This window comes from Verrucosispora sp. WMMD573 (assembly GCF_027497175.1).
In the GTDB taxonomy this organism is placed as follows: domain Bacteria; phylum Actinomycetota; class Actinomycetes; order Mycobacteriales; family Micromonosporaceae; genus Micromonospora.
This window is the reverse complement of the sequence record NZ_CP114901.1, coordinates 342,907-399,992: the sequence shown is the minus strand read 5'-3', so window position 1 is coordinate 399,992 and position 57,086 is coordinate 342,907. Positions and strand designations below refer to the sequence as shown.

General features: G+C 71.9%; 52 protein-coding genes (2 of these 52 only partly in view). 29 read left to right on the top strand and 23 right to left on the bottom strand.

Translation table 11 applies throughout. The annotated features are described in order from the left end of the window. The 4 genes in view from O7601_RS01865 to O7601_RS01850 are tightly spaced (at most 47 nt apart) and all read left to right on the top strand, a layout consistent with a single transcriptional unit that may run on beyond the window. Positions 1–613, top strand: the end of a protein-coding gene (locus tag O7601_RS01865) for a nitrite/sulfite reductase (RefSeq protein ID WP_281564579.1). Its footprint begins 1,079 nt before the window's first position; the window shows 613 of its 1,692 coding nt (coding positions 1,080–1,692); the start codon falls outside the window, past its left edge; the stop codon is at positions 611–613. After that, positions 610–771 carry a hypothetical protein gene (locus tag O7601_RS01860; protein WP_281564578.1) on the top strand — a complete coding sequence of 54 codons (162 nt, stop codon included), beginning with the start codon at positions 610–612 and terminating at the stop codon, positions 769–771. Before O7601_RS01865 ends, O7601_RS01860 begins: the two co-directional genes overlap by 4 nt. Next, positions 768–1,532, top strand: a complete 765-nt coding sequence (locus O7601_RS01855; protein ID WP_281564577.1) for a phosphoadenylyl-sulfate reductase — start codon at positions 768–770, stop codon at positions 1,530–1,532. The genes O7601_RS01860 and O7601_RS01855 overlap by 4 nt, the downstream gene beginning before the upstream one ends. Before the next feature lie 47 nt (positions 1,533–1,579). Beyond that, positions 1,580–2,302, top strand: coding sequence for a CbiX/SirB N-terminal domain-containing protein (locus O7601_RS01850; RefSeq protein ID WP_281566759.1), 723 nt, complete (start codon positions 1,580–1,582; stop codon positions 2,300–2,302). A gap of 167 nt (positions 2,303–2,469) precedes the next feature. Here the strand turns inward: O7601_RS01850 and O7601_RS01845 are convergent, their stop codons facing one another. Together O7601_RS01845 and O7601_RS01840 are read right to left on the bottom strand one after the other, a co-directional pair. Continuing rightward, a complete protein-coding gene (locus tag O7601_RS01845) occupies positions 2,470–2,727 on the bottom strand; it encodes a WhiB family transcriptional regulator (protein WP_007072794.1) in 258 nt (85 codons plus the stop codon). 443 nt (positions 2,728–3,170) lie between these two features. Beyond that, on the bottom strand, positions 3,171–4,115 hold the full coding sequence (locus O7601_RS01840) for a diacylglycerol kinase family protein (RefSeq protein ID WP_281564576.1): 945 nt from the start codon (positions 4,113–4,115) through the stop codon (positions 3,171–3,173). A gap of 42 nt (positions 4,116–4,157) precedes the next feature. Here O7601_RS01840 and O7601_RS01835 point away from each other — a divergent pair, with 42 nt between their 5' ends. Then, positions 4,158–4,547, top strand: a complete 390-nt coding sequence (locus O7601_RS01835) for a hypothetical protein (RefSeq protein WP_281564575.1) — start codon at positions 4,158–4,160, stop codon at positions 4,545–4,547. 18 nt (positions 4,548–4,565) lie between these two features. On the opposite strand, the gene O7601_RS01830 is transcribed toward O7601_RS01835, so the two are convergent. Continuing rightward, on the bottom strand, positions 4,566–4,973 hold the full coding sequence (locus O7601_RS01830) for an anti-sigma regulatory factor (protein WP_281564574.1): 408 nt from the start codon (positions 4,971–4,973) through the stop codon (positions 4,566–4,568). 213 nt (positions 4,974–5,186) lie between these two features. After that, on the bottom strand, positions 5,187–5,591 hold the full coding sequence (sodN, locus tag O7601_RS01825) for a superoxide dismutase, Ni (protein WP_093405250.1): 405 nt from the start codon (positions 5,589–5,591) through the stop codon (positions 5,187–5,189). A gap of 25 nt (positions 5,592–5,616) precedes the next feature. Here sodN and O7601_RS01820 point away from each other — a divergent pair, with 25 nt between their 5' ends. The 3 genes from O7601_RS01820 to O7601_RS01810 all read left to right on the top strand — a co-directional run bounded on the left by O7601_RS01820 (position 5,617) and on the right by O7601_RS01810 (position 8,352). Further along, the gene (locus tag O7601_RS01820) at positions 5,617–6,009 is read left to right on the top strand and encodes a S24/S26 family peptidase (RefSeq protein WP_281564573.1); all 393 of its coding nucleotides are present in this window, start codon (positions 5,617–5,619) and stop codon (positions 6,007–6,009) included. Between the two features lie 135 nt (positions 6,010–6,144). Next, positions 6,145–7,323: an NADP-dependent malic enzyme gene (locus O7601_RS01815; RefSeq protein ID WP_281564572.1), complete on the top strand. Its 1,179-nt coding sequence runs from the start codon at positions 6,145–6,147 to the stop codon at positions 7,321–7,323. A gap of 66 nt (positions 7,324–7,389) precedes the next feature. Next, the gene (locus O7601_RS01810) at positions 7,390–8,352 is read left to right on the top strand and encodes a zinc-binding dehydrogenase (protein WP_281564571.1); all 963 of its coding nucleotides are present in this window, start codon (positions 7,390–7,392) and stop codon (positions 8,350–8,352) included. Positions 8,353–8,492: 140 nt separating this feature from the next. On the opposite strand, the gene O7601_RS01805 is transcribed toward O7601_RS01810, so the two are convergent. Beyond that, positions 8,493–9,476, bottom strand: coding sequence for a chlorophyllase (locus O7601_RS01805; RefSeq protein WP_281564570.1), 984 nt, complete (start codon positions 9,474–9,476; stop codon positions 8,493–8,495). 84 nt (positions 9,477–9,560) lie between these two features. On the opposite strand from O7601_RS01805, the gene O7601_RS01800 reads away from it, so the two are divergent. Beyond that, positions 9,561–9,728, top strand: a complete 168-nt coding sequence (locus O7601_RS01800; RefSeq protein WP_281564569.1) for a hypothetical protein — start codon at positions 9,561–9,563, stop codon at positions 9,726–9,728. A gap of 11 nt (positions 9,729–9,739) precedes the next feature. Here O7601_RS01800 and O7601_RS01795 read toward each other — a convergent pair whose 3' ends face one another. Then, entirely contained in the window at positions 9,740–10,858 is a 1,119-nt protein-coding gene (locus O7601_RS01795; protein ID WP_281564568.1) for an acetate kinase, read from the bottom strand. Continuing rightward, entirely contained in the window at positions 10,855–12,939 is a 2,085-nt protein-coding gene (pta, locus tag O7601_RS01790; protein ID WP_281564567.1) for a phosphate acetyltransferase, read from the bottom strand. The genes O7601_RS01795 and pta overlap by 4 nt, the downstream gene beginning before the upstream one ends. A 393-nt stretch (positions 12,940–13,332) precedes the next feature. On the opposite strand from pta, the gene O7601_RS01785 reads away from it, so the two are divergent. Beyond that, positions 13,333–14,217: a hypothetical protein gene (locus tag O7601_RS01785; RefSeq protein WP_281564566.1), complete on the top strand. Its 885-nt coding sequence runs from the start codon at positions 13,333–13,335 to the stop codon at positions 14,215–14,217. Continuing rightward, the gene (locus O7601_RS01780) at positions 14,210–16,387 is read left to right on the top strand and encodes a glycosyltransferase (protein WP_281564565.1); all 2,178 of its coding nucleotides are present in this window, start codon (positions 14,210–14,212) and stop codon (positions 16,385–16,387) included. Before O7601_RS01785 ends, O7601_RS01780 begins: the two co-directional genes overlap by 8 nt. 51 nt (positions 16,388–16,438) lie before the next feature. Here the strand turns inward: O7601_RS01780 and O7601_RS01775 are convergent, their stop codons facing one another. From O7601_RS01775 to O7601_RS01750, 6 genes are all read right to left on the bottom strand, one after another. Then, positions 16,439–17,515 carry a glycoside hydrolase family 6 protein gene (locus tag O7601_RS01775; protein ID WP_281564564.1) on the bottom strand — a complete coding sequence of 359 codons (1,077 nt, stop codon included), beginning with the start codon at positions 17,513–17,515 and terminating at the stop codon, positions 16,439–16,441. 4 nt (positions 17,516–17,519) lie between these two features. After that, entirely contained in the window at positions 17,520–17,699 is a 180-nt protein-coding gene (locus O7601_RS01770) for a DUF6104 family protein (RefSeq protein ID WP_281564563.1), read from the bottom strand. An 87-nt stretch (positions 17,700–17,786) separates the two neighbouring features. Next, the gene (locus O7601_RS01765) at positions 17,787–21,578 is read right to left on the bottom strand and encodes a multifunctional oxoglutarate decarboxylase/oxoglutarate dehydrogenase thiamine pyrophosphate-binding subunit/dihydrolipoyllysine-residue succinyltransferase subunit (RefSeq protein ID WP_281564562.1); all 3,792 of its coding nucleotides are present in this window, start codon (positions 21,576–21,578) and stop codon (positions 17,787–17,789) included. Between the two features lie 272 nt (positions 21,579–21,850). Next, a complete protein-coding gene (locus tag O7601_RS01760) occupies positions 21,851–22,666 on the bottom strand; it encodes an ABC transporter permease (protein WP_281564561.1) in 816 nt (271 codons plus the stop codon). Next, positions 22,663–23,598: an ATP-binding cassette domain-containing protein gene (locus O7601_RS01755; RefSeq protein WP_281564560.1), complete on the bottom strand. Its 936-nt coding sequence runs from the start codon at positions 23,596–23,598 to the stop codon at positions 22,663–22,665. Before O7601_RS01755 ends, O7601_RS01760 begins: the two co-directional genes overlap by 4 nt. 149 nt (positions 23,599–23,747) lie before the next feature. Further along, positions 23,748–24,395, bottom strand: a complete 648-nt coding sequence (locus O7601_RS01750) for a hypothetical protein (protein WP_281564559.1) — start codon at positions 24,393–24,395, stop codon at positions 23,748–23,750. Positions 24,396–24,560: 165 nt separating this feature from the next. Between O7601_RS01750 and O7601_RS01745 the strand changes: the two genes are divergently transcribed. From O7601_RS01745 to O7601_RS01715, 7 genes are all read left to right on the top strand, one after another. Beyond that, positions 24,561–25,325, top strand: coding sequence for a GNAT family N-acyltransferase (locus O7601_RS01745; RefSeq protein ID WP_281564558.1), 765 nt, complete (start codon positions 24,561–24,563; stop codon positions 25,323–25,325). Continuing rightward, positions 25,322–26,293: a lysophospholipid acyltransferase family protein gene (locus O7601_RS01740; RefSeq protein ID WP_281564557.1), complete on the top strand. Its 972-nt coding sequence runs from the start codon at positions 25,322–25,324 to the stop codon at positions 26,291–26,293. Before O7601_RS01745 ends, O7601_RS01740 begins: the two co-directional genes overlap by 4 nt. A gap of 114 nt (positions 26,294–26,407) precedes the next feature. Further along, positions 26,408–27,109, top strand: coding sequence for a response regulator transcription factor (locus O7601_RS01735; protein WP_093405284.1), 702 nt, complete (start codon positions 26,408–26,410; stop codon positions 27,107–27,109). Beyond that, positions 27,106–28,659, top strand: coding sequence for a HAMP domain-containing sensor histidine kinase (locus O7601_RS01730; protein ID WP_281564556.1), 1,554 nt, complete (start codon positions 27,106–27,108; stop codon positions 28,657–28,659). Before O7601_RS01735 ends, O7601_RS01730 begins: the two co-directional genes overlap by 4 nt. A 62-nt stretch (positions 28,660–28,721) precedes the next feature. Beyond that, entirely contained in the window at positions 28,722–30,272 is a 1,551-nt protein-coding gene (locus O7601_RS01725; protein ID WP_281564555.1) for a trypsin-like peptidase domain-containing protein, read from the top strand. Positions 30,273–30,447: 175 nt separating this feature from the next. Further along, positions 30,448–31,119 (top strand): BON domain-containing protein, encoded by a 672-nt coding sequence (locus O7601_RS01720; protein ID WP_281564554.1) that lies wholly within the window; start codon positions 30,448–30,450, stop codon positions 31,117–31,119. A 152-nt stretch (positions 31,120–31,271) separates the two neighbouring features. Then, entirely contained in the window at positions 31,272–32,333 is a 1,062-nt protein-coding gene (locus O7601_RS01715; protein ID WP_281566758.1) for a glycosyltransferase family 4 protein, read from the top strand. A 10-nt stretch (positions 32,334–32,343) separates the two neighbouring features. Here O7601_RS01715 and O7601_RS01710 read toward each other — a convergent pair whose 3' ends face one another. After that, the gene (locus tag O7601_RS01710) at positions 32,344–34,032 is read right to left on the bottom strand and encodes a serine/threonine protein kinase (RefSeq protein WP_281564553.1); all 1,689 of its coding nucleotides are present in this window, start codon (positions 34,030–34,032) and stop codon (positions 32,344–32,346) included. A 186-nt stretch (positions 34,033–34,218) separates the two neighbouring features. On the opposite strand from O7601_RS01710, the gene O7601_RS01705 reads away from it, so the two are divergent. The 7 genes from O7601_RS01705 to O7601_RS01675 all read left to right on the top strand — a co-directional run bounded on the left by O7601_RS01705 (position 34,219) and on the right by O7601_RS01675 (position 42,030). After that, positions 34,219–35,049, top strand: coding sequence for a patatin-like phospholipase family protein (locus tag O7601_RS01705; protein ID WP_093405517.1), 831 nt, complete (start codon positions 34,219–34,221; stop codon positions 35,047–35,049). Further along, complete coding sequence (locus O7601_RS01700) at positions 35,049–36,065, top strand: 1-acyl-sn-glycerol-3-phosphate acyltransferase (RefSeq protein WP_281564552.1); 1,017 nt, start codon at positions 35,049–35,051, stop codon at positions 36,063–36,065. The genes O7601_RS01705 and O7601_RS01700 overlap by 1 nt, the downstream gene beginning before the upstream one ends. Positions 36,066–36,074: 9 nt before the next feature. Beyond that, positions 36,075–36,395, top strand: a complete 321-nt coding sequence (cutA, locus tag O7601_RS01695) for a divalent-cation tolerance protein CutA (protein ID WP_281564551.1) — start codon at positions 36,075–36,077, stop codon at positions 36,393–36,395. Between the two features lie 48 nt (positions 36,396–36,443). Further along, positions 36,444–40,145 carry a hypothetical protein gene (locus O7601_RS01690; protein WP_281564550.1) on the top strand — a complete coding sequence of 1,234 codons (3,702 nt, stop codon included), beginning with the start codon at positions 36,444–36,446 and terminating at the stop codon, positions 40,143–40,145. 146 nt (positions 40,146–40,291) lie between these two features. Continuing rightward, entirely contained in the window at positions 40,292–40,522 is a 231-nt protein-coding gene (locus O7601_RS01685; RefSeq protein WP_281564549.1) for a hypothetical protein, read from the top strand. A 69-nt stretch (positions 40,523–40,591) separates the two neighbouring features. Then, positions 40,592–40,885: a 4a-hydroxytetrahydrobiopterin dehydratase gene (locus tag O7601_RS01680; protein WP_281564548.1), complete on the top strand. Its 294-nt coding sequence runs from the start codon at positions 40,592–40,594 to the stop codon at positions 40,883–40,885. After that, complete coding sequence (locus O7601_RS01675) at positions 40,882–42,030, top strand: FHA domain-containing protein (RefSeq protein ID WP_281564547.1); 1,149 nt, start codon at positions 40,882–40,884, stop codon at positions 42,028–42,030. Before O7601_RS01680 ends, O7601_RS01675 begins: the two co-directional genes overlap by 4 nt. Positions 42,031–42,084: 54 nt before the next feature. On the opposite strand, the gene rocD is transcribed toward O7601_RS01675, so the two are convergent. The 3 genes from rocD to O7601_RS01660 all read right to left on the bottom strand — a co-directional run bounded on the left by rocD (position 42,085) and on the right by O7601_RS01660 (position 45,423). Then, the gene (gene rocD / locus O7601_RS01670; protein ID WP_281564546.1) at positions 42,085–43,299 is read right to left on the bottom strand and encodes an ornithine--oxo-acid transaminase; all 1,215 of its coding nucleotides are present in this window, start codon (positions 43,297–43,299) and stop codon (positions 42,085–42,087) included. Continuing rightward, positions 43,296–44,111, bottom strand: a complete 816-nt coding sequence (gene ddaH / locus O7601_RS01665; RefSeq protein ID WP_281566757.1) for a dimethylargininase — start codon at positions 44,109–44,111, stop codon at positions 43,296–43,298. Before ddaH ends, rocD begins: the two co-directional genes overlap by 4 nt. 370 nt (positions 44,112–44,481) lie before the next feature. Then, positions 44,482–45,423 (bottom strand): thrombospondin, encoded by a 942-nt coding sequence (locus O7601_RS01660; RefSeq protein WP_281564545.1) that lies wholly within the window; start codon positions 45,421–45,423, stop codon positions 44,482–44,484. Positions 45,424–45,956: 533 nt separating this feature from the next. On the opposite strand from O7601_RS01660, the gene O7601_RS01655 reads away from it, so the two are divergent. Further along, the gene (locus O7601_RS01655) at positions 45,957–46,763 is read left to right on the top strand and encodes a DNA-formamidopyrimidine glycosylase family protein (protein ID WP_281564544.1); all 807 of its coding nucleotides are present in this window, start codon (positions 45,957–45,959) and stop codon (positions 46,761–46,763) included. A gap of 76 nt (positions 46,764–46,839) precedes the next feature. On the opposite strand, the gene O7601_RS01650 is transcribed toward O7601_RS01655, so the two are convergent. The 4 genes from O7601_RS01650 to O7601_RS01635 all read right to left on the bottom strand — a co-directional run bounded on the left by O7601_RS01650 (position 46,840) and on the right by O7601_RS01635 (position 51,960). Next, complete coding sequence (locus O7601_RS01650) at positions 46,840–47,712, bottom strand: aminoglycoside phosphotransferase family protein (RefSeq protein ID WP_281564543.1); 873 nt, start codon at positions 47,710–47,712, stop codon at positions 46,840–46,842. Positions 47,713–47,906: 194 nt separating this feature from the next. Beyond that, positions 47,907–49,331, bottom strand: a complete 1,425-nt coding sequence (locus O7601_RS01645; RefSeq protein WP_281564542.1) for a WGR domain-containing protein — start codon at positions 49,329–49,331, stop codon at positions 47,907–47,909. A gap of 91 nt (positions 49,332–49,422) precedes the next feature. Continuing rightward, positions 49,423–50,793, bottom strand: a complete 1,371-nt coding sequence (locus O7601_RS01640) for an FAD-dependent oxidoreductase (protein WP_281564541.1) — start codon at positions 50,791–50,793, stop codon at positions 49,423–49,425. Positions 50,794–50,811: 18 nt separating this feature from the next. Beyond that, positions 50,812–51,960, bottom strand: coding sequence for a glutamate--cysteine ligase (locus tag O7601_RS01635; RefSeq protein ID WP_281566756.1), 1,149 nt, complete (start codon positions 51,958–51,960; stop codon positions 50,812–50,814). Between the two features lie 214 nt (positions 51,961–52,174). On the opposite strand from O7601_RS01635, the gene O7601_RS01630 reads away from it, so the two are divergent. Both O7601_RS01630 and O7601_RS01625 read left to right on the top strand, forming a co-directional pair. After that, the gene (locus tag O7601_RS01630; protein WP_281564540.1) at positions 52,175–53,599 is read left to right on the top strand and encodes a carbohydrate-binding protein; all 1,425 of its coding nucleotides are present in this window, start codon (positions 52,175–52,177) and stop codon (positions 53,597–53,599) included. Positions 53,600–53,751: 152 nt separating this feature from the next. Continuing rightward, entirely contained in the window at positions 53,752–55,155 is a 1,404-nt protein-coding gene (locus tag O7601_RS01625; protein WP_281564539.1) for a cellulose binding domain-containing protein, read from the top strand. Positions 55,156–55,418: 263 nt separating this feature from the next. Here the strand turns inward: O7601_RS01625 and O7601_RS01620 are convergent, their stop codons facing one another. Together O7601_RS01620 and O7601_RS01615 are read right to left on the bottom strand one after the other, a co-directional pair. Then, a complete protein-coding gene (locus O7601_RS01620) occupies positions 55,419–56,069 on the bottom strand; it encodes a DedA family protein (RefSeq protein ID WP_281564538.1) in 651 nt (216 codons plus the stop codon). Between the two features lie 75 nt (positions 56,070–56,144). Beyond that, on the bottom strand, positions 56,145–56,735 hold the full coding sequence (locus O7601_RS01615; protein WP_281564537.1) for a DUF1349 domain-containing protein: 591 nt from the start codon (positions 56,733–56,735) through the stop codon (positions 56,145–56,147). Between the two features lie 58 nt (positions 56,736–56,793). Here O7601_RS01615 and O7601_RS01610 point away from each other — a divergent pair, with 58 nt between their 5' ends. Further along, positions 56,794–57,086, top strand: partial view of an alpha-amylase family protein gene (locus O7601_RS01610; protein WP_281564536.1) — the 5' end (the start) only. 1,360 nt of this gene lie beyond the right edge of the window; the window shows 293 of its 1,653 coding nt (coding positions 1–293); it begins with the start codon at positions 56,794–56,796; the stop codon falls past the right edge of the window.

Genomic DNA, 57,086 nt, shown 5'->3' with positions numbered 1-57,086 from the left:
GGTTTCCGGGACCCAGCTCGCCCAACTCGCGGACGTCGTCGAGGCGCACGGCAGCGAGCGGGTGCGCCTGACTCCGTACCAGAAGCTGCTGGTGCTCGACGTGCCGCCGGAGCGGACGGAGTCGCTGGTCGCGGGCCTGCGTGAGATCGGCCTGGAGGCTCAGCCGTCGGCCTGGCGGCGCGGCACCATGGCCTGCACCGGCATCGAGTACTGCAAGCTGGCCATCGTCGAGACCAAGGCACGCGGCGAGGAACTGGTGGCCCGGCTGGAGCAACGACTGCGCGACTTCGACGCGGACATCTCCATCCACATCAACGGCTGCCCCAACGCCTGCGCCCGCACCCAGGTCGCCGACATCGGCCTCAAGGGCCAGCTGGTGACCGGGCCGGACGGCCGTCAGGTGGAGGGCTTCCAGGTGCACCTCGGCGGTGGGCTCGGCATGGCCGAGGGCCACACCGCCGGCTTCGGGCGCAAGCTGCGTGGCCTGAAGACGACCGCCGAGGAGCTGCCCGGGTACGTCGAGCGGCTCGCCGTTCGCTACCTGGCCGGCCGGACCGAGGGCGAGACGTTCGCCAACTGGGTGATTCGGGTCGACGAGGAGGAACTGCGATGAGTGGTGAGACTCGTTCCGTGCCGCTGTACTGCCCGTACTGCGGCGAGGAGGATCTGCGGCCGAGTGAGACCGGGCCCGGCGCGTGGGAGTGCCACGCCTGCGCGCGGGTCTTCACGGTCAGGTTCACTGGCCTGCTCTCCCGGGTGGTGAACAGGTGAGCGCCCTGGTCTCCGCCGCCGGTCTGGGCCTGGTCGGCGCCGCCGCCGTGGCCACCGCCGATCCGTCCCGACGCGATCCGGACGAGTTGCGGGCGCTGGCTGAACGGGCCGGTCGGGAGCTGGAGGGCGCCCCCGCGTCGGAGATCGCCCGGTGGGCGGCGGAGACCTTCGGGGACCGGTTCTGCGTGACCAGTTCGATGGCCGACGCCGTCCTCGCTCACCTGGTCTCCCGGGTGGCGCCCGGGGTGGACGTGGTCTTCCTCGACACCGGGCTGCACTTCCCGGAGACCCTCGCCGTCCGCGACCAGGTGGCGCGTACGCTCCCGGTGCGCGTCCGGTCCATCCGGCCGCGGCTCACCGTCGGGCAGCAGGACGGTGAGTACGGACCGCGGCTGTTCAACAGGTCTCCGGACGAGTGCTGCCAACTGCGCAAGGTGGAGCCGCTGGAGCGGGCGCTCACCGATTATGACGCCTGGGCCGCCGGCCTGCGCCGCGACGAGTCGCCGACCCGCGCCAACACGCCGGTGGTCACCTTCGACGCGCGTCGGGGCAAGGTGAAGGTCAACCCGATCGCGGCCTGGACGCAGGCGGACGTGGACGCGTACATCGCCCGGTGGAACGTGCCGGTCAACGAGCTGTTCCGGCATGGCTACGGCTCGATCGGCTGCTGGCCGTGCACCCGGCGGACCGGTGCCGGTGAGGACTCACGCGCGGGCCGCTGGGCGATGTTCGAGAAGACCGAGTGCGGGCTGCACGTCTGACCGGATTCGTCGGCCCGACCGGCGAGCCCCGGTCGGGTGACGATCCGCTGCTGCTGGTCGCGCACGGCAGTCGCGATCCCCGGGCGGCCGAGGCGACCAGGGCTCTGGCCCGGGCGGTCGCCGCCGCCCGCCCCGGTATGCCGGTGCTGCCGAGCTGGCTCGACCACACCGAGCCCGGTCCGACCGAGGCGCTGCGGGGGCTGGTTGCGGCCGGTCACTCCCGGGCGGTGCTGGTGCCACTGCTGCTGACCGCCGCCTATCACCGTCGGGTGGACATCCCGGCGGCGGTGGCGGCGGCCCAGCGGTCCGGCCCACCGATCGAGGTGCGGGTCACCGACGTGCTCGGGCCGGTGCGGGGCGAGGTGGACCCGGCGTTGCTGACCGGGTTGCGACGGCGGCTCGGCGAGGCGCGGCCGGGAAAGTGCGACGCCGTCGTGCTGGCCGCTGCGGGGACCCGTGACGCCGCGGCCCGGGGATCCGTCGGGCGGGTGGCCGCCGCGCTGGGCGCGGCCCTGCACATCCCGGCCCGGGTGTCGTATGCCTCGGCCGCACCGCCGGATGCCGGTGCGGCGGTGACCCGACTGCGGGCGGCTGGCGCTCGACGGGTGGCCGTGGCGGCCTACTTCCTGGCCCCCGGGTTGTTCCACGACGCGGTGGCGGCGGCGGCCCGGGATGCCGGCGCGGTCGCGGTGGCGTCCCCGCTGACCGACGTACCGGATCTGGTGGAGCTGATACTCCGCCGGGTGACCGCCGCGTCGACTCACTCCTGACTCTGCGTACTGACGGAAGAGCGCGCGACGTCAGCCGGGTCACGACTAATTGCTGCGCTTATCAGTGACGATTCGGCGGCCATGAACGGTGGTTCAGGGGCGGACAGCAGAACGCCCCGGCGGGCTGAGCCGGCCGGGGCGTTTCGCTTCGTACGTGTGTGTGGTGGTCAGGCGGAGTGAGCGCGCAGCACCCGGAGGCCGCCGCGACGCTTGACGGCGCGCCGCTCCTCCTCGCTCATTCCGCCCCAGACGCCAGCGTCCTGACCGGATTCCAGCGCCCACTGCAGGCACTGGTCGGTCACGGAGCAGCGCCGGCAGACGGCCTTGGCCTGCTCGACCTGCAGGAGAGCCGGACCGGACGTCCCGATCGGGAAGAACAGCTCCGGGTCCTCGTCGCGGCAGACAGCATGGTGACGCCAGTCCATGGCGGCAACACTCCTCATTCTGGATGGGTGGCAGATGTTGCTTGTTGGTGCTTTTCCTATATGCATCCGCATTGCCGAAGGTGACGGTTCGCGTCCGCCATTTCGGCAGTGCGTGAGCAGGCTGTTGGCCCCGGGGGCCTGCTGGAAAAGCTCAACTCGCCGAGCATGTCCAGGCAATGTCCCGGTAACTCAAGTTCGCTTGTGAATACTTTCACGAACTCACGCGATGTCAAGGGTGGCGCTCGGAAAAACTCCGGACGGTGAGCAAGCCCACAACCCATTTGTCCGGGTTCCGGATCTCTCCGGCTACCCGTCGTGTCACAGTCGAGGATCAATATAGTACAGTCCGCCGAACATTGCTGACATTTCCGGCATCCGTCCCGGTGTCGCAGCCGTCGCGCAGGGGACGTCGCCGACTGCCTCACCCCGGCGGGACCGGAGACCTAACAGATTACTCTGAGTGCGGCGGGAACGCTTGTGAATCTGACTTTTTCCCGCTCGCCAAGATAGTCGCCGTCGAGCTGAAAAGCCTGCGGACGGCTCGCGAACAGCGTGAACTCGGCTACGTCGTGCAGCCGCAGCACCTGGCGACCATGAGGATCGGGTGCCGGAGAGAAGAATTGCGTCACGGTGCGTGTCGTGCTGGCGACGCCGAGCTGGCGCAGGGCCAGCACGTCGAGCCCCAAGTCGAACGACGCGGCCGGATTCGGGTTGACCTCCCGGTCCCCGACGTACGTCCACGGGGCGGTGTTCTGCACGATGATCGTGGCCAGATCGCTCTCGGTCGCCTCGCCCGGTCGCTCCAGCTGGATCGCCGGGTGTCGTCGCTCGTTGCCCAGCAGGAACTGCGCGGTGAACGCTCGGAAGTAGAGCGAGGGGGAGGAGACCCGGCCCCGGCGGCGCGCCTCCTCGACGCGGTGGATCACCGATGCGTCGAGCCCGAAGCCGGCGCAGAAGGTGAAGTAGCGGTCGTCGGCCCGGCCGAGGCCGATGGTGCGGCGTCGGCCCAGCCGCAGCCCCTCCATGATCATGCTGGCGCCCTCCGGCCATTCCCGGGGCAGGCCGAGCGCCCGGGCGAAGACGTTCGTCGAGCCGCCCGGCACGGTGGCCAGGGCCGGCAGCCGGTCGGCCGTCGGTTCGGCGCCACCTGCGGTGGTCGCTGTCATCAGCCCGTTGACCACCTCGTTCACCGTGCCGTCGCCACCGAGGGTGACCACTGCGTCGACACCCTCCTCGGCGGCCTCCCGAGCCAGCGTGGTGGCGTGGCCGCGTTGGCGGGTGTAGCGCACGGAGAGGTCGACCTCACTGCGCAGCGCTCGGACGAGCACGTCACGCGCGCGCTCACTGGTGGTGGTGGCCTTCGGATTGACCAGCAGGACGGCCCGCATGGGCGGCACTGTACTCCGAGCCGTCACCGGTATCGTGACCGCGTGACCATCGACTCCGACCCGACCCCCGTCACGCTCCGTTGGGCGGTCCGGCTGCTGCGCGGCCAGGCGGTCGCCGTCGGGCTGGTCGCCGCCTGGCTGATCTTCGCGGATCTGACCGCCACCACCACCCACCTGACGTCGGCGCTGCTGGTGACCGCCTTCGCGATCGGTGCCGCGGTCGCCCTCTGGGCGCTGGGCGGCGCCCTGCTCCGACGGCGAGCCGGTGCCCGCGCGCCGGCCATCGTGCTTCAGCTCATGCTGCTGCCGATCGGGTGGTTCATGATCCAGGGTGGGCTCGGCTGGCTCGGTGTGCCACTGATCGCGCTCGGCGTCGGGGTCACCTGGTTGCTGGTGAGCCCGCCGACCACCCGCGCTCTGGGCTTCGAGTGACCTGACCCGGGCGCCCGGTCACCAGCCGGAAGCGCGTCGGGTGAGCAGCGAGATGGTCGCCCGGCCGTCGCTCGCTCGCGCCCCCGCCGAGGTGGTCAGCGCGGTGAGCACCTTCCAGGCGAACGACGACTCCGCGGGCAGTCGGGCGCCGGGCATCGTCGGCACGGTCACCTCGACGGTCAGTGCGTCCTCGGTGACCGAGAAGCGGCAGTCCAGTTCGGCATCTGCGGCGGCGATGGCGAGCAGCATCGCGCACGCCTCGTCGACCGCGATGCGCAGATCCTCGATCTCGTCCAGGGCGAACTGGAGACGGGCCGCGAGGCCGGCGGTGGCGGTGCGGAGCACGCTCAGGTAGCCGCCGTCCGCGGGCACGGTGAGGTGCACGATGTCGTCATCGGTCGTCGGCTGGCCGGTCAGTTGAGTCACCACTCATCCCCCCGGTCGGGGACTCTACCCGCTCGGGCCGCCACGCGGTTGATGACGGTCAGTGCGGCGAGTTGGCGGCGCGGGTGGACGCATTGAACGGGATCGCCCGGACGCGATCCGAGGGCCGTGACGCGTCGGCGGCCGGCGCGTCCGCAAACGGGACGCGCCGACCGCCGACGATGAACCAGCTTCAGGTGCCGTACGCGGGCGACCTCACGCCTGCTTGGTCTCCCAGAAGATCTTGGAGATCTCGTCGATCTTCTGAAGCAACTCGTCCGCCTTGGTCGGGTCGGTGGCACCCTTGGCGCCGGCCGCGCCGGCCAGCTTGGTGGCCTCGTTGAACAGCTGGTGCAGGTGCGGGTACTTCTCGAAGTGCGGGGGCTTGAAGTAGTCGGTCCACAGCACCCAGAGGTGGTGCTTGACCAGTTCGGCCCGCTGCTCCTTGATCAGGATGGCCCTGGTGCGGAACTCCGGGTCGGTGTTGGCCTGGTACTTCTCGCAGATCATTTTCACCGACTCGGCCTCGATGCGGGCCTGCGCGGGGTCGTAGACGCCGCAGGGCAGGTCGCAGTGGGCGCTGGCGCTCACGCGGGGCGCAAGGATGCGTGGAAGTCGCATCGGGATCCTCCATGGGAAGTTTGCGATGATCCAAGACGACATTACTCCTGGACGGTGGTCCCCGAGGGGGCTGGAGGTGAAACCCGTGTCCACCACCCGGCTGCGCTGGCCGCTGTCGGCCGTGCTGGTGACCGGGCCCTCCATGGCACCCACGCTGCGTCACGGTGACGCCGTGCTGGTGCGGCGGGGCGGCCGGGCGACCCGTCCCGGTGACGTGGTGATCGCGGTGTTCCGCACTCGACCGGAGCTGCTGGTGGTCAAACGGGCGATCCGCCCCGTCGACGGCGGCTGGTGGCTGTCCGGGGACAACGGGCTGGTCACCGACGACTCCCGCAGCTACGGCGTGGCGGACGTGCAGGGTCGGGTGGTGGCCCGGTACTGGCCCCGGCCCGGCCGGGTACCGCCGCGACCGTTATGAACCTGCTCACATACTGGACCCCTGGGCCTGACTATGCTCGGAAGTGCCCGGGTGACCCCCCGCACCGCCGCCGCTCGCTCGCCTCACCGTGCGCCCGACCGGTCGGCCCAGTTGCTCGATCTTTCTGGAGTCACCATGTCTTCGTCCACCGTGGACCCTGCTGATCCCGTCTTCCAACTGCACCGGGGCGGCAAGATGGCCGTCGTCTCGACCGTGCCGCTGACCAGCCGAGACGATCTCTCTCTCGCGTACACCCCCGGTGTGGCCCGGGTCTGCGAGGCGATCGCCGCCGACCCGTCCCTCGCCCACGACTACACCTGGGCCTCGCGCGCCGTCGCGGTCGTCACCGACGGCTCGGCCGTACTCGGTCTCGGCAACATCGGCCCGAGCGCCGCGCTGCCGGTGATGGAGGGCAAGGCCGTGCTGTTCAAGCAGTTCGGCGGAGTCGACGCGGTACCAGTCTGCCTGGCCACCCAGAACGTCGACGAGATCGTCGCGGTGGTCACCGCGCTCGCACCGTCGTTCGGCGGCATCAACCTGGAGGACATCAGCGCCCCACGGTGCTTCGAGGTGGAGCGGCGGCTCGACGAGGCGTTGGACATCCCCGTCTTCCACGACGACCAGCACGGCACCGCGATCGTCGTACTGGCGGCGTTGCGCAACGCGGCGACGCTGCTCAACCGCAAGCTCGGCGACCTGCGGGTGGCCGTCAGCGGTGCGGGAGCGGCCGGTGTGGCGGTGACCAGGATGCTGGTGGCCGGCGGCGTGGACCCGGAGCGAGTGGTGGTCTGCGACTCCCAGGGCATCATCTGCCGGCAGCGCGCCGGCCTCGCCGGGACGAAGGCCGAACTCGCCGACCTGACCAACGCCGACGGCCGGCAGGGCGACGTTACCGAGGCGCTGCGCGACGCCGACGTGCTGATCGGGGTCTCCGGCGGTCGGATCCCCGAACGGGCGGTCGCCGGCATGGCCCCGGGTGGCATCGTGTTCGCATTGGCCAACCCCACCCCGGAGGTGGACCCGGAGGTGGCCGCCCGACACGTCGCGGTGGTCGCCACCGGCCGCAGTGACTACCCGAATCAGATCAACAATGTGTTGGCCTTCCCGGGTGTGTTCCGGGGTGCGCTCGATGCCCGGGCCAGCCGGATCACCGACGCCATGAAGGTCGCCGCGGCCGACGCGATCGCCTCGGTGGTGGCCGAGACGCTCACACCCGAGGCCATCGTGCCCTCGCCGCTGGACCCGCGGGTGGCACCGGCGGTGGCCGACGCGGTCGCCGAGGCGGCCCGGCGGGACGGCGTGGCCCGCGCCTGAGGCATCACGAAGGGCCCTGTCCACGGGTGGACGGGGCCCTTCTTAACGGGCGCTCAGCTTGTTACGGTGCGGATCATGCGTGCCGCCTTCGCCTCCCGTTTCGACGACGCCGACCCGCTCGCCGCGCTCACCGTCGGTGATCGGCCCGAACCGAGCCCGCCCGACGACGACTGGGTGACGCTGCGCGTCACGGCCAGTTCGCTCAACCACCACGACCTGTGGTCGCTCCGCGGCGTCGGGCTGCGCGCCGAGCAGCTGCCGATGATCCTCGGCTGCGACGCGGCGGGGGTGGACCCGGACGGCAACGAGGCGGTCGTCTACCCCGTCGTACCGACACCTGGCGACCCGCGCGGGATGTCCATCCTCTCCGAGCACTTCCCCGGGACGCTGGCGGAGCGAGTGGCCGTACCCCGGTCGAATCTGCTGCCGCTGCCGGCAGGGCTGGCGGCGGCCGACGCCGCGTGCCTGCCGACGGCCTGGCTGACGGCCTGGCGGATGCTCACCACCAAGGGCCGGGTCGACGACGCCGAGGCCGTGCTGGTGCAGGGCGCCGGAGGCGGCGTGGCCACCGCGGCCGTCGCCCTGGCCGCCGCGCTGGGCAAGCGGGTGTACGCGACCAGCCGCGACGCCGCCAAGCGCGAGCGCATCGCCGAGCTGGGCGCGACTGCCGTGGAGCCGGGCGCGCGGCTGCCCGAACGGGTCGACCTGGTGATCGAGACGGTGGGTGCGGCCACCTTCGACCACTCGCTGAAGTCGGCCGCCCTGGGCGCCCGGATCGTGGTTTCCGGTGCGACCGCCGGCCACGAGCCGACTGTCAACCTGCGCCGGGTCTTCGCCATGCAGCTGGAGATCCTGGGCACCTCGATGGGCACGCCGGACGAACTGGCCGCCCTGCTGACGTTCTGCGCCGAGCGGGGGGTGCGTCCGGTGATCGACAGCGTGGTGCCGTTCAGCCGCGTCGGCGACGCGTTCGCCCGACTGCACTCAGGTGACGTCTTCGGCAAGGTGGTCGTCGACCACACCGCCTGAGCCATGCCCGCACACGGTCCCTGTTGTTGCGGGCCTGGCGGGGTGTCGAGGCCGCAACTTCCCTGTTGTTGCGGGCCTGGCGGGGTGTTGAGGCTGCAACATCCCTGATGTTGCAGCCTCGATCCGGTGGTTCTTGTGGGTCAGAGGTTGTTGTCGAGGGTGGCGACGTCGTCACGGGAGGCGGCTGCGGGGATGCGCTCCTTGGCGTCGGCGTCGCCGTAGAGCGTCCAACGCAGGAACTCGGTGGTGGTGTCGGCGACCACCCGCAACGCGGCCCCCTCGCCGCGCAGCAGGGCACGGCCGTGGTCGCCGTCGGGCAGGCTCAGCATCGCCTTCGGCCACGGCACCTTGTCGTACACGGCCTTGCCGGCGGCGTACCGCACCACCTCGTCGGCCTGGCCGTGCACGAACAACTGCGGCGCGGCGGCACCGGCAAACGCGGTGCCCACGCCGAGGGCGGTCCCGGCGAAGACGACTCCGGCGGCCAGCCGCTCGTCGCGGCCGGCGGTGAACAGCCCGATGGTGGTCACCGCACCTGCGGAGTGACCGGCGGCGGCCACCCGGTCGGTGGCCAGCCGCCCGCGTAGCGGATCACCGTCCCGGGCGTCGAGGGCGAGTAGCCGGGTCAACGCGTACGACACGTCGGCCGGCTGGTTGAGCACGTCGAGCACGTTGTTCTCACCGCCACCACGGGAGGTCTTGGGGAAGGTCGGCGCGGCCACCACGAAACCGGCCGAGGCCCACCGGGTCAGCAGCGACTCGTAGTCGTCGGGACGGCCGCCCAGGCCGTGGCTGAACATGATCACTGGGAACTTCCCGTCCGCGGCGTCGGCACCGCTGGCCGGCTGCCCACCGGCCCGGCCGGCCGCCGGATACCAGACGGTCAACGGCAGCGGTCGATCGCCGTCGCGGTTCAACTTCAGCTGCCGTACGCCGAGCGCGAAGGTGCCCTCCGGGGCGCTGCCGGCGGGCACCACCGGGGAAACCGATGGCGCGACGGAGGCGGTGGCCTGTGGGGCGGGGGCATCCGCCCGCTCGGTGGGCTCGCGGTCGGCGGAACAGCCTGCCAGGGTGCTGGCGAGCAGAGCGGTGGCGGCCAGAGCGGTGGCGGCACGACGCGACATGGCTCCGATTGTGCCCGCACCGTCGGCGGCGCGTAGGGGCGCACCGGGCACGCCGGTTGGACAGGTTTCGCTAAGGTTCCCGGCATGGCTGAGAACTACACCGACCCGAGCGGCAACACCGAGGCGTTCCGCGCCTTCGCCAACCCGGAGGCCGTTCCGGCGGAGGCGGCGTCAAGAACCGGTCTGATCATCGGGGCGGCCGTGGTCGCCGTGGTGCTGCTCGCCCTCGCCACCTGGCTCGCCTTCGGCTGACGGGACTGGCGTCAGCCGCCGCTCCCGACCACGGCCCGGGCGGCGCGGGCGATCTCCCGCTCCTCGTCGGTACCGATGACGCAGACGGCGACCTCCGCCCCGTCCGGTGAGATGAGCCGGTCGCCGCTGCCCGCGTTGCGGTCCGGGTCGACAGTGATGCCGAGCCGGTCCAGCCCGGCCAGCGCCGCCGCGCGTACCGGCGCCGCGTGTTCGCCGACGCCAGCGGTGAAGGTGACCGCGTCCACCCGGCCGAGCAGCGCGTAGTACGCCCCCACGTAGCTGGTTATCCGGCGGCAGTAGACGTCGAAGGCGAGCGCTGCGGCCCCGTCGCCGGCCGCCCGGCGGGCGAGCAACTCGCGCATGTCGTTGACCCCGCTCAGCCCGAGCAGGCCGCTGCGATGGTTGAGCAGGTCGTCGATCTCGTCGACGCCCAGTCCGCCCTCGCGGCGCAGGTGGAACACGATCGTCGGATCGAGGTCGCCACTGCGGGTGCCCATCACCAGCCCCTCCAACGGCGACATGCCCATCGAGGTGGCTACGCTTCGTCCGCCGGCCACCGCACAAGCGCTGGCGCCGTTTCCCAGGTGCAGCGTGATCGTGTTGATCTCCTCGTACGGGCGGTCCAGCAGTTCCGCCGTGCGCCGGGAGACGTACGCGTGGGAGGTGCCGTGGAAGCCGTACCGCCGAATCTCGTACCGCTGGGCGACCTCGCGGTCGATCGCGTAGGTGGCGGCGGAGTCGGGCAGCGTGTGATGGAACGCGGTGTCGAAGACGGCTACCTGCGGCACCTCGGGCAGGGCCTGGCGGGCCACCTCGATGCCGGCGAGGTTCGCCGGGTTGTGCAGCGGCGCCAGCGGCACCAGGTCGGTGATGGCGGCCAGCACCTCGTCGTCGACAAGCGTCGGCGCGGTGAACCGCTGGCCACCATGCACCACCCGGTGCCCCACCGCGGTGAGGCCGGTCAGGTCCAGCCCGTCCAGGATCTGCCGGATCGCGCCGGTGTGGTCGCTCGGCCCACCACCGGGCTCACCGATCCGTTCGACGGCGCCCTTGTCCAGCACGCGGTCGCCGTCGTACAGCCGGTATTTGATCGACGACGAGCCGCTGTTGAGCACCAGCACCTTGCTCACGGCTGCACCTCGGCGAGCGCGGCGGCCTGGATGGCGGTGATCGCCACGGTGTTGACGATGTCCGGCACGGTGGCCCCCCGGGAGAGATCGTTGACCGGCCGGCGCAGGCCCTGCATGACCGGCCCGACGGCCACCGCTCCGGCGGAGCGCTGCACCGCCTTGTACGTGTTGTTGCCGGTGTTCAGGTCCGGGAAGATGAAGACCGTCGCCCGGCCGGCGACCGCGCTGCCGGGTAGCTTGGTGGCGGCGACGGCCGGGTCGATGGCCGCGTCGTACTGGATCGGGCCCTCGACGGCCAGTTCGGGTCGACGCTGCCGGACCAGCGCGGTGGCCGCCGCGACCTTCTCCACGTCCTCGCCCGCCCCCGAACTCCCGGTCGAGTACGACAGCATCGCCACCCGGGGCTCGATGCCGAACCGGGCCGCGGTGTCCGCCGAGGAAATGGCGATGTCGGCGAGCTGGGCGGCATCCGGATCGCGGTTGACCGCGCAGTCGCCGTAGACCAGCACCCGGTCGGCGAGCAGCATGAAGAAGACGCTGGAGGCAACCGAGACCTCCGGCATGGTCTTGACGATCTCGAAGGCCGGCCGGATGGTCGCTGCCGTGGTGTGCGTGGCGCCGGAGACCATCCCGTCGGCGTGGCCCGCCCACACCATCATGGTGCCGAAGTAGTTCGGTTGGGCGACGATGTCGTGCGCCAGTTCGGCGGTGACCCCCCGGTGTGCGCGCAGCTTCGCGTACGCCTCGGCGAACTCGTCGCGCCACGGGCTGCTCGTCGGGTCCACCACCCGGGCCTCGCCGATGTCCACCCCCAGCTCCCGGGCCCGCCGGGCGACCTCGTCCGGCCGGCCGAGCAGGGTCAGATCGGCCACCCCCCGGCGCAGCAGGATCTCGGTGGCCCGCAGAATCCGTTCCTCGGTCCCCTCCGGCAGCACCAGGTGCCGCCGTCCGGCCCGGGCCCGGTCGATCAGGTCGTACTCGAACATCAACGGGGTGACCCGCGCGGACCGGCTGACCCGTAGCCGGCCGGCCAGCTCGACGGTGTCGACGTGCGCCTCGAAGGCGCCGAGCGCGGCCTCCACCTTGCGGGGGTTCCCGGCGCTCGGCCGACCTTCGATCCGGCTCGACGCGGCCACCGTGTGGTAGCTGTCGCTGTCCACCGAGAGCACCGCGAGCCGGGCGTTCAGCGCCTCCACCAGACGCATCGCCCGAGGGTCGGGCGGCACCCCGAGGGTGAGCACCAACCCGGCCAGCGACACCTGCCCGGCCACGTGCGCGGCGCTCGCCGCCACCAGCAGATCGTCCCGGTCGCCCGGCATGATCAGCAGCGCGCCCTCGGTCAGGTGCTCCAGCAGGGTCGGCACGTGGGCCGCACCGACGACGTAGTCGAGCACGTCGCGGGCGAGCGCGGTCTCGTCACCGGCCAGCAGCGTGGCGCCCAGCGCCCCCGCGACCTCCGCCACCGTCGGCGCGGAGACGCTCGGCACCTCCGGGATGGCGTACGCGGGGACCGGCAGCCGGGGCAGCGCCATCGCCCCGGGGACCCGGTTGGCCAGCACCGCGAGTACTGTCGCGCCGAGGTCCGCGAGATCGTGGTAGGCCCCCCGGGCGGCGGCGGCGATCGCCGCGGGCTGCTGCCCGTAGCCGTCGACCACCGGTACCACGACGCTGCCGAACTCCGTGGCCAGCCGGGCGTTGAAGGCCAACTCGCGCGGGCCGGCGGTGTCACCGGCGGCGGCGAAGTCACTGCCGACCACGACCATCGCCGCGAACCGCCGCTCCACGTCCCGATAGCGCTCGACGATCCGGGAGATCAGCTCCTCCCGGCGGCCGTCGGCGACCAGGGCGGTGGCCTCGGCGTACGTGGTGCCGTTCAGGTCTGTCACCGGTAACCCCACCCGGTAACGCTCGCTGAGCAGGGTGAGGATCGGATCGGGACGATCCTGCGCGACCAGCGGACGGAACACGCCGATCCCGCCGACCTGCCGGGACAGCAGCTCGGCGAGGCCGAGGGCGATTGTCGACTTCCCCCCGCCCGAGCCGACGCTGGTCAGGTAAACGCTCCGGGCCACGGCACTCACGCTACAAGATCAGGGTTGATCCCGCGTGGGTCCTCGGACTCGCCCATCCGGGCCGTCCGGTGTCCGCGCCTTCGGGAGGCACACGACCGGTCTGCGGGCTCGGCCAGGAAGATCTTTATTTTGGCCCGACCGACCGGGGGTGGACGCCGGATCGTCGGGTCGGTACGACCGCCGGCACGAGAGCAGCCGGTCCGTTTGACCTGCTCGCGGCGGTTTCGACGAGCCAGGGTAGCCGGGTCGAGGCAACGGGCCGCCCACCGGTCGAGGCGGTGCTCACCTCTTGTGAGCCGACGCTCACGCCGGCTCCGGCACCTGCTCAGTGAACTGGGACGTCCGTCGCACCACCGGGCTCCCCGAACAAGCCGAGGAATGTTCACTCCTAGACTCCCGGCCATGACTGCGGACCCTCTGACCAGCGCCGATGCGGCCAACGACGGATGGAACGTCGAGCGAACCGCAGCCGCCGAACCGGTCGCGACGGCAGGGCCCACGGAGCCACCGACGGTGGCACCACCCGTCGTGGCAGAGACCTCGACAGTGCTACGGCCGGTCGTGCCCGACGCACCCGAGGTGGTGCGACCGCCCGTGGTGGACGCCCCGACCCTCGTGCGGCGGGTCGTGCTGGACGCCCCGACGGTCATCCAGCCGGCGGTGGACGCACCGACGGTGGTGCAGCAAACGGCGTTCGACGCACCGACGGTGGTGCAGCCAACGGTGCGGGACGCGGTCACGGTGGTGGTGCCGGGAGACAGCCCCACCACCGTCATGACCGCCGTGCCCCAGCCGCCGCCGGTCTTCGTGGATCCGAGCGGCCGACGTCGATCCCGGCTGCGCTGGATCGGATACGCCCTGGGTCTGGTGGGCCTGCTCTACACCGGCCTGGTCGTGGCGAGCTTCGCGGGCGGCCCGGTGAACGCCGACACGGTGCTGCCCTTCGTGGAGCCGACCCGCCGGCCCTGGCAACCACCGCCGGCCCCGTCGATTCCCGCCGTGGAGGCACCGCCGAGCACGGCGGCTCCCCGGATCACGGGCGGCGGTGTGCCGCGTCCGCAAACCACCCCGGCCCGGGCAGCCAGGACGGCGACCAGCGTCCCGGTGCCACCCAGCCGCGCCGCCTCGTCGCCACCGGCGTCACCCGCGTCACCCGCGTCACCGCGACCCTCCCGGTCGACCGCACCGGCGACCACCCCCAGCGTCGAGCCGCCCACCGCGGTCCCGGCGTCGCCGAGCGTCGTTCCGTCCAACGACGCCGACGAGGCCGCCCCCGCCGATGACTGAACCGCCGGCGCGCCGGTCCCGCCGGCCGGTACGTGGTCGCCGTGTCGTGCCGCCGCCGAGTTGGATCCTCTTCGGCGTCCTCTGTGCGGTGCTGGCCGCCGTGCTGCTCGTCGGCGCGTACGCCAACGCGTCCTTCGCACCGGATCGTCAGCAGAGCCACGAGGGGCAGCGTGAGGTGCCGGCGGCGGTGGTCGCCGGTGGCCCGATCATCAGCAGCGCCGGTGGGCGGACCCGGTCGTACCGACTGCCGCCACGCACCGTCGCGCTCACCTTCGACGACGGTCCTGACCCGTTCTGGACCCGCGAGGTGCTGCGGGTGCTGGCCGCCCATCAGGTGCCGGCGACCTTCTTCGTGGTCGGTTCGCAGGTGGCCCGTCATCCGGAACTGGTCGGGGAAGTGGCCGCCGACGGCCACGAAATCGGCGTGCACACCTTCACGCACCCGGACCTGACCGTGCTGCCCGACTGGCGGCGACGGATGGAGTACACCCAGACCCAGTTGGCCATCGCCAGCGCGGCCGGGGTCCGTACCTCCCTGATCCGCTTCCCGTACTCCTCCTACGCCGAGGCCATCGACGATCTGGACTGGCCGGTGTTCGTCCAGGCCGGCGAGCTCGGCTACCTCAACGTGCTCAACGACACCGACAGCCGGGACTGGGCACTGCCCGGCGTGGAGCAGATCCTCGCCAACGCCACACCGCCCGGTTACTCGGGAGCGGTCACGCTCTGGCACGACGCGGGCGGCGAACGCGCGCAGACCGTTGCCGCGCTCGACCGCTTCATCCCGCTGATGAAGGAGCGCGGCTACCGCTTCGTCACGGTTACCGGCGGCCTGAACCTCGCGCTGGCCGAGGCCGGCGTCGACCACCGGGTCGACGCCGGCCAGCCGGCCGGTGCGGGGGAGCGCTGGCGCGGCCGGATGTTGATCTGGGGCGTGCAGGGCGCGGACCGGACACTGGGTTGGCTCGGGTTCATCTTCGTGGCGGTGGGCGTGCTGACGGTGGGCCGTACCGTCCTGCTGCTCGCGCTCGCCGGTCGGCACGCCCGGCGACGCCGCGCCCCCGACTGGGCCTGGGGGCCGCCGGTGACCGAGCCGGTCTCGGTGATCGTGCCCGCGTACAACGAGAAGGAGGGGATCGCCGCGGCCGTCCGCTCGCTGGCCGGTGGCGACCATCCGGGCGGCATCGAGGTGATCGTCGTCGACGACGGCTCCACCGACGGCACGGCGGAGATCGTCGAGGCGCTCCGGCTGCCGAACGTCCGGGTCGTGCGGAGGCCGAACGGCGGCAAGCCGAGCGCGTTGAACACCGGAGTCGCGCTGGCCCGACACGAACTGATCGTGATGGTCGACGGGGACACCGTGTTCGAGCGTGATTCGGTGCGACGGCTCGTCCAACCCTTCGCGGATCCGCAGGTCGGCGCGGTCGCCGGCAACGTCAAGGTGGGCAACCGCGACAGCCTGATCGCCAAGTGGCAGCACATCGAGTACGTCATCGGCTTCAACCTCGACCGTCGGCTGTACGAGACGTTGCGCTGCATGTCCACAGTGCCCGGGGCGATCGGCGCCTTCCGCCGTCAGGCGCTGCGCTACGCCGGTGGCCTGACCGACGACACGCTGGCCGAGGACACCGACATCACCATGGCGCTCGGCCGCGCCGGCTGGAAGGTGGTCTACGAGGAGACGGCCCGGGCGTGGACCGAGGCCCCGGCGACGCTGGGGCAGTTGTGGAAGCAGCGGTACCGGTGGAGCTACGGCACCATGCAGGCGATGTGGAAACACCGGCGCTCGCTTGTCGACCGTGGCGCCTCCGGCCGCTTCGCCCGTCGCTGCCTGCTGTTCCTGAGCCTGTTCGGGGTGCTGTTGCCGCTGCTGGCACCGGTGATCGATCTACTCGCGCTCTACGGCCTGTTCTTCCTCGACCGGAGTGCGACGGCGGTGGCCTGGCTGGTCATGCTCGCGGTGCAGACGCTCACCGCCGTGGTCGCGTTCCGCCTGGACCGGGAGAAGCTGAGTGTGCTGTGGGTGCTGCCGCTGCAGCAGTTCGTGTACCGGCAGCTGATGTACCTCGTGATGATCCAGTCGGTGACGACCGCGCTGACCGGTGGCCGCCTCGGCTGGCAGAAACTTCGCCGCACCGGCCTGACACCCACCCCCACCAGCTCTCGTTGATCATGAGGTTAGCCGGAATTTTGCCCGTTTTGTTTGCCGCTAACCTCATGATCAACGGGTTGGTGGGGGGTCGACGAGCGAGATGGCGTAGGTGGGCCAGAACTGGCCGGCGGGTGGTTCGCCGGTACGGCAGTCGCCGTCGGACTCGCCGGGGAACTTGATCCAGAGCAGGGCGTCCACCCGTGGTAGACCGGCGTCGGCGGTGGGTTCCTCGCCGATCGCCCGGCCCGGCGGGTTGCACCAGCTCGGTGCACCGCCGACACGCTCGGCCGGGTAGGGGCCGTTGCCGTTGCGGCTGGTGTCGACGACGAACGTGGTGTCGCCGCCGAGCGCGTCGGAGATCCGGTGGCCGTAGGTCACGTTGTCCGTGGTGCGGACGAAGTTCGCCACGTTGAGCGCGAACCCGTCGGCCTGATCCACGCCGGCCTGGCGCAGGGCTGCCGCCAACGCCTCGACGTCGCGGATCCACCCCGGATGCCCGGCATCGAGGTAGATCCGGGCCTTGCCGGTGCTGGCGAGCACGGTGACCGCGTCGCGCAGCAGGGCGAGCCGGCCGGCGGCGTCGCGGACACAGCCCGCCACCGCGTCGGGCAGCGCACCCGGTTCGAGGACGACGATCACCGGGCGGCCGGCGACACCGGCCGCGACATCGCGGATCCACGCCTGGTACTCCGCGCCGGTACGGGCGCCCCCCTCGCCCTGCCGGCCGCAGTCGCGTTGCGGCACGTTGTGCACCACCAGCACGGGTGTCTGGCCCGCGATCGCGGCCTGCCCCAGGAAGGCGTCGACCTCGTCACGCACCGCGTCGCCGGTCAACCACTTCGCGCTGGGCCGGCTGCCGATCGACCGCAGCGCCTCAGCCGCGGTCAAGTCCCCCCGGGCCGCGCGCCGCTGTGCCTCCGCCTCGGCCGGATTGGCTGGGTCGAGATAGAACACCGAGGGTACGGGCGGTGACGCGGAGCCGACCGCGTCGGGTACCCGAGGTGGGGCGGGTTCGTCGGAACACCCGGCCAGCAGCAATGCCAGGGCGACGCCGGCCGCCACGGCCGCCCGGCGACCGGACACGATTGCGGGCACGCTCGGCGACGGCCCGCGTCGAGGCCGGGCGACCGCGCGGGTGATGGACACGTGATCAGTCGTCGTCATCGTCGTCGAGTCGGGCCAGCCAGGTGGCGAACCGCTCGACCGGCACCTCGAACTCCGGGTTCACGTCGACGAAGTCGCGTAGCCGGGCGGCCAGCCACTCCAGGCTGACCTGCTCGTCGCCGCGCCGCTCGACCAGTTCCTCGATGCCCCGGTCGGTGAAGTACATGGATCTGCTCGCTTCCTCACCGGAGCGCCGGTGAAGCCGGCCGGTCCCGCCCCGCCGTGGGGCGGGACGGGACCGGGTCAGTTCTCCTCAGGGACGGGGCAGGGCCGCCTCGATAAGCGCGTTCTGCTCGACCTCGTGCATCTTCGCCGACCCGACGGCCGGAGCCGCGGCGGCCGGACGGGAGATGCGGCGCAGCCGGACACCGTCGAGGTGCTCCAGCAGGTTGAGCGCGACGAACGACCAGGCACCCTGGTTGGCCGGCTCCTCCTGCACCCAGGCGAAGTCCTCCGCGTTCGGGAACTGCGCGAGCGCGGCCCGGATCTCCTCCACCGGCATCGGGTAGAGCTGCTCCAGCCGGATGATCGCGGTGTTGCTGATGCCGCGCTCCTGCCGGGCCTGGAACAGGTCGTAGTAGACCTTGCCCGAGCAGAGCAGCACCCGCTTGACCCGCTCGGGGTTACCGGCCGCCGGGTCGGCCAGCACCGGGGAGAAGGTGCCGGTGGTGAAGTCCTCCACCGACGAGACGCAGAGCTTGTGCCGCAGCAGCGACTTCGGCGTGAACACCACAAGCGGCTTGCGCTTGGGCGAGAGGGCCTGGCGGCGCAGCAGGTGGAAGTAGTTCGCCGGGGTGGTCGGGTTCGCCACCCGCATGTTGTCCTCGGCGCAAAGCTGGAGGAAGCGCTCCGGGCGGCCGGAGGTGTGGTCCGGCCCCTGGCCCTCGTGGCCGTGCGGCAGCAGCAGGGTGACCGCGGAGCGCTGGCCCCACTTCACCTCACCCGAGGAGATGAACTCGTCGATCACCGACTGGGAGCCGTTGACGAAGTCACCGAACTGCGCCTCCCAGCAGACCAGCGCATCGAGGTTCTCCACCGAGTAGCCGTACTCGAAGCCCATCGCCGCGTACTCGCTCAACAGCGAGTCGTGCACGAAAAACCGGGACCGCTCGCCGTCTGCGGTGAGTGACTGCAACGGCAGGTAGTCGTCGCCGGTCTCCGCGTCGACGATCGAGGCGTGCCGCTGCACGAAGGTGCCGCGGCGCGAGTCCTGCCCGGCGAGCCGGACGGTGACCCCGTCGTGCAGCAGCGCACCGAAGGCGATGATCTCGCCGAAACCCCAGTCGATGGTGCCTTCGACGGCCATCCGGGCCCGCCGGTCGAGCAGCTGCCGGATCCGCTTGTGCGGGGTGAAGCCATCGGGCAGGTTGACGTGCGCCTCACCGATGGCCTTGATGACCGACGCCTCGGTCGCCGTCTCCACCTGCGGCTCGGGCTCGTCCTGTCGCGGCGGCCGGCTGAGCTGACGTGGCGTGCTGGCCGCGTCGCGGGTGGCCTTGAAGACCCGCTCCAGCTGCGCCTGGTAGTCGCGCAGCAGTTCCTCGGCGTCTTCCAGGGTGATGTCGCCCCGTCCGATCAGCTCCTCGGTGTAGAGCTTGCGGACCGAGCGCTTCGAGTCGATGATCCGGTACATCTGGGGGTTGGACATCGAGGGGTCGTCGCCCTCGTTGTGCCCGCGCCGCCGGTAGCAGACCAGGTCGATGACGACGTCCTTGTTGAACGCCTGGCGGTACTCGAAGGCGAGCCGGGCGACCCGGACCACGGCCTCGGGGTCGTCGCCGTTGACGTGGAAGATCGGGGCCTGGATCATCCGGGCCACGTCGGTGCTGTAGAGGCTGGAGCGGCTGTACTCCGGGGCGGTGGTGAAGCCGACCTGGTTGTTGACCACCACGTGCACCGTCCCGCCGGTGCGGTAACCACGCAGCTGGGAGAGGTTGAGCGTTTCGGCCACCACGCCCTGGCCGGCGAAGGCCGCGTCGCCGTGCACCGCCAGCGGCAGCACGGTGTAGCCCTCCAGCTTGAGGTCGATGCGGTCCTGCTTGGCCCGGACGATGCCCTCCAGCACCGGGTCGACGGCCTCCAGGTGCGACGGGTTCGCCACCACCGAGACCTTCACGGCGTGGTCGCCGTCGGGGGTGGTGAACTTGCCGTTCTGGCCCAGGTGGTACTTCACGTCGCCCGAGCCCTGGGTGGACCGTGGGTCCAGATGCCCCTCGAACTCGGAGAAGATTTTCTCGTACGGCTTGCCGACGATGTTGGCCAGCACGTTGAGCCGGCCCCGGTGGGCCATGCCGATGACGACCTCGTCCAGCCCACCCTCGGCGGCGGACTCCAGCACCTCACCGAGCAGCGGGATGAGCGACTCGCCACCCTCCAGCGAGAAGCGCTTCTGGCCGACGTACTTGGTCTGTAGGAAGGTCTCGAAGGCCTCGGCGGCGTTGAGCCGGTTCAGCACGTGCTTCTGCTCGCCGGCCGGCGGCTTCTCGTACTTGCGCTCGACCCGCTCCTGGATCCAGCGACGCTCGGCCGGATCCTGAATGTGCATGTACTCGATACCGACGCGGCGGCAGTACGAGTCGCGCAGCACACCGAGGATCTCCCGCAGCTTCATCCGCTGCCGGCCGGCGAAGCCGTTCACCGGGAAGGTGCGGTCGAGGTCCCACAGGGTCAGCCCGTGCTGGAGGACGTCCAGATCCGGGTGCTTACGGATCTTGAACTCCAGCGGGTCCGTGTCGGCCATCAGGTGACCGCGCACCCGGTAGGAGTGGATCAGCTCGTGGACCCGGGCGGTCTTGTTGATCTGACCCTCGCTGTCGACCGCGACGTCGCGCATCCAGCGCACCGGCTCGTAGGGGATTCGCAGCGAGGTGAAGATCTGGTCGTAGAAGCCGTGCTCGCCGAGCATCAGCTCGTGCATGACCTTGAGGAACTCGCCGGACTGCGCGCCCTGGATGATCCGGTGGTCGTAGGTGCTGGTCAGCGTGATGACCTTGCTGACCGCCAACTCGGCCAGGGTGGCCTCGCTCATGCCCTGGTACGGCGCCGGGTACTCCATGGCACCGACGCCGATGATCGCGCTCTGGCCCTGCATCAGCCGCGGCATGGAGTGCACCGTGCCGATGCCGCCCGGGTTGGTCAGCGAGATCGTGGTGCCGGAGTAGTCCTCCATGGTCAGCTCGTTGCGTCGGGCACGCCGCACGACGTCCTCGTACGCCTGCCAGAACTGCCGGAAGTCCATCTGCTCGCAGGCCTTGATGGAGGGGACCACCAGGTTGCGGCTGCCGTCCGGCTTGGTCAGGTCGATGGCGATGCCCAGGTTGACGTGCTCGGGGCGGACCATCACCGGCTTGCCGTCGACCTCGGCGAAGGAGTTGTTCATCTCGGGGTGCGCGACCAGCGCCCGCACCAGGGCGTAGCCGATCAGGTGGGTGAAGCTGACCTTGCCGCCACGCCCCCGGGCGAGATGATTGTTGATCACGATGCGGTTGTCGACCAGGAGCTTGGCCGGCACGGCTCGGACGCTGGTCGCGGTCGGCACGGCCAGCGAGGCGTCCATGTTCTGAACGATCTTGGCGGCCACTCCGCGCAGTGGCGTGGTCTGCGGGCCGTTGGCGGTGGGTGCGGTCCGGGTCGGCTGGCTCTTCGTCGGCTCGGCCTTCGCTGCGGCCGGCTTCGCTGCGGCCGGCTTCGTGGTGGCCGGCTTCGTGGTGGTCGGCTTCGCCGCGGCGGGCGCCGGCTTCGACGTCGCCGCCGTCGTACGGCGTTCCCCCTCGCCCGCCGGCTCGGCCTTCGCCGCCGGTTCGCTCTTCGGCGCCGGCTCGGCCCTGGCCGGGGTGGCGTCCGTGGTCGCGGCGGTGCTGGCCGGCCGCCCGTCACCGGTGCCCGCTGTGCTCTGACCGGGCCGGTAGTCGGCGAAGAAGTCGTGCCAGGCCGGGTCGACGCTGCTGGGATCGGCGAGGTAGCGCTGGTACATCTCCTCGACGATCCACTCGTTCGGGCCGAAACCCGCCAGTGGGTTCTCCTGCGAAGTCTGCTGGGTCGACACGGCCGGTAATCGCCTCTTTCACGCGGGTTTGTGTGTCACGCGGTGCCCGATGCGCCGGGACGGACGCACAGGACGGTTCCAGGCTACGCCGTAGCGAACCTCGGGGCATTTCCGCCTCGGTCGCGTGGCCGGATTCACAGAAGATGCCAGAAGTTCGGTAAGCGCTGCGTATTCCCTTGATCGCTGTTATGGCCGACGGGCCCGGTCGGCCGGCTGTCGACCGGTGGACCGGGCCCGTCGGGGCGGGGCGACCCGAGTCGGCCGCCCGGTTGTCAGGAGATGTCGCGGCGCCGGGTGATGAGAATGCCGACCATGCCGCTGACCACGGCGTAGCCCACCAGCACGACCGCGCCGACCCACCAGGCGGGCAGCATCTCGTTCTCGCCTGGCGTGATCATGACCTGGGAGGCGGCGGCCGGCCAGATCACCTGCCACTTGATCACAGCCATGTTGTCGAGCAGGTTGGCCAGCAGCAGGAAGAGCAGGCCCACCACCTGGGTGCCGATCAGGTAGAGCACCGAGGCGGTGATCACCGCGCCCAACTGGTTGGTGATCAGCGTGCCGATGCCCACGCCGAGCACCGTCCAGATCGCGTACGCCATCAGGTTGAGCAGCAGGGCCCGTTGCACCTCCCATTCGCCGAGCAGCGTGCCGTAGTCGTTGAGCGACAGGAACGTCGCTCCGGCGGCGAGGTCGATGATCGTCGTCACCAGCCAGAACGCGAAGCCGAGCAGGCTGGCCGCGATGAGCTTGCTGGCGATCACCGAGGTGCGTCGCGGGGTGGCCAGGAACGTCGTGGTCGCGGTCTGGTGGAAGAACTCGTTGGTGACCATGAGGATGCCGATCAGCATCACGAACATCAGCCCCAGGTACTGCCCCGAGGTGTAGAGGTTCGCGGCCTGAGCAGGCGCGGAGGCGGCGTCGCCGGTGTAGCCGAACTCCTCTCCGCCGCCGCTGAGCGTCTCGTTGGCCAGCCACGCGTTGAAGGCGAAGGCCAGGGCGATCGACAGGAACGCCCCGATGGCCAGCCACCACCAGGTGCTGGTCGTACGGATCTTGAGCAGTTCGGACCGGACAAGGTTGGTCATCGGATGCCCGCCTTTCCGGCCGTCAGTTCCAGGAACACGCGTTCCAGGTCGGGTCGTTCAGTGGTCAGCTCGTGCAGCTCCACCCCGGCGGTCAGGGCCGCCCGGCCCACTGCCGGGGCGTCGACCCCACCGATCAGGAGGGCGCCCTGCCCGTCGTTCTCCACCGTGGCCGGCCCGTCCTTGAGCGCGGCGGTCAGCGCGTCGGCCTGCGGGGTGCGGACCCGGACCCGGACGCCCTGCGCCATCGAACCGATCACCTGTTCCACCGGACCCTGCCGGACCAGCTGTCCGGCCGCGATGATCACCACGTCGTCGGCCAGCAGCTGCATCTCCGAGAGCAGGTGGCTGGAGACGAGCACGGTGCGGCCCTCGGCCGCCAGGCCCTTGAGGAACCCGCGCATCCACCGGATGCCCTCCGGGTCCAGGCCGTTGGCCGGCTCGTCGAGGATCAGCACCCGCGGGTCGCCGAGCATCGCCGCGGCGATGCCGAGCCGCTGCTTCATGCCCAGCGAGTAGCCCTTGAACTTGCGCTTGGCGGCCGGCGTCAGCCCGACCAACTCCAACGCCTGGTCGGCCCGCTCCCGCGGCAACCCGGCCGCCGCGGAGATCACCCGCAGGTGGTTGATGCCGGTGCGGCCCTTGTGCGCGCTGGACGCCTCCAGGACCGCGCCGACATGCCGCAGCGGGTCGGCCAGATCGGGGTACCGCTGGCCACCGATGGTCGCTCCTCCGGCGGTCGGCGTGACCAGGTTCAGCAGCATTCGCAGGGTGGTGGTCTTACCCGCACCGTTCGGGCCGAGGAAGCCGGTGACCCGACCCGGTTCGACAGTGAAGGACAGGTTGTTGACCGCGAGCACGTTGCGGTACCGCTTGGTCAGACCGGAGACCACGATCTGCGCGTCGTTGGTGGGGCTTGGTCGCCCGTCGGTCATCGTTCTCCTCCCGTGGCGGCGCCGGGGTGCGCCGTTGCACAGCGTGACGTTAATGGTCAAGCAATTCAATCGGGCTCGTTCGGGAAATCGTGGTCCGCCTCAGGCAGGAGCCGTCTCATCCCCAGGTACGAGCCGATCGATCGCCGTGTCTACACGGCGATCCAGGTCGCACGGGCGTGGCCGAGCGGGTGGCCGTCCGGGGTGTGCAGGCTGGTGTGCACGAACGCCTTGCGGCCCTCGGCGCCGATCAACGCACCGGTCACCACGCACTCGTCGCCCGGCCGGGGCAGCGCCTCGATCCGGGCCGCGATCCGGCCGAGCACGTACGGGCGGCCGGCGCCGATCACCGTCCAGCCGCCGGGGCAGTCCAGGGCCGCCCAGACCGTGGCGACCGCGACCTGCCGGGGCGCCCGCACCGGCGCGGCCGTCCGACCGTCCGGCAGCCGCCCCGGGAAGATCCGCAGGCCGTCGGAGCGCTGCGGGCCACAGACGTAGCAGCCGGGGAACGGGTGCTCCACCAGCCCCGGGTACGCCGCCGAGGCCGACCGGGCGGTCGCCAGGTCCACCGGCGGGACGACCTCGCCGAGATCGCTCACCGGGTGTAGCTGCGCGATCACCTCGCCGGCCGGGTCGCGTACCTGCCCGTCGACGAGGGTCAGCGGGGTGTCCAGCGGCGGCGGTCGGCGCAGGGTCACCTCGACCGGACCGTCCCCGCCGTACGCGGCGGCGAAGATCCCGGCGCTCCAACCGCCGTTGCCCGAGCCGGGCGGCCCGTTGAAGCGTCCCTCGATGATCATCAAGCCCCTCCGCCCGCCCGGCCTCGTCGCCGGGACACCGGCAGCCTCGCACGCCGCCGCGGACGGCCGCGGTGGCGGGTCGGCCACCGGTCGCCGACCGCCGTTCACCGGATCGACATCGCTGGTCACCATGGCCGGCAACCGACCGGGCGCTACACAGAGGGCATGGCCGTTCTGCCAGCCGCGGACGTCGCACTGACGACCAGCGGCTACACCCTCTCGATCGCCGACAATCCCAGCCAGGTCGAGGCCGCGCAACGCCTGCGTCACCAGGTGTTCGCCGGCGAGTTGGGCGCCACCGTGTCCGCCGACGCGGCCGGCCTCGACCGCGACATCTTCGACACCTACTGCGACCACCTGGTGGTGCGCCAGGAGAGCAGCGGCGAGGTGGTCGGTACGTACCGGCTGCTCCCGCCGGGGCGCACCGACCGCCGCTATGCCGAGGGCGAGTTCGACCTGACCGCGCTCGACCCGTTGCGTACCCAGCTCGTCGAGGCGGGCCGTTCGTGCGTGCACCCCGCGCACCGCAGCGGAGCGGTGATCAATCTGATGTGGGCGGGCATCGCCCGCTACCTGCATCTACGCGGGCTGCGCTGGCTCGGCGGGTGTGCCTCCGTGCCGGTGGCCGACGGTGGACTTGCCGCCGCCGAGGTCTGGACCCAGGCCCGGGCGAAGCACCTGGCGCCGCCGCCGCTGCGGGTCCGGCCGCTGCGACCCTGGTTCGCCGAGCCCGGCGTGCCGACCGAGACCGTCGCCGGATCCGCCAGTCTGGTCCCGCCGCTGCTGCGCGGGTACCTGCGGCTCGGCGCCCAGATCTGCGGGGAGCCCGCGTACGACCCGGACTTCGGGGTGGCCGACTTCTACGTGCTGCTCTCCATGGACCGGATCAACCCGCGTTACCTGCGGCACTTCCTCGGCGGGCAGCCGTGAACGCGCTCTGGCGGCCGAGTTCCGGCTGCGGTCCGGACTGCCTGCCCGGCCCCGGTGGCACTCCCGCCATCTCGTCGGTCCGGCAACTGGGTCGCGCCGCCGGCCTGCTCGGCATGCTCGGGCTCGGCATCGGGCTGGCGGCCCTGCTCCCGGCGCTGCCGACCCGGGAACGTCAGGCCGCGCTACGTGGCTGGGCCCGCACCACGGCCCGCGCCTGCGGGGTACGCCTCGAAGTGCGTGGTCGGCTGCCTCGGCGACGGGCCCTGCTGGTCGCCAACCACGTCTCCTGGTGGGACGTGCTGGCGCTGCTCGCGGTCGCCCCGGCCCGGCTGGTGGCCAAGCAGGAGGTCCGGCGGTGGCCACTTGTCGGTCTGCTCGCCCGCGCGGGCGGCACCGTCTTCGTGGACCGGGCCCGCCCTCGCAGGCTGCCCGCGACAGTGGGTCGGGTCGCCTCGGCACTGCGGGCGGGTCGCTCGGTCGCGGTGTTCCCGGAGGGCACCACGTGGTGTGGTGCGGCAGCCGTCTGCCGTCCAGCGAGCGGCTTCCGGCCGGCGATGTTCCAGGCCGCGATCGACGCCGGGGCGCCCGTCGTGCCACTGCGGATCGGCTACCGCTGCGGGGTGACCGGCGAGACCACCACGGCACCGGCCTTCGTGGGCGACGAGACCCTGGTGCGATCGGTGCGGCGGATGCTCGCGGTCCGGAGGTTGACGGTCTGCGTCGACATCGCCGCGCCGTTGCACCCGGGACGGTCCGCCGACCGGCGGGCGCTGGCTCGGGTCGCCGAGTCGGCGGTGCATCTCGTACCGTCGACGCCAGTCCCGCAGCCGACGTCGGTGCTCGCCGTGCCCGGACGGCCGGCGCGGCCCGCAGCGACAGTGCTGCCGGTACCGGCCCGGCCTCCGGCCGCGGCATCCCCCGCCGGGACGGCGGGGGAGCCGGAGCGGGAGTTGCCGCTGGCCGCCTGACCGTCGAGGCCGGGTGACCGGGTGGCCGGACCAGCGGGTCCGCCTGGTTCGCTCACAGGTTCTTTCCAGCATCCGCCCAGCAGAGGCGCAGTGTCTGCGCGGATGATGGGCGGCATGGCCGCTACCCAGACCGAGGCGCGACTTCTCGTCGTCGAGGACGATCCGAACATCCTCGAACTGCTCTCCGCGAGCCTGCGCTTCGCGGGATTCGACGTGGCCACCGCCACCAGCGGCAGCGCCGCGCTGAGCGCGGCCCGGGATCATCGTCCCGACCTCGTGGTGCTCGACGTGATGCTGCCGGACCTCGACGGGTTCGAGGTGATCCGGATGATGCGCGAGGGCGGCACGCGTACGCCGGTGGTCTTCCTCACCGCCCGCGACGCCACCGACGACAAGATCCGTGGGCTGACCCTGGGCGGCGACGACTACGTGACCAAGCCGTTCAGCCTGGAGGAGCTGACCGCCCGGATCCGGGCGGTGCTGCGCCGCACCAGCACCGGCGATCAGGCACCCGCCCGGCTCACCTTCGCCGACCTGGAGTTGGACGAGGAGACCCACGAGGTGTACCGGGCCGGTCAGCGGGTGCAGCTCTCGCCGACCGAGTTCAAGCTGCTGCGCTACCTGATGCTCAACGCCAACCGGGTGCTGTCGAAGGCGCAGATCCTCGACCACGTGTGGAACTACGACTTCCGGGGCGACGACAACATCGTCGAGTCGTACATCTCGTACCTGCGTCGCAAGGTCGACACGACCGATCCCCGGCTGATCCACACCCTGCGCGGCGTCGGGTACGTCCTGCGCAAGCCGGCGGCGTGAACGCCCTTCAGCAGGGCAAGCTCTGGCTCCGCGCGGTACCGCTGCGGGTCAAGCTGGTCGCGGCCGTGCTCACCCTGGTCGCCGCCGCGCTGCTGGTGATCGCCTCGCTGACCACGATCTTTCTCCGTAGCTACCTGGTCGACCAGGTGGACGCGGAACTGACGACCTCGGCCAACAACCTCGAAGAGGTGGCCGGCGCCGAGCGGTTCGGCACCGACCTGCCCACCGACTACCTGGTGGTCTTCACCGACAGCCGGACCGGCGCCGTCTCCTGGGTCTACTTCGACACCAAGCGGTTCGACGTCAACGACCTACCGCCCTGGCCGGAGAACGCCGCCGGCTTCGAGCAGGCGGCCGGGAAGCCGTTCCCCGCCCGGGCCCGGGCCGGCGACATGCGCTGGCGGGTGCTGTACACCGAGTTGCCCAACGGTCAGTGGGCGGCGATCGCGCAGCACCTGACCGACGTGGATCAGGCGGTCAAGCGGCTCATCTGGATCGACCTGCTGGTCGGTGGGGCGGTCCTGGTGCTGCTCGCCTCGATCGGGGCGGCGATCGTCCGGACCAGCCTCAAGCCGCTGGTGGAGATCGAACGCACCGCCGCCGCCATCGCCGGCGGAGATCTCAGCCGACGGGTGCCCGACCCGGAGGACGGTCAGCCCTGCCCGACCTCGGAGCTGGGGCGGCTCTCCCGGGCACTCAACGCGATGCTCGGTCAGATCGAGCTGGCCTTCACCGCCCGGGCGGCGTCGGAGTCCGCGGCGCGGGCCGCCGAGGTGGCCGCCCGGGAGGCTGCCGAGGGTGCTCGCGCATCCGAGGCCCGGGCCCGCCGCTCCGAGGAACGGATGCGCCAGTTCGTGGCGGACGCCTCACACGAGCTGCGCACCCCGCTGACCACCATCCGGGGCTTCGCCGAGCTGTACCGCCAGGGTGCCGCCCGTGCCCCGGAGAAGACCTCCGACCTGCTGCGCCGGATCGAGGACGAGGCGGCCCGGATGGGTCTGCTGGTGGAGGACCTGCTGCTGCTGGCCCGGCTGGATCGCGAACGACCGCTCTCGCTCGCCCCGGTGGAACTGCCGGTGCTGGCCGCGGACGCGGTGGCGGCGGCCCGGGCGATGGCGCCGGACCGGCGGATCGAGCTGGAGATCGAGCCCGGCTCGGGGCCCCTTGTGGTACGCGGCGACGACGCCCGGCTGCGGCAGGTGATCGGCAACCTGATGACCAACGCGGTGCGGCACACCCCGGCCGGTGCGGCGGTGACGTTGCGGCTGCACGCGGAGCCCGGCAGTCTGGCGGTGATCGAGGTGGCCGACACCGGGCCGGGGCTCACCGCCGAGCAGGCGGAGCGGGTCTTCGAGCGCTTCTATCGGGTGGACGCCTCGCGTACCCGTCGGACGGACGGCAACACCGGCACCGGTCTCGGCCTCGCCATCGTGGCCGCGCTGGTGACCGTGCACCAGGGCACGGTCGAGGTGACCGAGACGCCGGGTGGCGGCGCCACCTTCCGGGTACGGCTGCCGCTCGCACCAGCCAGCGACATCGACGACGAGTGATTTTCAGCCAATCCTCAGTCCGCCCCAAGGCGGGACGCAGAGCGATGGGAGAAGGTAAGGGCATGACCGAGTACGAGTCCGACCCGCGCCGGCCGGCCCCTACCGACGCCGAGCCGTCGCAACCCGAGCTGTCCCGCGCCGAGTACGCGCGGTCCGACTCCCCGTCCCCCGCCAGTCCCGACGCCGACCCGACGGTCGAGGCGCCGACCGTACCGGTCCGGGCCGTGGACCCGTCGCCGGCCGGCCCGGCCGCCGCGCCGAGCCAGCCGACGCCGGCCGCCGGCTCGACCCCGGCGGCGCAGCCGGTCTCCGGCCAGCCCAGCTGGGCGCCGACCGGCGGCCACCCGTACCACCATCCGCAACAGCCGGGCGCCCGCTACCCCGCAAATCCGTGGTATCCCGGCCAGCCCGCCTGGAGCGGCGCCCAGCCGCCCGGGCCCGGCGCCGGGCAGTCCGGTTATCCGGGGCAGGCCGCCGGAACGTCGGGCGGCTACCTCGGGCAGACCGGAACTCCGGGCGGTTACCCGGGGCAACCGGCCCCGTGGGCGCCCGCTCCGTCCAGCGGGCCCCGCCTTGGCAAGATCGCCAAGTTTGCCGGAGCCGGCGTGGCGGTGTTCGCACTCATGCTGGGCAGCGGGGTCGCCGGTGGGGCGCTCACCCTGGCGCTGAGCGACGGCGGCGGGGTCACCCGCACCTACAGCGCCGCGCCCGTGATCGACGGCGCCGACCTGCCGCGCATCGCCGCGTCGGTGCAGGACAGCGTCGTGTCGATCAGCACCGGCAGTGGTGAGGGCTCCGGCGTGGTGCTCAGCGCCGACGGCTACGTGCTGACCAACAACCACGTGATCGCCGGAGGCGGCGACACGGTCCGGGTCTTCTTCGCGGACGGCACCAGCACCCAGGCCGAGGTCGTCGGCACCGACCCGAAGACCGACCTCGCGGTGCTCAAGGCGAACGGGTTGACCGACCTACAACCGGCCACCCTCGGCGACAGCGACGCCATGCAGGTCGGTGACCAGGTGCTCGCGCTGGGCAGTCCGCTCGGCCTACAGGGCTCGGTCACCGCGGGCATTCTCAGCGCCCGGGACCGCACCATCCAGGCCGGTGGCGGCCAGCAGCTCCCGGGTCAGGCGGTCAGCTCGATCTCGGGGCTGCTACAGACCGACGCCCCGATCAACCCCGGCAACTCCGGTGGCGCACTGGTCAACACCCGGGGCGAGGTGATCGGCATCAACACCGCGATCGCCACCGCCGGACAGGGCAGCACCGGAAACATCGGCGTGGGCTTCGCCATCCCGAGCAACAAGGCCAAGGACGTCGCGGAGAAGCTCCAGCGTGGCGAAAAAATCAGCCACCCGTCGCTGGGGGTCAGCGTGAACGCCGCGCCCGACGGTGGCGCGCTGATCGGCGCGGTGAACCCGGGCAGCGCGGCAGAGCGGGCGGGGCTGCAACAGGGTGACGTGATCACCCGGTTCGGCGACAAGGTGATCAATGACTCCAACGACCTGGTGGCCGCCGTCCAGGCCGGCAAGGTCGGTGACCAGGTCGAGGTGACGTACCAGCGGAATGGGGCCGAGGCGACGGCAACCGTGACGCTCGCCGAAGCGTCCTAACGAGACAGGACCTGCTTCCTCCCTCCGGGGCGGCGGGTGGCGTGGCCAAGGGGGTTGGCCGCGGCACCCGCCGCCCTTCCTCCGTCTGAGCCGGGTTCACCCGGATCGGGTGAACCCGGCTCACCCCGCCGGCCGGCAGCCTCGGGGGACAAGACCTGAGGCGGATAGGGGTGCCATGACCGCGGCGACGGCGACCCGCAGCGACGACCAGATCCAGCGCGACGTGCTCGACGAACTCGCCTGGGACGCGCAGGTGCGCTCGACCGACATCGGGGTGAGCGTGCGCGACGGGGTGGTGTCCCTCACCGGCGGAGTGGACAGCGCCGCCCGCAGGTGGGCGGCGGTACGCGGGGCCCAACGGGTACGCGGGGTGCGGGCGGTCGCCGACGACATCGAGGTGCGCCCCACCGGCCCGGTCGACATCACCGATGGCGACCTGGCGATCGCGGCCAGCCGGGCGCTGGAGTGGAACAGTTTCGTGCCGGCCGAGCGGCTGGACCTCACCGTCTCCGACGGATGGCTGATGCTGCGTGGCGCGGTCGAGTTCGGTTGGCAGCGGCGTACCGCCGAGCGGGAGCTGCGCCGGCTGCGGGGCGTGCGCGGTGTCACCAACCTGGTCGAGGTGCGGCCCGCCGCCCCGGCCGACAGTGACCGGATCCGCACCGACGTGCAACGGGCCCTGCTGCGGGGCATCGGCACGGAACGGGTGACCGTCCAGGTTCGCGACGACACGGTGACCCTGAGCGGGGTGGTGCGGTCCTGGTGGGAGCGGGATCAGGCGGAGCGGACCGCGTGGTCGGCCGAGGGCGTGTGCATGGTACGGGACCAACTGCTGGTAGGTGGCTGAATCGGCGACCCGGCGCCCCCGGTTTGTCCCTGCCGGGACCGGGAAGACGCTCGATCCCAGCACGGCAGCCGATCGGGGCCGACGCCTCCGGACAGCGACGGGGAGGGCATGTGGCCGATAACCTTGCGCGTGAGCAGCGATTGCGGATCGCCATGGTCGTGCCGCCCTGGCTGTCGGTACCACCGCCCGGGTACGGCGGACTGGAACAGGTGGTGGCCGGCCTGGTCGACGCCCTGGTCGCCCGGGGGCACGCGGTGACCCTGATGGGTGCCGGCGCGGCGCACGGCACCGCCGCCGACTTCCTCGCCACCCTCGACGAGTTGCAGTTCGACCGCCTCGGGGAGGCGTTGCCCGAACTGGCCCACCTGGCCCGGGTCAACCATCTGCTCAGTGCGGCCGACTTCGACATCGTGCACGACCACAGCACGATCGGCCCGCTGGTGGCCGGCCGGCGGGAGGTACCCACGGTGGCGACCGTGCACGGCAACCCGGTGGGCGAGTACGGCACGGTGCTCAGCAACACCGACCGGGGGGTGGGCCTGGTGGCGATCTCACACACCCAACGGGGATTGAATCCGCACCTGCCCTGGGTCGGCACGGTGCACAACGCGATGAGCCTCGACGACTTTCCGCGCAAGGACGCCCCCAGTCGGGGGCCGGTGCTGTGGCTCGCCCGGTTCAGCCCCGACAAGGGGCCGGAGCTGGCCATCCGCGCCTGCCGGGCGGCGGGTCTACCGCTGGTGCTGGCCGGCAAGTGCAACGAGCCCGCCGAGCGGCGCTACTACGACGAGGTGATCCGGCCGATGCTCGGGCCGGACGTCACGGTGATGCTCGACGCCGATCGGAAGGCCGTGCTACGGCTGTTGGTCGAGGCGCGCTGCCTGGTCATGCCGATCCAGTGGGAGGAACCGTTCGGCATCGTGATGCTGGAGGCGATGGCCACCGGGACACCCGTGGTGGCGCTGAACCGGGGAGCGGTGCCGGAACTCGTCCGTCCCGGGGTGAGCGGGTTGATCTGTCAACGGCCGGACGAGTTGCCGGCGGCGCTGCGCCAGGCCGCCGACCTCGACCCGAAGGACTGCGTGACCCATGTGGCCCGGACCTTCTCCACGGAACGGATGGCCATCGGCTACGAGGAGGTCTACCGCCGCTTCCTCGCCACCGCGACCCCGCGTCTCGCGGTACGTGAGCCGGTCCGGACCACCCCGGCCTGACCGGTCGCTGTCAGACCTGTGCGGCACCGAGCGCGGTGATCGCCGCGTCCAACTGCTGCGCGTAGGCCGGGCTCAACCCGTTCTCGCGCAGTCGGATGGAGACCTTCTCCCGGAGCCGGGCGACGCCCGGCCCCAGCTCGCCCTCGCCGCCGGTCACCGCCCGGGTCAGGTTACGCAGCTCGTTGCGCAGGTCGAGGCCGACGTCGTCGCGGATGCCACCGTCGGCGAGACCGGCACCGATCACCTCGTCCAGGCGGTTCGCGGCCTCGACGAGGCTGTCGCCACTCGCGGGCGGGTTCGGCGCGCCGGTCGTCGCCGCCGGCGTGGCCGAGGTGCTCGACGGTGCGGGAGTCGGCGGCACGCCGGCGGTGCCGTCCGGTGGGGCCGGTTCGGACGTCGCCGTCGGTCCGGTCGTGGGTAGTACGGCGGGCGGCCCGGCGTCGTCGTCCCGCAGCAGTGCCGGCACCGCCAGCGCCGCAGCGATCAGCGTGACCACGGCCGCCGTGACGAGCAGCGGCCGCCGCAGCCGCCGCGGGTCGCCCTCGGACACCGGTGCCGGGCGCGGCAGTCGCTGTCCCCGTCCCGGGTCGGCCCCGAAGACCGGGGGCGACCAGGCTCCGTCGAGCATGCCGGCGCTGGTCTGCGCGTCGCGCCCGTCCGGATGTCCGGCGGCGCTGTCGACGACGGCACCGGAGGCGACCGAGGTGCCGGCAAGCGAGCCCGAGACGGCCCCGTTGAGGGCGGGTTGCAAGGCGGTGGGGCCGGCGGTCGGTGGAACCCAGGCCGGGACCGGGTCCGCGTGGGTCCGTCCCATCGCGGGCAGCGTGACGGTGGGTGCGAGCATCGTGTTGGCCTGCGGATCGGCGGGCAGCATCTGGTCCCGCAGCACGGTGGCCACCTGCCGGGCGGTGGGGCGGTCGGCGGGATCCTGCGACAGGCAACGCAGGCAGATCTCGGCCACCGTGGCCGGCAGCCCCGGCACCCCGGCCAGTGACGGCGGTGGGCGCTCGGCGAGCGCGACGCTGAGCTCGTCCCAGGTGTCCGCCGGGTAGGGGACCCGGCCGGTCAGGGTCTCGTGCAGCAGCACCCCGAGCGAGTAGACATCGGTCGCCGGTTGGGCCGGAGCACCGTCGAGCCGTTCCGGCGCCACGTAAGCGGGGGTGCCGAAGGTGGCACCGTCCTCGTCGTCGTCGGGAGCCCCGATCCGGGTGGCGATGCCGAAGTCGAGTACCTTCGCGCCGACCTGGGTCATCATCACGTTGGCCGTGGTGATGTCCCGATGCACGATGCCGAGCCGATGGGCGGCGGCCAGCGCGTCGGCGACCTGGGCGCCGATCTCCACCGCCTGCGGCCACGGCAGCGGGCCCTCGGTGAGCCGCAACTCCAGCTCCTCACCGGCGAGCAGTTCCATCACCACGAACGAGGTGATGGCGCCGTCCGGCGACACCGTCTCGCCGTAGTCGTGCACCGAGGTGACGTTCGGGTGGACCAGCTGTGCGGCGGCGCGGGCCTCTTCGCGGACCATGTCGCGGAACCTGGCGTCGGCGGCCAGCGACGGGGCGAGCACCTTCAGTGCGACCACCCGGTCGAGTACCTCGTCGTGGGCCCGCCAGATCACCGACATGCCGCCGGAGCCGATCTGGTCGATCAGCCGGTATCTGGTGGCCAGCAACCGGCCGGGCTGCAGCGCTGGCTTCACGGATTGCACCTGCCCTCATATGTGGGAGCGGTATCAGGTTGCGCGAATGTTGCCCCACTGTCAACGGGCCTCGATGGACCCGGGCCGGGTCGACCTGACCGGTGGGCGCCGCCGTCCGGCGGTGTTCCCCGGCGCGGGGGCGTACGGGACGGGACGGTCGGAGCCGGCCGTGCCAGGATGAACGGCATGGCGCGGGGACCGGTGGCTTTCGTGCTCGGCGGCGGGGGCGTCCTGGGCGCGGTCGAGGTGGGCATGTTGCGCGCCCTGTTCCGGGCCGGGATCCGGCCCGATCTGGTGCTCGGCACCTCCATCGGCGCGGTCAACGGCGCCCTGGTGGCCGCCGACCCGTCCGAGGCGGTGACCGACCGGCTGGTTCGGCTCTGGGCCTCCCCCGAGGCCAGCGAGGTGTACGGCGACTCGGTCGCCCGGCAGCTACGGCGCTTCGCCGCCCGTACCCATCTGCACTCGCCCCGGCCCTTGCGGAAGCTGCTGGAGAACGAACTCGGCGCCCAGACCACCTTCGCCGATTTGAAGATTCCGTTCCGCTGCTGCGCGGCGAACATCGAGCGGGCCGCCGAGCACTGGTTCGTCAGTGGGCCGGTGGTGCCGGCGGTCCTCGCCTCCGCCTCGGTGCCGGGGCTGCTGCCGCCGGCCCGCATCGGCGACCAGCACTATGTGGACGGTGGCATCGTCAACTCCATCCCGATCGGCGAGGCGGTCGCGGCCGGAGCCGGCCGGATCTTCGTACTCCAGGTGGGCCGGATCGAGCGGGCGCTGGCACCGCCCCGGCGACCCTGGGAGATCGCCCAGGTCGCGTTCGAGATCGCCCGCCGGCACCGGTTCGCCCGCGAGATGGCCGCTCTGCCCGACGGGGTGGAGGTGCACGTGCTGCCGACCGGCGGGCTGGAACCGCGCGACGACACTCCGTGGGCGTACCGGGACATGGCGGCGGTGGGCCGGCGGATCAGCCGGGCGTACTCGGCCTCCCGGCACTACCTGGCCAACCTGGAACGCTGATGCCGTTACCGCCGCGTTGGCTGCGCCGACTGCTGCTGGCACCCGGTGTGGTGCTGCTGGCGATCGTGCTGGTGACCACGGTGCCGCTGTGGGCCCTGCTCGCCCTCGCCGTGTCCCCGTTCGTCCCCGGGCACCTGCGTCCGTTGCGACTGCTCTGGCTCGGCTGCTTCTACCTGGTCTGGGACGCGGCGGCGCTGCTCAGCCTCTTCGGGCTCTGGGTCGGCTCCGGGTTCGGCTGGCGGGTGCGTGCACCGGCCTTCCAGCGGGCCCACTACGTGCTGGCCGGCTGGTTCCTGCGGGTGTTCTTCTGGCAGGCCCGGTGGATGCTGCGGCTACGCATCGACGTGGTCGGCACCGACCCGGACACCGCGCTACCGGGCCGGCCGGAGCTGGTGCTGTGCCGGCACGCCGGTCCGGGAGACTCGTTCATCCTGATCCACGCGTTGGTGAACTGGTTCCAGCGCGAGCCACGGATCGTGCTGAAGGACACCCTTCAGTGGGATCCGGCGATCGACGTGCTGCTCAACCGGCTGCCGAGTCGGTTCATCGCGCCGGGTCCCGACGGCCGGGGCTCGCTTACCGAGCAGGTCGGGCACCTCGCCACCGGCCTGGACGACGACGACGCCTTCGTGATCTTCCCCGAGGGCAGCAACTTCACCCCGAAACGCCGGCTGCGGGCCATCGCGCGGTTGCGGGACCGGGGGCATGAGCGGATGGCGTTGAAGGCGGAGGCGATGCGACACGTGCTCGCCCCACAGCCGGGCGGACTGTTGGCGGCACTGGACGCGGCACCCGACGCCGGGGTGATCTTCGTGGCCCACACCGGACTGGACCGGATGCTCACCGTCACCGACGTGTGGCGGGAGCTGCCGATGGACAAGCGGCTGGTGATGCGGTTCTGGTCGGTGCCACCGGAGGAGGTGCCGACCGGCCGGCAGGAACGCATCGACTGGCTCTACGAATGGTGGAGTCGGATAGACGAGTGGATCGCGACCAACCGCGACGACGCGACGTAGGGTGCGCAGGTGGAGCAGATCAGCGTGGTGACGACGGTGGTCGACGCGCGGTCGGTCGCCGATCTGCTGGCCGCCGCCGCGGTGGCCGGGCGGTTGGCGGCCTGCGCGCAGGTGGGCGGCCAGGTGGACAGCACGTACTGGTGGCGGTCGGGGGTGGAGACCAGCACCGAGTGGTCGGTGCAGTTCAAGACCGCACCGGACCGGGTCGACGCGTTGGTCGAGCAGTTGCGGGCCGGCCATCCCTACGAGGTGCCGGAAATCCTGGTCACCCGGGTGGACTGCGGCGATCCCGGGTACGCCGCCTGGGTCTTCGAGCACACCCGCTCCTGAGTACGCGCACTCTGGTAACAACGGTGCCCGGCCGTCGAGGATGACGGCGTGGACACCGCCTACCCCTGCCCGGCCTGCGGAAGCCCGGCGAATCTGAACTCCGGCTGCACCGGCTGCGGCCGGCCGCCGCACCCGGCCGCCGCCGAGGTGATCCGGCTCGACCGGGAGATCGCCGTGCTCGGTGGTGAGGTGCAGCGGGCCCGTCAGGCGTACGAGGGGCTGGTCGGGCGGCTGGACGCGGTGCGTCGACGGCGGGACGAACTGGCCGCCGCGGTCCGGGCCCAGTTTCCGGTGCCCGCCGCGTCGCCGGGCCACAGTGCCGCACCGGCCGTCGGTGGGTCCCCGGCGCCCGCTCCCGCACCGACCGGTGGCCGGCCCGCCTCCGTCCCGGTGCGCCCGGGTGGCGCGGAGGCGTCGACGCGGACCGTGCAGGGCCTGCTCTTCGTCCTGGGTGGCCTGCTGCTCGGCACGGCGGCGACGGTCTTCACCGCGGTGGCCTGGGCGTCGGTAGGCGTGGCCGGTCGGGCAGCCATCCTGCTGGCATTCACCGCGCTGCTGCTGGCGGTGCCGCTGATCGCACGTCGGCGAGGGCTGCGCGGCACCGCCGAGACCTTCGCCGCCGTCGGGCTGCTGCTGGTGCTGCTCGACGGGTACGCCGCCTGGTCGGTCGACCTGTTCGGGGTGACCGGCTGGCCGGGCAGCCGGTACGCCGCACTGGTAGTGGCGATCAGCGCGGCGGTGGCGGTCGGTTACGCACGGTTCAGCCGCCTGGCCGTGCCGTGGTTCGCCGCGCTGCTGGTCGTTCAGCCGCTGGTGCCGCTGCTGGCCGCTGAGGTCCGTCCGGAACCGGCCGGGTGGGCGGTGGTCTTCGTCGCGGTGGCGCTGCTCGACCTGGCGCTGGTGGTGGCGCTGCGGTGGCGGGCCGGTGTCGTCGCGGAGGAGGGGGCCGCGACGACACCGGCGGTACGGCTGGCCGGAACGCTCCTGGCCTGGGCGTGGTTCGCCGGTTGGCTGTTGCTCGCCGCGGGCTGCGCGCTGGTGCCCCTGCTGGTCGGTCGGGCGGGTGGCGTACCGCTGCTGGCCGGTGGGCCGATGCTGCTGGTGGCACTCACCGCCTTCGGCGCGGCGTTGCTGGCCGGTGGCGGGCCGGCACGGACGCTGGCGGCCGGCGCGCTGGTGCCGGTGCTGGCGGGTGTCATTCTCCGCCCGGTGGTGGAGTTGCGCGCCTCGGTGTGGCTGCTGGTGGCAGCGCTGGTCGCGGCCGGGCTGGCCGGCGCGGTACGGCTGCTCCCGTCCGGCTGGCGGGCCGGTCCACGCGCGGGGGCGTTGCTGGTGGCCGGTGGTGGCGGGCTGCTGGTGGCGCTGGCGGGACTGCTGCTGGCCGGTGCCGCCGTGGGACGGTCGTTGCCGCCGTGGCGGGGGGCCACGACGGGTCCGTTGGTCGCCTGGGGGTGGCAACTGCCGGTGGCGGCGGCGCTGACCTCGGCGGCGGTGGCAGTGCTGCTGCCCCGGGCGGCGCGGCCGGCGGTGCTTTCGGCCGGTCTCGCCGCGACCGCCTTCGCCGTGCCGGTGGCCTGGGCCGCGCCGTGGCCCGCGGTGGTCGCGATCGACCTCGCGGTCGGGGCGGTGTTGCTGATCGCGGCGGTGGTCCGCCCGACGCTGCCCACCGTGACGGTGTTGACGTCGGCCTCGGCCGGTGCGGCACTGCTCGGGCACGGGCTGCTGGTCGGGCTGGCCGACCCGATCGGTGCCGGTGCCGCCTGCGTGGTCGTCCTGGCCGTCGGCCTCGGGGTGGCGGTCGGCGGCCGAGGCGGCGACCGGGTGCGGCGCACGGTGGCCGGTTGCGGGCTGGCTGCCGCGGTGCTCGTGGTGCCGGCGGGGGCGGCGATCGCGCTGATCGGCGTCGGTGCCCCGCCGTGGTGGCAGGCCCGGGGCGCGCTGGCCGCCGTCGCGCTGCCGGCGGTGGCGCTGCTCGCGCTGCGTCGATCCTGGCCCGAACTGACCGGGTACGCCGCCACCGGGCTCGCCGTGGTGGGAGTGCTGACCGGGCTGTCGCCCCTGGTCGTGCCGGGTGCCGAGCGGGTGGCGGTGTACGCGTCGGTGGCGGCGTCGCTTGTCGCGCTCGCCGGGTTCCGAGCCCGCCCGGTGGGGCTGCTGCCGGTGGCCGGGCTGGGCCTGGCCGCGGTGGCGGCGCTGGCGGCGGTGCCGGTGGTGGTGAGCGCCCTGCTGACGCCGTACGGGCCGCCACCCGCCGCGTGGTCCGGTGTTCCGGGGACCCGCCCGTCACCGGACGCGCTACCGATCGGTTTGGCACTGGCGCTGCTGGCACTGGCGGCGGCCCTGTTCGCCTGGCCGGTCATCCGCAGCGCCCCGGCGGGGTCCATGGCTGCGGGGGACAACGCCGGTACCGACGTCGATGGTGCTGCCCGTGCCCGTGCCCGTGCCCGTGCCCGTGCCGGTGCCGGTGCCGGTCCGGCCGCCGGCGATGAGGACGCCGGGGGCTGGCGGGTTGCCGAGGGCTGGCGGGTTGCCGGGGTGATGTTGCCCTTCGTGGCCGCCGCCGTCCCGGTGCTGCTGGTCGCCGCCGCCGTGCCCTGGCCGGTGGTGCCGGCGGCAGCTCTGCTGGGCGGTGTGGCTCTGTTGCTGACCGTTGCGCTGCGGCACCCGGGCGGACCGTTCGTCGGGGTGGCCGTGCCGGTCGGTCTGGTGCTGGCGGTGGCGGGGCTGCTCAATCTCCAGGCGACCCGGGCCGGCACCCTCGGCGGGTTGGGGCTGTTGGTGGCGGCGGCGACGGTTGTCGGGGTGGGCGGGCGTCAGCTCGCGGTACGCGTGCTCGGCTGGCTGGTCGCGGTGGCGGCGGCGACCGGGTTCGCCGTGACCGCCCCGCTGGCTGGCGGGCAGCCGCCTCGCGTGGCGGCGTTCGCGGTGCTCGGCGTCGCCGTGCTCAGCCTCGCGCTCGCCGCGACACTGCCGTCGAGGCGGTGGGGTCTGCCGGAAGCGACACGTCCGCAGCCGGCGACACGTCCGCAGCCGGCGACGATCGCCCGGACGGCTGCCGGGGCGTCGACCGGTTCCGTTCCGCAGGCGCTGGTGGGACGGGTGCTTGATGCCGCCGCGCAGGCGGTGGCGCTGCTCGCGCTGCTGCTCACCCTGGGTGCGCTCCGGCATGCCGCGACGATCTGTGTGCTGTGGGGCGTCGCGGTGGGCGTCCGGCTGTTGCGTCGGGACGAGTCGATCGAGCGGCGCTGGGTCTTCGCCGGCATCGGCGGAGGCAGTGAACTGCTGGCCGTCTGGCTGCTGTTGGCGGCCGGCGGAGTAAGCGTGCTGGAGGCGTACACGGTGCCGCTGGCGGCGGCGGCTCTGGGCGCCGGTGCGGTGGGACTGCGTACCCGGCCTGGGCTGAACAGTTGGCTTGCGCTCGGCCCGGGCCTGGCCGCCGTGCTGCTGCCCAGCCTGACCGTCGTGCTGTTCGGCGCCGACCCGGACCCTTGGCGGCGACTGCTGCTCGGGGCCGTCGCGCTCGCCGCGACGCTGCTCGGTGCGGTCCGCCGCTGGCAGGCGCCGGTGCTGCTCGGCGCGGGCACGCTGACCCTGCTGGCCCTGTACGAGCTGGTGCGCAGTTGGGACCTGCTGCCCCGGTGGGCTTTCCTGGCCGCCGCCGGGCTGGCGCTGATCGGCCTGGCCACCACCTACGAGCGCCGCCGTCGGGACCTGCTCCGCCTGCGAACTGCCGTCGGCCGCATGAGCTGACGCCCCCCGAGCAGCCCTCACAGACCCAGTGCCCTCCCCACATCGCCACACCGTCACAACCACGCCCAGGGCGACAACATCGGGGATTCTGCTGTGTCAGGCAGCGGCGGAGGCGACAACATCCCTGATGTTGTCGCCTCCTCTGGGTGATGGAGGTGCAGGTCGGTTGGTGGTGCCAGGTCGTGTGCCGCGATGGTGTCAGGGAGCTGAACCCGTATGTGAGCAACCAGGGCACCGCCGCCTGGTTTGGGGTGCACACCGGTTTCGGGCAGGTACGCAACCTGCTGGCGGACGCCAGCCGGCCCGAGGAAGGCGACAAGACGGTCGAGGTACGCGGGCGCACCTCCTACGGCGACATCACCATCCACCGTTCCTGACTCCAGCCGGGCCCGGAGACCGTCGCCGCTGGTGGCGGTGGTGCCGGCCGGCACCGGTAGGGTCTGGCCATGGCACAGGTGCTCACCGCCGAGGCGGTGCGAGACGAGCTGGGTGGGCTGGCGGGCTGGTCGGGAGACCCCACCGGGATCACCCGAACCGTGGAGCTGGCCAGCTTCCCGGCCGCCATCGCAGTGGTCGACCGGGTCGCCGTCGCGGCAGAGGAACTGGACCACCACCCCGACATCGACATCCGGTGGCGCACGGTGACCTTCCGCTGCGTGACCCATTCGGTCGACGGGGTCACCATGCGTGACATCCGGCTGGCCCGCCGGATCGACGAGATCGTGGAGGGTACCCCATGAGGTTCGAGATCAGCAAGGTGCTGGACGCCATCGAGGGGCGGGTCTGCACCGATCCGCAGCTGGCCCGCGCGGTGCTCGACCTGGCCGAAATCATTCGCTACCAGGATCTCGACGGCGGGCGGCCGGCCAGTTCATTGCGCCTAGGCATGGTCATCGACGCGCTGGCACGCAGCCTTGAAGAGGACAACGTCCCGGTCTACGCGGTGGTGCACCGGGGGATGCTTTCCGACGCCGACCTCACCTCCAACGAGCGGATGGTGGTGCGCAGGTGGGCCGACGACGGCCTGGTGGAGGTGCTCGACAACCCGGGTGACCGGATGCTGGAGGTGGCCGACCTGCTCGGTCTGCCGGTGCTCAGCCGGGTCCGCTTCGACGGCCTGCGGGGACGGTTCCCCTGGCTGGTGGAGCAGCCGGGCCGGGTCGTCGCCCCGGTGCCGGGCGCCGGCGGTCCGGTCTTCATCGCCCACGTCGGCGGCGGTCACACACCGGTCGCCGGTCCGCCCTCACCGGCCGGTGCCAAGCTGCTCTCCCGCGAGTGGCGCTGCCCGGAGTCCGGCTGCACCCTGTTCGGTGGTGCCGGCGGCGGGGGAGCCTTCGCCGACCTGGCCCGAATCGACCGCGCACCTACCGGGCAGCCGCCACCGTCGCTGCGCAACGGCGTACCCACCTGCCCCCGACACGGTTCACGGCTGCGTGACGCCGGGCCGCGGCCCCGCAGCGAGGTCCTCGCGATCCGGGTCGGTGGCCTGATCCGTCGTCGCTTCGTACTCACCGAGGAGCAGCCGGTGGTGATCGGCCGAGCGCCGGAGGGCTCCGGCGGCATCATGCTCGGCCAGTGGCTCAACGACGAGGCGCGGCGTTGGATCAGCCGCAACCACCTGCGGTTGGAGTTGCGCGGTGCTGACGTCGTCGCCACCGACGTCAGCACCAACGGCTCCGGCGTACGGCCGGGCGGTTCGCTCACGGAGGCGGACCGGATCCCGCTGGCTCCGCAGCAGTCCCGGGTGCTCGGCGCCGGTGACATGGTGGAGCTGTACCCGGGGGTGCAGGTCGGCCGTCCGAACGAGTTCCCGGCGGGAGCGCCGTACAACCCGGACTCGGTGATGTCCGAGGCCCCGACGATGGCGATGCGCCTGCCGCGCTGAACGCGCCGGTGGGCGTCGGGACCGGGCCCGACGCCCACCGGACGGTACGAGCGCTCAGCCGGCCAGTACGGCGGCCACCTGCGCCACCGCGTGGTCGATCTCCTCCTCGGTGATCACCAACGGCGGGGCCAGTCGGATGGTCGAGCCGTGCGTGTCCTTGGCCAGCACACCCCGCTCCATCAGCCGCTCGCAGGCCTCCCGGCCGCTCATCAGGGCCGGGTCGATGTCCAGGCCGGCCCAGAGACCCCGGCCGCGTACCTCGACCAGACCCTTGCCGATCAGGTCGCGCAGGCCGGCTTGCAGCCGCTCGCCCAACTCGGCGGAGCGACGCTGGAACTCGCCGGTCGCCAGCAGCCGGACCACCTCGGTCGCCACGGCACAGGCCAGGGGATTGCCGCCGAAGGTGGAGCCGTGCTGTCCGGGCTGGAGCACGCCGAGCACGTCGCTGTCGGCCGCCACCGCGGAGACCGGCACGATCCCCCCACCGAGCGCCTTGCCCAGCAGGTACATGTCCGGCACGACACCTTCCTGCTCGCACGCGAAGGTGGTGCCGGTGCGGCCCAGGCCGGACTGGATCTCGTCGGCGATGAACAGCACGTTGCGCTCGGTGCACAGCCGCCGCACGCCCGGCAGGTAATCCTCCGGCGGCACCACCACGCCCTGCTCGCCCTGGATCGGCTCCAGCAGCACGGCGACCGTGTGCTCGTCGATCGCCTCGGTCAGGGCGTCGAGGTCGCCGTAGGGGACGATCCGAAAACCGGGGGTGTACGGCCCGAAGTCGGCCCGGGCATCGGAGTCGGTGGAGAAGCTGACGATGGTGGTCGTACGTCCGTGGAAGTTGCCCTCCGCGACCACGATGTTCGCCTGACCGGCCGGTACTCCCTTGACCTGGTAGCCCCACTTGCGGGCCACCTTGATGCCGGTCTCGACAGCCTCCGCACCGGTGTTCATCGGCAGCACCAGGTCCTTGCCGCACAGCGCCGCCAGCTCCCGACAGAAGTCGGCGAACTGGTCGTGGATGAAGGCCCGGCTGGTCAACGTCAGCTTGTCGAGCTGGGCGTGCGCGGCGGCGATAAGCGTCGGGTGCCGGTGGCCGAAGTTCAGCGCCGAGTAGCCGGCCAGGCAGTCGAGATAGCGCTTGCCGTCCACATCGGTCACCCAGGCACCCTCGGCGGAGGAGATCACCACCGGCAGCGGGTGATAGTTGTGCGCGGTGTGGCGCTCCGCGTCCTGCACCGCGGCCGGGGTCCGCAGCATGTCCTCGATCATCGGTTCGCCTTTCCCTGACGGAGTCGCAACGTGCAGCACTTCGGGCCGCCGCCGGCCCGACGCAGTTCGGACAGGTCGACGCCGATCGTCTCGTAGCCCCGGTCACGTAGCTTGGCGGCCAGACCGGTGGCCTGCTCGGGCAGCACCACGTGCCGACCGTCGCTGACCGCGTTGAGCCCGAGCACCTCCGCGTCGGCCATGGTGGCGTGCACCGCGTCCGGGAAGAGCCGGCGCAGCACGGCCTGACTGCCGGGCGAGAACGCCTCCGGCAGGTACGCCACGGTCCGCTCGTCGAGCACGGTCAGCGCGGTGTCCAGGTGGTAGAAACGCGGGTCGACCAGTTGCATGGTGATCACCGGGTAACCGAAGACCTCCTGGAGTTGGGCGTGCGAGGCGTGCGCGGTGCGGAAGCCGGTGCCGGCGAGCAGGTGGTCCCCGGCCAGCAGGACGTCGCCCTCACCCTCGTTGACGTGCTTCGGGTCGTACATCTCGAAGCCGGCGGCCTCGAACCAGGCGCGGTACGCGGGTGCCTCGTCGGCGCGCTGCGGGTCGCGGAACTGCACCGCCATCGCCTTGCCGTCGATCACGGTGCCGCCGTTGGCGGCGAAGACCATGTCGGGCAGGCCCGGGACCGGTGTGATCTCCTCGACGGTGTGACCCAGGTCCAGATAGATCTGACGCAGTCGCTCCCACTGCCGCACCGCTCGGTCGGCATCGACAGGTGCGGTCGGATCCATCCACGGGTTGATCGCGTAGTCGACGGCGAAGTACGTCGGCCGGCACATCAGAAAGTGCTGGCGGGTGGCGTCCATCGTCATGTGTCCTGCTCCAAGCCTCGGGCGCGCCCGGCCACCGTCGGCCCACGGGCTGGCGCCGTGGCTCAACGGTATTCGGGCTCGACCAGCAGGATCCACCGCGAACCCTTGCATTCAACGGCAGAACATTGCGTTTGGGGACTGGTTGGAGCAGATTCATTGCGTCCAGCTCGCGGCCGGCTCGTCCAGACAAGGTCGCCGGGCAATACGTCCGGTGACCTCTGCCCCGGACATACGTCAGGGGCGGCGAACCGCCGCCCCTGACGAGCATGTGCGCCCGGCTGGTGCACCACCAGATCTGATCGGGCTACGGTCGGTTCCGCACCGACCGGCACCGGTGAACCACCGGCGGGCCGAAAAGTGCCCGCTACAGGCGATCGACAAACTGTGAATCAAGCCACTCGCGGAGGCGGATCACCTGGTCTCCGTCGGTGGTCGGCCAGTCGTACTGGCCGGTCATCGCCAGCACGCCCAGGACCACCGCGCCGAGCCCGAAGGCGATGCCCAGCAGCGCGTCGGACTTGCCGGCGATGTGCCGCCGACGGGTGGCCATCAGGCCGAGCACGGCGAGCACTGCTCCGACCGCGCCGAGCGCGATGCCGTACCCGGCGAGGGCGCCGGTGAACACGAACAGGACGCCGCCCACGCCGACGATCAAACCGAGCGTGGCCAGCAGGCTGGCCCGGGGTCGTGGCCCGACCGGGGCCGGCGGTACGTCCCGGCCGGCTGCGCCGTCGGGGGTCCGGTCGTCGTCGACCCTGCCGTCCCGCTCGACGGTGCCGGCGATCCGGTCCCGGTCGGCACCGCGATCCGCCTCGACGACCCGATCGCCCGCAACGGTGCGGTCGAGGTCGGTGGTCTGCCGGTCGTCGATGGTCCGGTCGCGGTCGAGGCTGGTGCTGTTCGGATCGTCGACGGAACGGTCGCGGTCGAGGCTGGTGCTGTTCGGGTCGTCGACGGAACGGTCGCGGTCGACGGTCTCGGTGGCGGCAGCTCGGGCGCTGCGCGAGCCGTGCACGGTGGAGCGAGCGGTGGCGGCGCGGGCCTCGGCGGTCCGCTCCGCGTCGGACCGGTGACCCGTGTGTTCGTTCTGGCCGCTCGTGGTCGGGCTGGCGGCCGGGTCGGTGGCGGTTCGGCCGGCGATGACGGTGTCGTTGGCCGGGGGTCGGCGGTCGGTGCCGTCCTCGGTGCGGCCCTCGACATCGGATCGCTCGTCGGGGCGGGTGTCGGTGGCGACCGTCCCGGTCCGGTCGTCGTCGGCTGCCGGCGCCGCCGGTTCCTCCCTGCGCAACAGCGAAGGAAACTTCATGGTTCACCTCCTGATCGATTGCGTGGATGGCGGCATCGCCCCGTATCGCCAACCACGCCACAACACCTCGCAGGTACCCACCCCCCACCCACCCAACACCCCACCTCCCACCCTCACCTCCCACCCCACCTCCGTCGTCTTGCAGATCCAGTCGCGACAAAAGCATGCCAAATGGTGCATATCAACGAGGACTTCCACGGCTCGGTCGACCGGGATCATCAGCGGGCGGAACGCGCCCTTGGCCATCTTGGTGTCGACGAAGCCGAACCCGACGGTGGCCACGTGCACGCCGTGCCGGCGCAGGGCGGCCGAGAGACCCATCTGGTACGACGACAGCCCGGCCCTCGAACCGGCGCAGCCGGTGCCTCGCCGGAGATCAGCCGGTCGGCAAGGCTGGAGATCCCGATCAGGTGCCCGTCGCCGGCGGCGAGCATCTTCGGCACCACCACGGCGGCGGTGCGTACCGCGCCCCATCAGGTTGACCTCGAAGGTGCGCGTCTGTGCTGCGCCAACCGCTGGCTACGCTTGGCGCCGTGCCAGAGGGACACACGATTCATCGCCTGGCGGCCCGGCACGCCGAGCTGTTCGCCGGCGACAAAGTGCTGGCCGCCAGCCCGCAGGGTCGCTTCGCCGACGGTGCCGCCCGGATCTCCGGCGCGGTGCTGGAGGCCACCGAGGCATACGGCAAGCACCTGCTGCACCACTACGCCGGTGAGCTGACGCTGCACGTGCACCTCGGCCTCTACGGCAAGGTCACCGACGGCGATGGTGAACCGCCGGAGCCGATGGGGCAGATCCGCCTACGGCTGACCAGCGACCGGCACTGGCTCGACCTGCGTGGGCCGACCGCATGTGAACTGCTCAGCCCGCCCGAGGTGGCCGCGCTACGGGCGCGACTCGGACCGGATCCGCTGCGCGCCGACGCCGATCCGCAGCGGGCGTACGCTCGGGTCTCACGCAGCGTGACGCCGCTGGCTGCGCTGTTGCTGGACCAGACGGTGGTGGCCGGCACCGGTCTGATCTTCGTGACGGAGGCGCTGTTTCGCGCCGGCCTGTCGCCGAGGCTGCCCGGCCGGGAGCTGACCCCGGCCGGTTGGCGGGTGCTCTGGGCCGACCTGGTGGAGCTGATGACGCTCGCGGTCGCCAGCGGCCGGATCGACACCGTCCGCGCCGCGCACCTGCCCGAGGCGATGGGTCGTCCGGCCCGCGTCGACCGGCACGGGGGAGAGGTGTACGTCTACCGCCGCCCCGGCCAGCCCTGCCACGTCTGCCGCACCCCGATCAGCCGAGGCACCATCATCGCCCGCAACCTCTACTGGTGCCCCACCTGCCAGTCCTGATCCGACCGGCGTGGATCTTGGTCCGGACCGGCCCTTCAGGGGGCCGTGCTCGACCAAGATCTGACCGAGATGTGGTTCAGTCGAGGAGCCAGCGGACCACGTCGACGTGGTCGGGGAAGACCCGGTCGCCGTCGATGCTCCAGGCCGTCGTCTGGCCGATCGTCCAGCCCAGGATCCGGTCCCGGTCCAGCCCCAACTCGGCGCTGAGCCGGTCCAGCCGGCGCTGGACGGCCGCCCGCGAGTGGCCCAGCTCGGTGCCGCGCACCATCGGTACCACCGAGAACTCCCGCTCGCCGGCAAGCGGCTTCGGGTCGATGACCAGCCACGGCTCGCGTTCGGCGCGCAGTACGTTGGCGGCATGCAGGTCCTGGTTGATCAGCACCTGCTCACCCTGGCTGCCGGTGAGCCCGGCGAGCAGATCGAGCGCGGCGTCGACCAGTCGTCGCTCGTACGGCCGTCCGGCGCGTTCCCACTTGACCGGCAGCCGGGTCGACCATCCGGCGGCGGCCTCCGCCAACGACATGAACGGCTGACCGGCCGGCACCCAGAGGCGGGGAAGCAGCGCCACCATCGCGTCGAGCGCCGCGTCGAGGGGTAACGCGTGCAGCGGGCTTCCGGGATTGCAACGCTCCACCAGCAGCGCCCGCAGGTCGGGGTCGTGGCCGAGCAGCCGGGCGGCCCCGTTGCCGTCCCAGCGGCGCAGCGCGGTCGCCTCGTGCTCGCTCTCCGCGTCGGGGAACTGCAACTTAAGCACCGCCCCGGTGCCGTCCGGCAGTTCGACCGGCAAGGCCAGGGAGGCGCAGGCGTACCCGAAGGGGGGTCCGGCCCGCAGCGACCAGCGGCGGACGCAGGCGGCCAGTCGGTCCGGCAGTTCGGCCAACCACTCTGGGCCACCGGCCACGTCGCGAATCCAGGCCAAGCCGTCGGGGAGTCGCAGCGCGCCGGTCACCGGCTCATGGTGACCGGCGCGGCGGCACCGTCACAACCGCTCGGGCCGAATGCTGCGGCCCTGTCCACCTGCCCGGGCCGAATGCTGCGGCACCGCCACAGCGGCGCCGTTGGCCGGGCCCGGCCAACGGCGCGCCCGGGATCAGGCCCGCGCCCGGGATCAGGCGTACCCCGGGGGCACGCGCGCGATAGGGATCAGCGGAGCCGGCGGATGTCGCCGTACGCCCGGTAGAAGCCGCCACGGCCGGACTCGCGGACCTCGGTGACCAGGTATCGGGCGCCCGGCTGGCGGATGCCCTTGGGGAACTGCACCGACCAGTTCCGGTGGTAGCCGGCGGACAGCACGTGCACCCGCAGCCGACCGCCCTGCTCGACGCACTCGACGACGATCCCGTCACCGGTGTCGCCGACGACCTCGACCTGGGTGACCGCTGCCGGCTCGGGCAGCCGGGCCGGGGCCTTCACGTCGACCACGTCGGGCACGTTGCCCGCCTCCGCCGCCCGGATGGCGGGCTCGCTGGCGTCGATGCAGGCCAGGTGGCCGCTGGTGGTCACCACGTAGAGCCGCTCGTCGTGGTATTGCATGGAGTAGGCCGATCCGCAGCCGGTGCCGAGCTTCCACAGCCGGGTGCCGTCGGCGGCGAAGCAGTAGATCGACGACTGGCTGTCACCGGCGAAGACGTAGCGGCCGTCGGCGGCGGTGGCGCAGGAGAAGACCGGGGCATCGGCGCGGTAGGTGCGGGCTGCCGAGCCGCCGTCCTTGCCGAGGCGTACCACCTCGCGGGTGGCGGTGCCGGCGAACACCGCGTCGCGTTCCTGCCAGCCGAAGAGCACCGAGCCGGTGCGGGTGTGCCACAACTCCCGGCCGGTGCGCCAGTCGTAGCCGCTGACCCCCGTCGAGTCGCCGTGGTAGACGGCGTCGGCGTCGCAGCGCACCATCCAGGCCGACCGGCCGCGCCCGGCCCGCCGCCAGAGGAACTCGTCCTCGTGGTCGATGGCGGCGATCCCGCCGTCGGCGTCGGAGACGCCCAGCACGCCGTCGTGGATGTCGAGCCAGTAGATGTCGATGTCGGGCGCGATCGCGTACGCCACCCGGGGGATCTTGCCGGACAGGTCGTAGACGTTGCCGTCGTCGCAGCCGGCGTAGATCCAGGCGTCGTCGGCGACGATGCACTTGACCCCGTCGGGAAGCCGGACCTGGTCCAGCACGCGGGCGTCGTGATCGAGAGTGGTGATCACACCTCGCTCGTTGCCCACCATGCAGGTGCGCCCGTCGACGAAGATGCCGAAGGCCGGGGCGCCGGAGTCGTACCGCCAGAGCACCGGGGCGGTGCGGGCGGTCGAGCGGGTGCTGACGATCTGCCGCCGGGAGACGGCCCGCTTCTGGCGTACGCCGCGCACCGCCGGGGCGTACCCCTTGCGGATCTTCTCGCCGATCTTCTTCGCCGCCGCGGCGCGGGCCCGCGCGTTGTCGGGATAGCCCGTGGTCTTCACCTGACCCTGGTCGCCGATCCGCCCGTAGCGCACGGTCATCGAGGCGTCGTCGACCACCACCTCGTAGAACTTGTGCGCTGCACCGTCCATTTCGGACAGTTCGAGGTAGGTCGTCTCCTGCGACATGGGAATTCCTCCGAGGGGTTCGCGTCAGCCCTGACCGGGCGGCGCGCCTACGCTAACCCCCGGCACCGACAAGAAACCGGCCCCGGAGCCGTCAGCGGGCGAGCGCGTCCACGGCCTTGCGGGCGGCGACCAGCACCGGATCCCAGACCGGTGCGTACGGCGGGGCATAGCCGAGGTCGAGCGCGGTCATGTCGTCCACCGTCATCTTGTTCCACAGCGCCACGGCGAGGGTGTCGATCCGTTTCGCCGCCTCGGACCAGCCGACGATCTGGGCGCCGAGCAGTCGCCCGCTCGGCCGCTCGGCGATCAGCTTCACCGTCATCTGCCGGGCGCCGGGGTAGTAGCCGGCGCGGTTCGTCGACCGGGCGATCACCGAGACGAACTCGAAGCCGGACATCCGGGCCTCGCGCTCCCGTAGGCCGGTGCGCCCCACCTCCAGGTCGCAGACCTTGGTCACCGCGGTGCCGATCACCCCGGCGAAGGTCGCGTACCCGCCGCCGATGTTGATGCCGGCGATCCGGCCCTGCTTGTTGGCATGGGTGCCGAGCGGCACGTGCACCGGCATGCCGCTGACCTTGTGCAGGGTCTCCACGCAGTCCCCGGCGGCCCACACGCCGGGCACCTCGGACACCCGCATCTGGCGGTCCACCCGGATTCCGCCGGTCGGCCCGAGCGGCAGGCCGGCGGCGGCGGCCAGCTCGGTGTTGGGACGTACGCCGAGACCGAGGACCACCAGGTCGGCCGGGATCGGCCCGTCGTCGGTGACCACCTCGCTGACCCGGCCGTCGCGCTCCGACAGGCCGGTCACCTGTACGCCGGTGCGGATGTCCACGCCCAGCCCGCGCATCGCCTCGGTGACCAGTTGGGCCATGTCGGGGTCGACGGTCGACATCGGCTGCTCGTCGCGCTCGACCAGGGTGACGGACAGGCCGCGGCGGACCAGTGCCTCGGCCATCTCGACACCGATGTAGCCGCCGCCGACCACCACCGCCCGCCGTGGCCGCGGCTCGGCCTCCAGCCAACCGCGCAACGCCGAACCGTCGTCGAGGGTCTGCACCCCGAACACCCCGGCGGCGTCGGTGTGCGCCCAGGCTGGCTTCTTCGGCACCGCCCCGGCGGCGTACATCAGGGTGTCGAACGGCTCCCGGACCTCACCGCCGCCGTCCAGGTCGCGGGCGACCACCTCGCGGCGGAGCAGGTCGATCTCGGTGACCTCGTGCCGGATCCGCACGTCGATGGCGTACTCCTCGCGGTGCGTCTTCGGCGACCGGGCCACCAGTTGCTCTCGGTCGGTGACCAGGCCGCTGATCCAGTACGGGATCCCGCAGGCCGAGTACGAGGTGAAGTGTCCCCGTTCGAACACGACGATCTCCAGGTCGTCGGGGCCCCGGCGGCGGCGCGCCTGGGCGGCGGCCGACATTCCGGCGGCGTCCCCGCCGACGACGATCAACCGTTCCGCCACGTCATCACCTCCCTCGCGTCAGGCCGGGTCCTCGCCCCGGGTCTGGCGTGCCACGTTTTCCACCACATCCTCCAACCGTCCGGTCCGGGCGTACACCGAACGCTGTCGTGCGGCCCCGCTGCCGTGCCGGCGCAGCCCTTCCAGCAGGCCGGTCACCTCGGCGAGGTCGCCGTGTCGTTCGAGGGCCGGACCGAGGCGTCCGACGAGCTGGTGCAGCAGATCCCAGGCCGGCCGCAGCTCACCGCTGGACAGGTCGACCGCCTCTCCCTCCAGCCCGTCGTGAGCGGCCCGCCAGTGTGCGCCGACCAGCAGGTGATGGTCGGTCGGCAGCGGTGGCCGACCGGCCGCGATGTCGTCGAGCGCGGTCGCCACCAGTCCACGGACCAGCGCGGCGATCAGGACCGCGTCGTCGACGGTCGGGCAGACGTCACCGATGCGTAGCTCCACCGTCGGGTACTTGGCCGACAGCCGGGCGTACCAGTAGAGCATCCCCTCGTCGAGCATCACGCCGCTGGCGATTAGCTGACGGATCAGTCGTTGGTAGTGCTCGTGGGAGATGAGGTAGGGCGTCGGCGCGACCGAGGGCCAGCGTTCCCACTCGATCGACCGCCAGCTGGCGTAGCCGGTGTCCTCCCCTCGGGAGAACGGCGAGTTGGCCGTGACCGCGTGCAGGATCGGCAGCCACGGCCGCACATGGTTGAGCACCTGTACGCCCGCGTCGGGGTCCGGCACTCCGACGTGGACGTGCATGCCGTTGTTGCCCGGCCCGGGCACCAGCAGCCGGAACCGGGCGAGCATCCGGTCGAAGCGGGGCTTGTCGACCACCGGGGGCACCGGCCCGTCGATCGGCCCGGTGCCGATCGCGAGCAACCGGGCACCGGCCCGCTCGGCGGCGTCGGCCAGCGAGGCGCGGAGCAGACCGAGAGAGTGCCGGATCGAGGAGAGTTCCAACCCGGGCGGGCTGCCGATCTCGATCTGACTGGTCTGGAATTCCCGCTCGACCTGTCCCCGCAACTCGGCGGGGACCTGCTCCAGTACCGCCTCGACCGCGGGTGCCGCGACCCCGGTCTCCGGGTCGACGAGTAGGAACTCCTCCTCGACACCCACGGTGAGCAGGTCGGTTGCCTCGACCGGGGGACGCGGGGCGGTTGCCGCCTGCCTGACCATCGCTACCACCGTCCACTCCCTCCCGGGCGGTCCCTCCGCACCGGGTCCGCCGGCAATTACCCCCTGTGGTGGCACCCGGAAACTCCGCCCGCCGTGTGGCGGGGTGTTCGCGGTCGTCAGGTAGACCGGATCGATCGACATTGACAACTGCGCGGGAGGAACGTACAACTCGGGAGAGAGCGCTCTCTAACCCGTCCCCGTAGAGAGGCACGTCATGACATCTGCCCCGACGGCATCCGCCGCCCCGCCTGCGCGACGCCGGCTGCCGCTGGCGTTGACACTGCTCACCGCCGTCGCCACCGTCCTGGCCGGACTCAGCACGACCGCGGACGCCGCCGTACCGCCGCCCCCGTCGGGGTGGAGTCTGGTGTGGAGCGACGACTTCACCGGTGCCGCCGGCACCCTCCCGTCCTCCGGCAACTGGATCATCGACACCGGCACCAGCTACCCGGGTGGCCCACCCAACTGGGGCACCGGCGAGATTCAGACGTACACGAACAGCACCGCCAACGTCAGCCACGACGGCGCCGGCAACCTGCGGATCACCCCGCTGCGGGACAGCGCCGGCCGCTGGACCTCGGCGCGCATCGAGACCGTACGCAGCAACTTCAAGGCCCCGGCCGGCGGGGTCCTGGCCATCGAGGGCCGCATCCAGATGCCCAACGTGACAGGTGCTGCCGCATCGGGTTACTGGCCGGCGTTCTGGGCGCTCGGTTCGCCCTACCGGGGCAACTACCAGAACTGGCCGGGCATCGGCGAGTTCGATGTGATGGAGAACGTCAACGGGCTCAACTCGGTCTGGGGTGTGCTGCACTGCGGCGTCGCGCCGGGCGGCCCGTGCGACGAGTTCAACGGCATCGGCGCCTCCCGGGCCTGCCCCGGCAGTACCTGCCAGTCGGCCTTCCACACCTACCGCTTCGAGTGGGACGCCTCGGTCAGTCCGCAGCAGCTGCGCTGGTACGTCGACGGGCAGCTCTACCACACGGTGAGCCAGAGCCGGGTCGGTGAGCCGTACTGGTCGCAGATGACCAGCCACGCCGGCTACTTCCTGCTGCTGAACGTGGCGATGGGCGGGGCCTTCCCGAACGGGGTTGCCGGCAGTGCCACACCGACCTCGGCCACCGTGCCCGGCCGGCCGATGCTCGTGGACTACGTGGCCGTCTACAGCCGGGGTGGGGGCAGCAACCCGCCGCCCACCACGCCGCCGCCGACCACCCCGCCGCCGGGTGGTGTCCGGGATGCGTACGCGACCATCCAGGCCGAGTCCTTCAACGCCCAGAACGGCGTGATCGTCGAGGCGTGTTCCGAGGGCGGGCAGAACATCGGGGCGTTGCGCAACGGCGACTGGGCCCGCTTCGACAACGTGGAGTTCGGCTCCGGCGGGCCGCGCGACTTCGTGGCCCGGGTCGCCTCCGGCGCGGGCGCCGGCGTCAGCGGCCTGGTGGAGGTACGGGTGGACAGCCCGACCAGCGCACCCATCGGCAGCTTCGCCATCGCGAACACCGGTGGCTGGCAGAGCTGGCGTTCGGTGCCCGGCAACGTCTCCGGTGTGACCGGTCGACGGACCGTCTATCTCACCTTCACCAGTGGCCAGCCCAACGACTTCGTCAACGTCAACTGGTTCCAATTCCGCCGCTGAGGCGTGGGGACGTGGCCCCCTGGCATCGCCTCCGGCGAGACAGGGGGCCACGTCGACTCGCCCACGGCCAGCCCTGGACAGAAACAGTTAACAGTCTTAATAATAGTCGCCAGGTTGACGTCCATGGATTCATGTCCGGGCTGGAGGGGCACATGAAACGGTCCAGAACACTGGTACTGGCGGTGATCGGCGCGTTGGCCGCCGCGATCGGGGCGGTCGGGCTGGCGCCGGCCGCGTACGCCGCCGGAGTCACCGCGAGCTTCGTCAAGACGTCCGACTGGGGCTCGGGCTGGGAGGCAAAGTACACCATCACCAACGGGGGCGGCACCACGGTCAACGGCTGGAGTCTCGCCTTCGACCTGCCTGCCGGCACCACGGTCGGCACCTACTGGGACGCGTTGCTGACCTCCACCGGCCAGCGGTACACCTTTACCAACCGCTCCTGGAACGGCACCATCGCACCCGGCGCCTCGGTCTCCTTCGGCTTTCTCGGCAGCGGTTCCGGCGTACCGGCGAACTGCCGGCTCAACGGCGCGGCCTGCGCCGGCGGCACCACACCGACCACGCCGCCGGCCACCACGCCTCCTCCGACGACCCCGCCGCCGACCACGCCTCCTCCGACGACCCCGCCGCCGACCAGTCCGCCGCCGGTCACCGGGCTGCCGAAGCACATCCTCACCGGCTACTGGCACAACTTCGACAACCCGGCGGCTGAGCTGCGGCTGCGGGACGTGCCCACCGAGTACGACCTGGTGGCGGTCGCCTTCGCCGACGCGACCGGCACGCCCGGCGCGGTCGGCTTCGCCATCGACCCCGGGTTGTCCGCCTCGCTCGGCGGGTACACCGACGCCGACTTCTCGGCCGACGTGCGGACCCTCCAGAGTCGCGGCAAGAAGGTGATCATCTCGGTGGGTGGCGAGACCGGCCGCGTCGTGGTCAACAGTGCGGCGTCCGCGGTGGCCTTCGCCGACAGCGTGTACGCCCTGATCCGGCGTTACGGCTTCGACGGCGTCGACATCGACCTGGAGAACGGGTTGAACCCGACGTACATGGCGCAGGCCCTGCGGTCACTGCGGGCGAAGGTGGGCAGCGGGCTGATCATCGCGATGGCGCCACAGACCATCGACATGCAGAACCCGGCGGGCAGCTACTTCAAGCTGGCGTTGGACATCAAGGACATCCTGACCGTGGTGAATACCCAGTTCTACAACTCGGGAGCGATGCTCGGCTGCGACAACAACGCCGCGTACACCCAGGGGACGGTCAACTTCATCGTCGCGCTGGCCTGCATCCAGCTGGAGGCGGGGCTGCGGCCCGACCAGGTCGGGCTCGGCCTGCCGGCCGGTCCCGGCGCGGCCGGTGGCGGCATAGTCTCGCCCAGCGTGGTCAACGCCGCGCTGGACTGCCTGACCCGGGCCACCAACTGCGGCAGCTTCCGCCCCCCGCGCACCTACCCCGGCCTGCGCGGCGCGATGACCTGGTCCATCAACTGGGACGTCACCAACAACAACGCCTTCGCCCGCACCGTCTCCCCCCACCTCCGCACCCTCCCCTGACAGAGTCCCTGCCCCCGCCGAATCGATCATCGCGTTGGCGTCCCGCCCCGGCGGCGTCTCCGATCGCCCCGACCCCTGTGCGCCAGGTGAAGCAGAGCAAGCGGCCGGTCCGGCTTCACCCCGACACGCTCAAGATCCGGGCAACTTCCCTGATGCTGCTGTCTCAAGCCCGGCTGAGGCAGCAACATCTCCGAAGTTGCCCGGATCTTGGGGTTCGGTGTGGGGGTGTAGGGGGTGTAGGGGTGGGGCGATTGGTGGGGGTGTCAGGGGGTGTGGGTGGGGGTGCGGCGGCGGAGTTTCTTGATCACCCAGGTGGCGAGCATGAGGGTGAACAGGGCGAGGAGGCCGTAGTCGAACCAGGAGCTGTAGCGGTCGATCTGCTGCCAGCGGGAGCCGAGCGCGTAGCCGAGTCCGATGAAGAGCCCGTTCCAGATACCGCTGCCCAGCGTGGTGAGCGTGACGAACTCGACAAGCGGCATCCGGTTCGCCCCGGCCGGCACCGACACCAGGCTGCGGACCACCGGCGCCATCCGGCCGAAGAAGACCGCCCAGCGGCCGTACCGCTCGAACCACCGGTCGGCCTTCTCCAGGTCGTCCAGATCGACAAGGGGCAACCGGTCGAGCCACCGTTTGAGGCGGTCCTCGCCGACGACCGCGCCGACCCAGTAGAGGAACAACGCGCCGAGCACCGAGCCCACGGTCGCCGCCACGGTCACCACGACCACGCTGAACTCGCCCTCGCCGGCCAGGTATCCGGCCATCGCCAGGACGATCTCGCTCGGAATGGGTGGGATGATGCTCTCCAGGGCGACCAGCAGGGCCACCCCCACCGCGCCGCTTGCCTCGATCACCCCGGCGATCCAGCCCGTCAGCCCGCCGACCTGAGTGGGGTCGACGTCCTGGGCGAGCGCCATGATGATGCCTTCCGTGGGTCCGGCGTGAAGAGAAGTCATACCCGCCGGAGCCGCGAGACACACCGGTCGAACGGATCACTCCTGCGGATGCAGCGCCTCGTCGGCCGGGCCGAGGCGCCATCCGGTGAACCGCACGACGAGCCCGCCCCGACTGGGCGAGCAGCAGTACGGCCCAGCCGTCGCCACCGCACCGGGAGCCAGCGGGGCGAGCCGGACCAGCCGCCAGGGCTCACCGGCGACCCGGGCGCGTACGGTCAGCGCGTCACCGGCCCGGCTGACCCGAACGCTCACCTCCCGGCCTGCCCAGTCCGGGACCGGCGCCACGGACCAGTCGGAGACGTCGCGGGTCACCACCGCGCCCACCTGGGGCTGGCCGTCGCTGACCTCCACGCCGGCCTTCACCCAGTTCCGGTCGTCCACCCGGACCAGCACGCCGGCCTGGTCGAACTGCCCGGCCCAGGCCAGCCGGAAGTCGACCTCCACGGCGGTGCCGGCCGGAAACGGCGCCAGCAGGGCCGGGGCGTCGTCGTGCACGAAGCCGTAACTGGTGTGCCGCCACAGGTCGCTGCCCGGGCCCGGCTCGACGCTGAGCGTGCCGTCCGATTCCTCGGTGACCCGGACCGGCCGGCCGTGCCAGTTGCCGCGGGACCATGAGATGCTCCGCATCCCGGCACGGTACCGAGTCGGGTTTGCCGGCGTCTCGACCGGGAGAAGGTACCGGGGCATGGCTGACAGGTGGTATTCGGAGGCGGTCGTCTACTGCCTCGACATCGACACGTACGCGGACTCCGACGGTGACGGGGTCGGTGACATCCGGGGTCTGATCGGCCGGCTGGACTACCTGGCCCGGCTCGGGGTGACCTGCCTCTGGCTGCACCCCATCCATCCGTCGCCGAACGACGACGACGGCTACGACGTGACCGACTTCTACAACGTCGATCCCCGCTTCGGCACCCTTGGCGACTTCGCCGAGTTGCTGCACCAGGCCAACAACCGGGGCATCCGGGTGATCATCGA

Excerpts from the sequence above, each read along its gene's own strand:
- O7601_RS01860 (WP_281564578.1), top strand. The coding sequence starts at position 610 with ATGAGTGGTGAGACTCGTTCCGTGCCGCTGTACTGCCCGTACTGCGGC.
- O7601_RS01845 (WP_007072794.1), bottom strand. The coding sequence starts at position 2,727 with ATGGACTGGCGTCACCATGCTGTCTGCCGCGACGAGGACCCGGAGCTG.
- O7601_RS01840 (WP_281564576.1), bottom strand. The coding sequence starts at position 4,115 with ATGCGGGCCGTCCTGCTGGTCAATCCGAAGGCCACCACCACCAGTGAG.
- sodN (WP_093405250.1), bottom strand. The coding sequence starts at position 5,591 with ATGCGACTTCCACGCATCCTTGCGCCCCGCGTGAGCGCCAGCGCCCAC.
- O7601_RS01820 (WP_281564573.1), top strand. The coding sequence starts at position 5,617 with ATGATCCAAGACGACATTACTCCTGGACGGTGGTCCCCGAGGGGGCTG.
- O7601_RS01815 (WP_281564572.1), top strand. The coding sequence starts at position 6,145 with ATGTCTTCGTCCACCGTGGACCCTGCTGATCCCGTCTTCCAACTGCAC.
- O7601_RS01805 (WP_281564570.1), bottom strand. The coding sequence starts at position 9,476 with ATGTCGCGTCGTGCCGCCACCGCTCTGGCCGCCACCGCTCTGCTCGCC.
- O7601_RS01800 (WP_281564569.1), top strand. The coding sequence starts at position 9,561 with ATGGCTGAGAACTACACCGACCCGAGCGGCAACACCGAGGCGTTCCGC.
- O7601_RS01785 (WP_281564566.1), top strand. The coding sequence starts at position 13,333 with ATGACTGCGGACCCTCTGACCAGCGCCGATGCGGCCAACGACGGATGG.
- O7601_RS01780 (WP_281564565.1), top strand. The coding sequence starts at position 14,210 with ATGACTGAACCGCCGGCGCGCCGGTCCCGCCGGCCGGTACGTGGTCGC.
- O7601_RS01770 (WP_281564563.1), bottom strand. The coding sequence starts at position 17,699 with ATGTACTTCACCGACCGGGGCATCGAGGAACTGGTCGAGCGGCGCGGC.
- O7601_RS01760 (WP_281564561.1), bottom strand. The coding sequence starts at position 22,666 with ATGACCAACCTTGTCCGGTCCGAACTGCTCAAGATCCGTACGACCAGC.
- O7601_RS01755 (WP_281564560.1), bottom strand. The coding sequence starts at position 23,598 with ATGACCGACGGGCGACCAAGCCCCACCAACGACGCGCAGATCGTGGTC.
- O7601_RS01750 (WP_281564559.1), bottom strand. The coding sequence starts at position 24,395 with ATGATCATCGAGGGACGCTTCAACGGGCCGCCCGGCTCGGGCAACGGC.
- O7601_RS01745 (WP_281564558.1), top strand. The coding sequence starts at position 24,561 with ATGGCCGTTCTGCCAGCCGCGGACGTCGCACTGACGACCAGCGGCTAC.
- O7601_RS01735 (WP_093405284.1), top strand. The coding sequence starts at position 26,408 with ATGGCCGCTACCCAGACCGAGGCGCGACTTCTCGTCGTCGAGGACGAT.
- O7601_RS01725 (WP_281564555.1), top strand. The coding sequence starts at position 28,722 with ATGACCGAGTACGAGTCCGACCCGCGCCGGCCGGCCCCTACCGACGCC.
- O7601_RS01720 (WP_281564554.1), top strand. The coding sequence starts at position 30,448 with ATGACCGCGGCGACGGCGACCCGCAGCGACGACCAGATCCAGCGCGAC.
- O7601_RS01715 (WP_281566758.1), top strand. The coding sequence starts at position 31,272 with ATGGTCGTGCCGCCCTGGCTGTCGGTACCACCGCCCGGGTACGGCGGA.
- O7601_RS01705 (WP_093405517.1), top strand. The coding sequence starts at position 34,219 with ATGGCGCGGGGACCGGTGGCTTTCGTGCTCGGCGGCGGGGGCGTCCTG.
- O7601_RS01700 (WP_281564552.1), top strand. The coding sequence starts at position 35,049 with ATGCCGTTACCGCCGCGTTGGCTGCGCCGACTGCTGCTGGCACCCGGT.
- O7601_RS01680 (WP_281564548.1), top strand. The coding sequence starts at position 40,592 with ATGGCACAGGTGCTCACCGCCGAGGCGGTGCGAGACGAGCTGGGTGGG.
- O7601_RS01675 (WP_281564547.1), top strand. The coding sequence starts at position 40,882 with ATGAGGTTCGAGATCAGCAAGGTGCTGGACGCCATCGAGGGGCGGGTC.
- rocD (WP_281564546.1), bottom strand. The coding sequence starts at position 43,299 with ATGATCGAGGACATGCTGCGGACCCCGGCCGCGGTGCAGGACGCGGAG.
- ddaH (WP_281566757.1), bottom strand. The coding sequence starts at position 44,111 with ATGGACGCCACCCGCCAGCACTTTCTGATGTGCCGGCCGACGTACTTC.
- O7601_RS01660 (WP_281564545.1), bottom strand. The coding sequence starts at position 45,423 with ATGAAGTTTCCTTCGCTGTTGCGCAGGGAGGAACCGGCGGCGCCGGCA.
- O7601_RS01645 (WP_281564542.1), bottom strand. The coding sequence starts at position 49,331 with ATGTCGCAGGAGACGACCTACCTCGAACTGTCCGAAATGGACGGTGCA.
- O7601_RS01635 (WP_281566756.1), bottom strand. The coding sequence starts at position 51,960 with ATGGTCAGGCAGGCGGCAACCGCCCCGCGTCCCCCGGTCGAGGCAACC.
- O7601_RS01630 (WP_281564540.1), top strand. The coding sequence starts at position 52,175 with ATGACATCTGCCCCGACGGCATCCGCCGCCCCGCCTGCGCGACGCCGG.
- O7601_RS01625 (WP_281564539.1), top strand. The coding sequence starts at position 53,752 with ATGAAACGGTCCAGAACACTGGTACTGGCGGTGATCGGCGCGTTGGCC.
- O7601_RS01620 (WP_281564538.1), bottom strand. The coding sequence starts at position 56,069 with ATGGCGCTCGCCCAGGACGTCGACCCCACTCAGGTCGGCGGGCTGACG.
- O7601_RS01615 (WP_281564537.1), bottom strand. The coding sequence starts at position 56,735 with ATGCGGAGCATCTCATGGTCCCGCGGCAACTGGCACGGCCGGCCGGTC.